Origin of the sequence: Nocardia amikacinitolerans NBRC 108937, assembly GCF_001612615.1 — a bacterium.
Classification (GTDB): Bacteria; Actinomycetota; Actinomycetes; order Mycobacteriales; family Mycobacteriaceae; genus Nocardia; species Nocardia amikacinitolerans.
Window position 1 is genome coordinate 343,157 of sequence record NZ_BDAU01000001.1, and the last position, 56,988, is coordinate 400,144.

Genomic DNA, 56,988 nt, shown 5'->3' on the forward strand with positions numbered 1-56,988 from the left:
CGAAGGAGCGGTAGTACCTGTTCGACAACGTCAGGAACTTGCAGCCGAAACCGTAATGGGGCGTGAGCTTTTCCCGTAGGGCGCGGTCCCGGATCTGCCACCGCATCGTGAGGATCGACATGCCCTGCAGCAGGGTCATGAAGGCGGGGAGTTTGAAACGGAAGACGCAGGTGTAGATGAGTTCGAGCCAGACGAGCACGGCCCAGCGCACCGGACGCAGCAGCCAGGGCGCCGCACGGAAAGCGCGCCGGACGAACATGGGGATGCGGAAATCCGGCTTGGGTATCACCCAGATCGGCGTGCGCTGAAAGATGACGAGCCGCTCGGCCCGATCGGCGAGCTCGGGAATGATCTGCACCGCCGAGGACCCGGTGCCGATCAGACCGATTCGCCTGCCCTCGGGCGAATAGCCGTGATCCCAGCGGGCGCTGTGGATCACCGGGCCCGCGAACGTGTCGAGGCCGTCGATCGCCGGGACTTTCGGTCGGCCGAGACCGCCGTAGGCGACGACGAGATACCTGCTGCGCAGGACGCCGCGGCCGGTCTCCAGCCGCCACAGGTGCGCGTCCTCGTCGAACGCCGCGGCGAGGACCTCGGTGCCGAGCCGCAAATGCGCTCGGACACCGTATTTCTCGACGCAGTGATCGGCGTAGGCCTTCATCTCGTGACCTTTGGCGTACACGTGGGCCCAGTCCGGATTGGGCTCGAACGAGAAGCTGTAGCCCCAGGTCGGAACGTCCACGCCGACATCGGGATAGGTGTTGTCTCGCCAGACGCCGCCGACGTCGTCGGCCTTGTCGACCACGACGAAATCGTGGATTCCGGCTTGCCGCAGCTTGATCGCCGCGCACAGACCCGCGAATCCGGCCCCGATGACGACGACTTCGTAGCGGCCGTGCTGAGTCGCGGTCACGCTTGTCCCCTCCCGCGCAGTATTCGCCACCGTCCCCGCGGCGCCGGGTGGTCGTGCGGCGGCGCGGGAGCGGTGGATTGCTGGGCGCTCATGAGCAACCCGGTGAGCTGGTCCGCGAAGAGGTCGGCGGTGTCGAAGTCCTCGCGGGTCATGAGTTCGTTGACGACGCCGCCGACCACGTCGGGTGGCGTGATCTCGAGCAGTGTCGCGATCACCGCGGGATCGAGGTACGGCGCCGCGTCCGCGAGCACCTCCGGTCGCACACCGGTCAGCATCGCGGTCGATTTCGCGCCGCGGCCCGCCAGCACCCCGCCGCTGAGCGCCCGGCCGAGCATGCGCGGCGGCAGGACACGGGTCGCGAACGGGACGCCAAGCCGCGGCGGCGCGAGCCTGCCGAGCCGGATGACCCGCCGATAGGACTCCGGGTACCGGCCGTGCAGGTAGCGGGCGATGTGCTCGCGTAGCGCCGCGATCTCGCGCGCCCCAAGGGGTTCCAGATAGTCGATGCGCTCCACCGGAACATGCAGCAGGACGGCCAGTTTCCGCAGCTGGGTCGCGGTCGCGCGGTCGCTCATCGCCGCCTCCCCAGCAGTGCCACGCGCACCACGACGCGGGCGCCCCACGGCATGCGCTGGAGCCGTTCGCGCAGCTCGGTGTCCGCCGCGGCGCGATCCCGCTGCGGCGCGCCGTGGACCAGCATGAGCAGATCGGCGAGCCGAGCGGGGCTCAACTGCCGAAGAGCGGGCTGGTCCACACCGAGCGCCTGCTCGAATGTGGTTCTGGTATCACTGATTTCGGTCATCGTCCCTCATCACTTGCCGACCGAGGCACGGCGGGCCATCGAGCGCGCCAGCCGCACAGCCCGGTCGGCGGAGCGCCGACCGAGACCACCGGCCGGACGCGCGAGGTCCGCGGGCTCCGGAACGATCTGGCGCAACAGCGGATCGGGCAGGCCACGCGTCCGCCATTCGCGCGGATAGCCGACGGAGACCTCCTCGAACCGCACTCCGTCGAAGTAGTCGGTCCTGCGAAGGTGCAGATGCCCGTACACCACGCACCGCACGTGGTAGCGGCGATGCCATTCGGCGGTGAGCTCGGTGCCGCACCACATCGCGAACTCCGCGCGCAGCAACCGCTCGACCGGCCCGCGGATCAACGGAAAGTGGTTGATCAGCACCATCGGCACCGCGGGATCGAGGGCGTCGAGCCTGCGGCGCGTGTAGTCCACGCGCCGTCGGCACCACTCCTCCCTCGACTCGTACGGCGCAGGGTCGAGCAGCTGCTCGTCGGTCGCCACCGTGCCGCGGGCCTCGGCCAGCGCCAGGCCTTCGTCCTTGGTCCGCGCCCCTCGGGGCAGGAAGGTGTAGTCGTAGAGCAGGAACATCGGCGCGAGCACCGCCGGTCCGCCGGGACCCGACCACACCGGATACCGATCCTCCGGCGTCACCACATCGATCTCCCGGCATATCTCGACGAGGCGCCGGTAGCGTCCCTCACCGCGCTGCGACACCGGATCGCGCGCGGTGGTCCATAGGTCGTGATTGCCGGGCACCCACACGACCTTCTCGAATCGCTCGCGCAGCGTGGACAGTGCGCGCCGCTGCGCTTCGGGCTTCTCCGCGACATCGCCTGCCACGATCAACCAGTCACCGCGCGACGTGGGCCGGATCCGGTCGAGCAGGTCCCGGTTGCCGGGATGACCGAGGTGCAGGTCGCTGACGGCGAGGACTCGACTCACGACGTCGCCTCGCTGACGCTCGGTTCCGTCGTGCGCGAGGACGCCGGTGCCGACGGTGCGCTCGCACTCACAGGACCGCCCCGCTGACGGCGCCGATCCGGCCGACCGCGGTGGTGAGCCGTCGCAGCAGATCCTCGGGGACCACGCGATCCTCGTGCAGCGCTGCCAGCCGATCGAGCAGCATCTCCACCTCGGCGACGATCGGGTCGCTGAGTTCGGCGTCCTGCGGGGTGACCTGTTCGAGCACATGCCTGGCCAGCAGGTTCACCGTCGGGTACTGGAAGATCACCGAATTCGCCAGCTTCACACCGGTCATCGCGCGCAGGTGCGCCCCGAGTTCGATGGAACTGAGCGAGTCGATGCCCAGCTCGGTGAATTCGCGATCCGGTTGCACCGCATCGGGTGAGGAGTAACCGAGCACCATCGAGATCGGTGTCTTGAGCAACTCGACCACCACCTCGTGCTGCTCGGCCGGACTCAGGCCCGACAGCCGCTTGGCCAGTTGCGACGCGTCGCCCATCTGCTGGGTGGCGCGCGGCCTGGTGTGCAGCAGCGCACGGAAGAACGGCGGCAGTTCGGCCACCGAGGCGGCCACCCGCAGCAGCGACAGGTCCATCCCGATCGGCAGCACGTTCGGCCTGCCGGTGCTCAGCGCGGCGTCGAACAGCGCGAGCGCTTGTCCGGTCGGAATCGGGGTCACGCCCATCCTGCGCAACCGGGCTCGATCCTTCTCGTCGAGCTTGCCGGTGTTGGAGGTGTCCTCGGACCACCAGCCCCACGCCATCGACGTGGCGGGCAGTCCGCGGTGGTAGCGGTGCCGGGCCAGGGTGTCGAGGAAGACGTTCGCGGCGCCGTAGTTGGCCTGACCGGCGTTGCCGAAAGTGCCCGCGGCCGAGGAGAACAGCACGAACATCGACAGGTCCGCGCCTTCGGTCAGCTCGTGCAGGTACCACGCGCCGCCGACCTTCGCGGGCAGGACCGTGTCCAGGTGCTCGTCGGTGAGCGCGTCGAAAGCCGCGTCGGCGAGCGTGGCCGCCAGATGGATCACCGCGCCGAGGGGGTGTTCGGCGGGCACGGCGTCGAGCACCGCCCGCAAGGCGTCGCGGTCGCCGGCGTCGCACTGGGCGACCGTGACCCGTGCCCCCGCCTCGGCGAGTTCGGCGACCAGCTCGGCGACTCCTTCGGCGCGCTCGCCGCTGCGGCTGGTCAGTACCAGATGCCTCGCGCCGTACGCCGAGACCATGTGGCGGGCGATGATGGCGCCGATGGTCCCCGTGCCGCCGGTGATCAGCACCGTGTCGTCCGGATCGAAGGGCCTCGGCCAGGTGAGCACCACCTTGCCGATGTGCTCGGCCTCGCTGAGATGCCGCACCGCGGTCGCGGCATGACGAACGTCGAAGCGGGTCAGCGGAAGTGGCGCGAGATCGCCGCGCTCGAACAGGTCGGCCAGCTCGACGAGCAGACCGGCCAGCGTGTCCACCGCCAGATCGCCCAGTTCGAAGGAGGCGTAGTCGACTCCGTGCGCGGTACGCGCCTGGTCGGGATCACGGACGACGTCCCTGGCGATCTCCACGAATCGGCCGGAACCGCCGAGCAATCCGAGGGAGTGTTCGGTGAAGACGTCCGGCAGCAGGTCGAGCACGATGTCGAAGGCGCCCGCGTCGGCGAACCGCGCGGCGAACTCGCCGGACCGTGAGCTCGCGATCCGGTCGTCGCCGAAGCCCATGCCCCGCAACGCGTCCCACTTCGGCTCGGCCGCGGTGGCGTAGCTGTCCAAGCCCAGATGCGCGGCCACGTTCAGCGCGGCCATACCGACGCCGCCGGTGGCCGCGTGGACGAGCACCTTCTCACCGCGACGGGCGCCCGCGACATCGCGCAACGCGTGCAGCGCCGTCACATAGCCGACCGGCGCGGCGGCCGCCTGCGCGAACGACCAAGAGGTGGGTACCGGGGCGAGCAGCCGCTGATCGACGACCGATGTCGCGGCGATCTCGTCGAACAAGCCGAAAACCCGTGCGCCGGGTGCGAATCGGGTGACGTCCGGCGCTGTCGCGACCACCACGCCCGCCGCTTCGTGCACCAGCCGAGCGGGTCGTCCGGCGGGTGCGTCGAGGCCGGTGAGCGCGACCGGGAAGGACAATCCGGCCGCGCGGACGGAGACGACGACGGTTCCCGGCGCGAGCGCGGAGTCGTCGGGTTCGGCCGACTCGGACAGCGCGATGTCGTCGAGATTGCCGGAAGCCGGGATCTCGAGCCGCCACGGGCCGGCGAGCCGGGTTCCTTGCGCCACCGCGGATTCGAGCCCCGAGCGGATCCGGCGGGCGTAGAAGTCCCCGCGGCGCAAGGCCAGCTCGGGTTCGTCGGTGTGCAGTGCCGCGGCGAGCCGCTCGAGCGAGATCCCGGTCTCGTCCACGTCGATCTGCACGATGCGGTCCTGATACTCGGACTGGGCGCTGCGCACCAGCGCCCAGACGGTCGCGCCGACCATGTCGGAGATGTCCTCGGCGGCGCCGACCGACTGCACGCCGCGCGCGAGGACCACCAGTTTCGTCTCGGTGAAGCGCTCGTCGGCGAGCCACGACTGCATCAGCTTCAGCACGGAGGCCAGTTCGGTGCGCACCATATCGTTCAGGTGCGCGCCCGGCTCACCGCCCGCGGACGCGGCCATGCGCGGCAGCAGCACGACCTTGGGCGCCGCGGCGCCCGCCGCCATGTCCGCGCGCAACGCGTCGAGATCGGGATACGACGGGAGTTCGGCCTCGCCTGCGATGCCGAGCGGAGGCTCTCCGACGATCACCCATTCACCGTGGGCCGCGGTGAAGTTCACGCGCTGCACGGGAGTGGCCAACCACTCGACGCCGAACAACGAGTCCTGGCGTTCCGCAAGGCCTCGGGTGGCGAGCTTGCCGACCGACACCGACCGAACCTGCAACGTGCCAGCGGCGACCACCTTGCCGGTAGTGTCGGCCAGCACCCACCGCACCCGATCGGCACCCGCCGGTGTCAGTTTGCAGCGCAGTGCGCGGGCGCCGACGGCACGCAACTCCACCCGTTCCCACGCGAACGGCAGGGCCAGGCTGCCCGGTTCCGACGGCAGCAGCGCCGCGGAGGCGGCGACGGACTGCATCGCGGCGTCCAACAGCGCCGGATGCAGGCCGAACTTGTCCGCGTCCGGCACCTGATCGGGCAGCGCGACTTCGGCGAACACGTCCTCGCCGCGCTTCCAGACCGCCTTCATGCCCTGGAAGACCGGACCGTACTGGTAGCCGAGGGCGGCCAGGGTCTGGTACGCGTTCGCGGGCTCGACCACCGACTGCGCGCCGACCGGCGGCCACAGTTCCAGGCCGGCTGCCTCGGTGTCGTCCGGCTCGGCGGCCGCGGTGAGCTGACCGTCGGCGTGCAGGCTCCACTCGACCTGACCCGGCGCCTCGTCGGTGTTCTCCGGCCGCGAGTAGATCGCGACCTTCCTGCGGCCGGATCGCTCGAGTTCGCCGACGGTCAGCTGGAGCTGTACCGCGCCTTCGGCGGGCAGGGTCACCGGCGTGTACATGGTCAGCTTCGCCACCCGAGGGGTACCGAGCTTGTCGCCCGCGTGCAGGGCGAGTTCGAGCAGCATCGCACCGGGAACGAGGACGTTGCCGTGCAGCGCGTGATCGGCCAGCCAGCCGTGCGTCGCCAGCGACAGCCGGGTGCTGAACAGGAACCGGTCGGCGCCGGGGTTCTCGGCGACGGCGCCGAGCAAGGGGTGCCCGGCATCGGCGAGGCCCAGCCCGCTCGGTTTGCCGCCGCCGGAACCCGCGACGCTGGACAGCCAGTACTTCTGGCGCTGAAAGGCGTAGGTGGGCAACGGGACCGACCGCGCGGTGCCCGCCGGGTAGAGCAGCGACCAGTCCGGCGAGACGCCCTTGACGTGGGCTTCGGCGACCGAGGTGAGGAAGCGCTCCATGCCCGCGTCCTCGCGCTTCAGCGAGCCGACGATCAGGCAGGATTCGGCGAACGGCCCGACATGGTCGAGCGATTCGTGCACGGCCGAGGTGAGAACGGGATTGACGCTCATCTCGATGAAGGCGTTGTACCCGGATTGGAAGGCGGCCTGGAGTCCCTCGTCGAACTGGACGGGCTCGCGCAGGTTGCGGAACCAGTACTCCGGCCCAAGGTTCGCGGTGTCCAGCTCGTCGGCGGTCACCGTCGAGAAGAAGCGAATCGAGGACGAGCGCGGCGAGACCGAGCGCACGGCGTCCTCCAGCTGCTCGCGCAGCGGGTCCACGTGATCGGTGTGCGCGGCGTAGTCGACCGGGATGACTTTGGCGCGCAATCCTTCTCGCTCCGCCGCCGCCACGACCCGCGCGACCGCGTCGGCCCCACCGGCGATCACCGTGGTGGAGGGCGAGTTGATCGCCGCGACATGGATGTCCTCGACGCCGCTCATCAGCTCGCGCACCCGCGCCGCCGGTGCGTTGATCGAGGCCATGCCGCCGGAACCAGGAAGCGCGCGCAACGGCTTGCTGCGCATGGTCACGATCCGCGCGGCGTCGGTGAGCGAGAGCGCGCCAGCCACGTAGGCCGCGGCCACCTCGCCCTGCGAATGACCGAGTACCGCTTCGGGTTCGATGCCGACCGACCGCCACAGCGCCGCGAGCGACACCATGGTCGCGAACAGCGCGGGCTGCACCACGTCGACACGGTCGAGTGTCGGCGCACCGTCGACCTCGTTCAGCACATCGGTCAGCGACCAGTCGACGAACTCGGCGAACGCTTCCTCGCAGGCGCGGATCTCGGCCGCGAACACCGGCGATTCGCGCATCAGTCGCGCGCCCATTCCCGCGTACTGCGCGCCCTGACCGGGAAACACGAAGCACACCCGGCGATCGGGCAGCGACTGCCCACAGATCGGGCCCACCGGCCTGCTCTCCGCCACCGCGGCGAGTCCGGCGAGCACGTCGACGCGATTGGCGCCGAGCACGACGGCGCGATGCTCGAACGCGGTCCGCGTCGTGCCGAGCGCGTAACCCAGGTCGTGCAAACCGAACTCGGGATGCTCCTGGATATGACGGGCGAGCGCGCCTGCCTGGGCGGCCAGGGCTTCCGGTGTCCGCCCGGAGACCGGCAACACGGCTATCGGCAACGCCGCGTCCTCGGTGGGTCGCGCCGGTTCGGCGGGCGCGGGCGGGGCCTGTTCGAGAATGACGTGGGCGTTGGTGCCCGCGATGCCGAACGACGACACGCCCGCCCGGCGCGGGCGATCCCGCTCGGGCCAGGCCACGGTCTCGACCGGGACCTCGATGGCGCCGCTCGACCAGTCGACGGCCGAGGTCGGCTCGGCGAAATTGACGGTGCCCGGCACGGCCGCGCGGCGCATGGACTCGACGACCTTGATGACGCCCGCCGCACCCGCGGCGGCCTGAGTGTGCCCGAAATTGCCTTTGACCGAGCCGAGCAGCAACGGCCTTCCGTCCGGGCGCCCCGGTCCGAAAGTGTCGAACAGCGCGGCCAATTCGATCGGATCGCCCACCGGTGTTCCGGTGCCGTGGCCCTCGACCATGTCGATGTCCTCGGGCCGCAGATCGGCGTCGGCCAGCGCGGCGCCGATCAATTTGCGCTGCGCCTCCGTGCTCGGGACGGTGAGCCCCTTCGTCGCTCCGTCCTGATTGATCGCGCCGCCGCGCAGGACGGCGAGCACTTCGTGACCGTTGCGCCTGGCGTCGGACAGCCGTTCCAGCACCAGCACCGCGACGCCTTCGGACATGCAGAATCCATCCGCGTCGGCGGAATACGGCCTGCTTCGCCCCTCCTTGGAGATGGCGCCGTGCTGCCCGAGCGCGTAGAACCCGGTGAGCGTGGACATGATCGAGACGCCGCCGGCCAGCGCGAGGGAGCATTCGCCGGACTTCAGCGCCCGCGCGGCCAGGTGCATCGCGACGAGCGAGGACGAGCAGGCCGTGTCCACGCTCATTGTCGGACCTTGCAGACCGAGGATGTAGGAAACGCGTCCCGACAGCACGCTCTGGCTGACGCCGAGCGACACATAGCCCGGGTCGAGATCCTTCTGTCCCGGAATGAGGTAGGCGTAGTCGCCGCCCATCGCGCCGATGTAGACGCCGGTGTCGCTGCCGCGCAGCCGATCGGCGTCGATCCGCGCGTCTTCGATTGCCTGCCAGGCGGTTTCGAGGACCATTCGCTGCTGCGGGTCCATGGCCTTCGCCTCGCGCGGGCTGATTCCGAAGAACTCCGGATCGAATTGTCCAGGCTCATCGATGAATCCGCCCATCGGCGCCATCGCCGCGGCGACCTCGGGCGACGCCATGTCCGCCAGCTCCGTCATCGCCCTGTCGCCGGGAAATTTGCTGGAGGTGTGCTTTCCCGCGACCAGGAACTGCCACAAGGATTCCGGCGAATCGATTCCACCAGGAAACCTGCATGCCATTCCCACGATGCCGACAGAATCGTCCGAACAATAATCGCGCGCCATAAAACGCCCCCGTATCGATAATTCGTGCCCTACCGGCACAAGTGAATGAACATGACCCCATGCGGGAGAAGAATCCCGGAAATCTTTCCCCACCACGTCCGACGCCGAAAGGGTTTCCCCACAGCGCCGCAAGATCGGTGGTCCACGTGTCGAACCCCGATGTCGCGGACGAATCTAACACCAGTTATCGCCGCCCGCAACGGATCCGGACAGCGATCCCGGCGATAGCATCGCGCTATTCCATAACGCCTTCATGGCATTTGTCCGCGTTACTGTGACTTCAAGTCACTAGCACGTAGCGGCCCCATATGTAATCCTCGATTCATTCGCGCCGTGAAGCGCCGAGTCCGGGCATGCCCGACGCGGTACGGGGACCGGCGCGTGCTGTCACAGCGGGGGGTTTTCGTATCCCCGCACGCTCGGCGAAATGCCTTTGGGAGGGGTTAATGGCCGGCTTCGAGATAACCCAAGAACTGGATGTCAGCGCGACGCAGATCTACTCGATCATCGCCGACACCGGTACCTGGGGCGAGTGGTTCATGATGCACGACGGCTTCCTGGAAGACCCGCCCGAGCACATGACCGTGAACTCCAAACTCGTGCAGAGCATCCGCATGCTCGGCATGACGCATCGGCTGGAGCTGACCATCACCGCGTTCAAACCGCCTATGCAGCTGGTGTTTTCGGGAAGCAGCCCGGCCGGCGTGTCGTGCGAGTTCAGCTTCGGCATCCAGCGCGTCCCCGGCGGCTGCAGCCTGACCATCGCGGGCGATTTCGCGGGCCCGATGGTGAACGGCCAGCTCGGACAGGTGATCGAGCGAGACGCCCGGCAACTGCTCACCGACTCGATGCACAAGCTCGAGGCGATGACCGGATCGGCGGGCCGATGACACCGGGAGCTGTCGCGGCCGCCGGGAGGTGGGCGTGCTCGCGCTGAGCGATGTCGTCCGGACCTATCACCTCGGCAGTCAGAGTGTGCGCGCCCTCGACGGCGTGAGCATGAAAATCGAAGCGGGACAGTTCGTCTCGATCGTCGGACCGTCCGGCGCAGGTAAGAGCACCCTGCTGCACCTGCTCGGCGCGCTGGATCGGCCGGACGAGGGCTCCATCCGGTTTCGCGACGAGGAGCTCGCGCACCTCGACGACGATCGGCAGTCCCGTTTCCGGCGGCACCACGTGGGTTTCGTGTTCCAGTTCTTCAATCTGCTTCCGACGCTGTCCGCTTGGGAGAACGTCGCCGTCCCGAAATTGCTGGACGGCGCCCGGCTGCGCACCGCCCGCACCCGAGCACACGAGCTGTTGGATCTCGTCGGCCTCGGCGACCGCGCCGCGCACCGCCCCTCGGAACTGTCCGGCGGCCAGATGCAGCGTGTCGCGCTGGCGCGGGCGCTGATGATGGATCCGCCGCTGATCCTGGCCGACGAACCGACGGGCAATCTGGATTCCAAGACCGGCGCCGACATCCTGGCGTTGCTCGCCGACATCGCGCACGCCGAGGATCGCGCGGTGGCCATGGTCACCCACAATCCCGACGCGGCGGACGCCACCGATCGGATCATCGGCTTGGCCGACGGCCGCATCGTCACCGACGAACTCGCGGCGGGTTCGCGATGAGGACCGTCATCGATCGGTGGCGGCTGTTCGGCTTGCGCGAATTCGCCGTCCACCGCGGCCGTACCCTCGCGTCGGTGACGGTGACGGCGGTGTCGGCGGCGTTCCTGGTCGCGGTCTTCGGCCTCTTCGGTTCGCTGACCGGGTCGATCGATCGGCTCGTCGGCGGCCTGGCCGGCTCCGCGACGTTGGAGGTGTCCGGCATCACCGACACCGGCTTCCCCGCGGCTGTGCACGCCGATGTCGCCGGGGTCCCCGGCGTGGCCGCCGCCGTGCCGATGGTGCGCCAGGTGGTGTCCACCGCCGCGGGCGACGTGCTGCTGCTCGGCACCGACATGAGCGCGACCGCGCTGCGCAGCGACCTGCAGCGGGCGCTGGAAACGCACCTGAACGCCCTCGCCGCCACCCCCAGCGGCGTCCTCGTCGGAACGGAAGTTGGTGCGGCAGAAGGTGATTCACTCCGGCTGGCGAGCACCGAAGTAACCGTCGCCGGTGTCGTGCGCGACGGAAGGGCGGCGCGTCTCAACGAGGGCCGCTTCGTGCTTGCGGCCTTGCCGGTCGCCCAGCAGGTGACCGGCCACGCCGACCGGATCGATTCGATTCTGATCGTTCCGTCCGCCGCGGCGGACGGGGCGACCCTGCGCACCGCGGTCGAGGACGCGGTGGACGGCCGCGCCGTGGTGGCCGCACCGAGTCTGCGAGCGGTACAGGCGGGCAACGGAATTCGGATTCTGCAGTACATGATGCTGATGGGTGCGGCGCTCGCGTTCATCGTGGCCGCGTTCCTCATCTACACCACGGTGACGATGGCGATCGCCCAACGCCGGGCGACCATCTCGATGCTGCGCGCCGTTGGCGGGCGCGGGCGGACGCTGGTGACCGATCTGCTCGTCGAAGCGTTCCTCGTCGGCGCGCTCGGCGGCCTGATCGGGTCGGCGCTCGGGGCCGTACTCGGCCGTCTCGCGGTCGGCACCCTGCCCGCGGCGCTCATGCAGTCGGTGGAAGCACGGACGGTGTACATCCTGCCGCTGTACGCGATTCCGATCGCGGTCCTCGCCGCGGCCGGAACCAGCGTGGCGGCCTCGGCGGTGGCGGCGCGACAGGTGTACAAGGTGTCACCCGTCGAGGCGCTCGCACCGGTCGGCGCGTCCACCGCGGACCGCGTTCCGGCCTGGCTGCGGTGGGGCGCGGCGGTCTCCGCGATCGGGTCGGTGACGATCGCGGCCGGGCTCGCGGTGCTGCGGCTCGGCGAGTTCCTGTGGTCGGGGATCGCGCTGTCGATGTTCTTCGGCGCGAGTGTCACCCTGTGCTTCGCGCTGTCCGGGCAACTCGTCCAGGCCGCTACGGCGGTGGCGCGGCGCCTCGGCCACGCGGGCGAACTCGCGGCGGCGACGCTCGAGCGCGCGCCGCGCCGGGTGTGGGCCACCCTCATGACCGTCTTCATGGCGGTCGCGGTCACCGTGACCATCACCGGCTCGAACGGGGATCTGCTCGGGTCGGTGCGCGATTCGGTGACGCCGACGGGCGGTGTCGACTTCTGGGTGGCTTCGCACGGGCCCGACCAACTGCCCACCGGCCCCGCGCTGCCGAACGACCTCGCGCCGACGATCGCCGGACTGCCGAGCGTGGCGCGGGTCAGCGAAGGGCAGGTCGCGTACGCGACGCTGGGTGAACACAAGATCGCTGTGCACGGACTCGGGGAGAACGCGGCCAGCCCCCTGTTCGACGACCTCGACCCGCGGACCCGAGCCGACATCGTCGCCGGACGCGGTGTCGTGCTGTCCAGGGATCTGAGCCGCACCCTCGAGCTCGAGGTCGGCGACGAACTCGCGCTGCGCACGCCGGACGGAATGCAGCGCACCGAGGTGCTCGCCGTCGTGCCGTACTTCACGACCCTGTCCGGCACGGCGGGTATCGGATTGACGCAGATGCGGACCTGGTTCGACCGGCCGGGGGCGACCGTCTTGCAGGTCGAGGGCGCCGCGGGGACCGATGCGGAGCGGCTCCGGGAGTCGATCCGCGCGGTCACCCCGGATCGGGTGCACGTGTACTCCAGCGAACAGTCCACCGCGGGCGTCGAAAGCGCCCTCCGCCAGGGCATGGCGGTGAGCAACGCCCTCTGGGTGATCGTCGCGCTGATCGCCGCGATCGCGCTGCTCACCACGCTGACCCTGTCGGTGCTCGAGCGCCGCCGCGAGCTCGGCGTGCTGCGGGCGATGGGCTCGAGTCGCAGGCTCACCCTCGGCATGGTGCTGGCCGAGGCGGCGAGCGTCGGGATCGTCGGCGGCGGCCTCGGGCTGGTGTTCGGCATGGCGAGCCAGTACTTCTTCGACCGCCTCAGCGTGGACATCATGAACATCGACGTGGCCTACCGACCGAGTGCGGCGGTACTCGCCTTCGCGATCGGCGCTGTCGCGCTGAGCCTGCTCGGCGCCGTCCCGCCCGCGATCCGAGCGGCACGTCTGAACATCATCGAGGCCGTCGGCATCGACTGACGGCCGGAAGGAATCATCATGCGCAGGCAATCATTCCCACGCGCCCGTGTTCTACTCGTCGCCGCGGCGGCGATCGTCGCTGTCGGCTGCGGAGATTCGGGCGACGACAGCCCTGCCAACCCCGCCGCGGGAAGCAGCACGCGGCAGGCGACCGACCGGCCGCCGGTGCCGCTGCCGAGCCCGGCCGAACTCAACGCGGGACTCGGCATAGCCCTGAACCCCGCCACCCCGGCCGACCAGAAGCTCACCTTCGTTCAGGGCGCGGAGAACGACCCGGAGCTGATCGCCAGGGTGACCGAGGCAGCCACGAAGAACGGCGTCACCATGACGGTGACGCAGGTGGAGTACACCGGCGGCGAGACCATGCAGGCGCGCGCGACCTTGTCCGTCAACGGCACGCCCGTCGAGGGTCAGTCCGTGATTCCGTTCGTCGCCGAGAACGGTCGCTGGAAGTTGCAGAAGGCATGGGCGTGCCAGATGCTCGCCAACGCCCAGACCACCTCCCCCAGCTGTCCTTAGCGAGAGGCGACCGATTCGCCGAGCCCTTGACTGACCGTTCATTCGTAAGTGAGTATATCGTCAGTTAGGTGGGTAGTCGGCGAAAGGTTGTGTCTCACATGCCCCAACGAACGATGGTCGGCCGCCGCGAGGTGCTGGCCATGATGGCCGCGGCGCCGGTGCTGGCGGCCGCGCCCGTCCCGCGCGCGGCGGCAGCACCCGCATCGCGTCGGCCGAACATCCTGGTCGTCATGACCGACCAGGAACGCGCGGACGTCGCGTTGCCGCCGGGATTCAGCCTGCCCGCACGCGACCGAATAGCCGCCGCCGGAGTGCGTTTCGCCATGCACCACACCCCGACCGCGCCGTGCTCGCCCGCCAGGTCGACGTTCTTCACCGGTCGGCAGGCGCCCGTCACCGGCATGCTCGACAATGTCCGCGGCAGCGAGCCCATGGGCGCGCTGCTCGGCGCGATGGAGGCGTTCAGCCCGAATCTCGACGCCACCATCCCCACGCTCGGCACGGTCTTGCGCGGCGCCGGATACCGCACCGCCTACATCGGCAAATGGCATCTGTCCGATCCGGTCGGCCCCGAGCCGACGGCGTTGTCGCAGTACGGATTCGACGAGGCGCTCGACATCCTGTCCGGCGGCGGACCGAACGAGGGAACCCACGAGGATCCCGGGGTCGTGGACCAGGCGGTGGACTGGTTGCGCGGACGCGCGGGCGCCCCCGAGCCGTGGCTGTGCGTGGTGAGCATGGTCAACCCGCACGACATGATGTTCTGCCCGCGCTTCTACCGGCTCGAAGACGTCCCCGACTACGGCGCGGCGGTACCGGCGAATTTCGAATCCGATCTGTCGACCAAACCGCGTGTGCAAACCGCTTGGCGCACAGCGAATTCCCTCGTCGGTGGCGTCATGCCGGAGGAGGTCACCTCACCGCTCGCCCAACGGCAGTGGCGGCAGTGGGGCAACTGGTATCTCGAATTGTTGCGCCGCACAGACGAATTGATCGACCGCGTGCTCGGCGCTCTCGACGACAGCGGCGCCGCCGCCGACACCGTCGTGGTCCGGGTCGCCGACCACGGGGAACTCGGTGGCGCGCACGGGCTTCGGCAGAAGGGCGCGATGATCTATCGCGAGAACAACAGGGTCCCGCTGGTCATCGCCGACCCGCGCAACCCCGGCACCCACGGGACGACCGCCACCGGCCTGACCTCGCACGTGGACCTGGTGCCCACGCTCGCGGCGCTGGCCGGAGCCACGCCGGGGCCGGTCGCCGGCCGCGACCTGACACCGCTGCTGACCGATCCCGGCCGAACGGTGCGGGAGGCCCTGCTGCTGACCTCCGACGCCAAGTCCAGCGGCGGTCTGCTGCCCGACGTCGGCTACTGCCTGCGCGGCGCGATCACCCCGCGCTACAGCTTCGCCCGATACGCCACACCGGAGAAGCTGTCCGGCCCGCGCTCGGAGTTCGAGTACGAGCTCTACGACCGCCAGGAAGATCCGCTCGAGCTGCGCAACCTCGCCAACGCGGGCGGCGCACCGAACCTCGTCGCGGAGCTGAACGACCTAGTGGATTCGCTGATCGCCCAGGAGTTGTGAGGGCGGCTCACCCGACGATCTCGCCGACCGGGCGAACCCCACCGCCGGTCGGCGGACGGATTCTCCGTTATCGCGCCGCCCGATGTGCCGCGGAGTAGCCTCGATAGGGGTCATATCCCAAAAGCCGAGGCCACGATGCACGAAATGGCGATAACTCGAAGTGTCGTCGACGCCGTGTGTGAGCATGCGGCGGGACGGCGGGTGCACAGCGTCACCGTGGAGGTCGGCGCGCTGTGCGCGATTGTGCCCGAGGCGATGCGGTTCTGCTTCGAGCTGGCGACCGAGGGGACGGTGGCGGACGGTGCCGAGCTGGTCGTGCAGACCGTGCCAGGCGCCGCGCTCTGCCGGTCCTGCGGCGCCGAGTTCGCCCTCGTCGATCTGATTCCGCTGTGTCCGTGCGGTAGCGCGGACGTCGAGATCAGGTCCGGGCGGGAGCTTCGAATCCGGACGATGGAAGTGAGCGAATCATGTGCGCGACCTGCGGATGCGGCGATTCGACAGCCATGATCACGGTCCTGCGCGACCACCCGCACGAGCACGACCCCGACCACCGGAACGACCCCGATCACCAGCACGCGCACGGCCACCACCACGGCCACGAAGACGACGACGCGCACGGCCACGAGCACGCGGATCACGTCCACGTGCCGATCACCGAAACCGTGACCTTGGAGCAGAAAGTGCTGGCCAAGAACGATCGACTGGCCCAGCACAACAGGGAACGGCTGCGGCGCGGCGGCATCGTGGCACTCAACGTCACCAGCTCGCCGGGAGCAGGTAAGACGACGCTGCTCGAGCGGACCATCCGCGATCTCAGCGATCGACCGGTGGCGGTGGTCGAGGGCGATCAGGAGACCTTGATCGACGCCCAACGCATCAAGGCGACGGGGTGCCGAGTGGTCCAGGTCAATACCGGCGCCGGTTGCCACCTGGATGCCGAAATGATGCGACACGCTCTGGACGAGCTCGATCCCGCGCCGGGCACGCTGCTGTTCATCGAGAATGTCGGCAATTTGGTCTGCCCCGCGCTGTTCGATTTGGGCGAGCTCGCCAAGGTCGTGGTGTTCTCGGTGACCGAGGGCACGGACAAACCGCTGAAGTATCCGCACATGTTCGCCGCGGCCGGATTGGTGATAGTCAACAAAATCGATCTGATTCCGTACGTCGATTTCGATCTCGACCGGTGCGCCGAATACGCGCACTCGATCAATCCCGGGGTACCGATCATGCCGGTCTCCGCGATCACCGGCGAGGGCTTGCCGAACTGGTACACATGGCTTTCCGGGCAGATGTCGCCGCCATCGGCCTCCCTTGAGGAAGCCTCCGCCCCCGCCTAGACTGACGTGACGAGTGTCACATTCCGGACGGTTTTCTCGAATCGGAAACCTGTGCGGCGCTCCAGCTTCGAAAGGTGGCATCTCATGCCGACTAAGGAAGCAGTCAAAGCCGAAGACACGCTGATCCACGTTCTCTGGATCAACGCCGGCCTCAGTTGTGACGGTGACTCGGTGGCGCTGACTGCCGCCTCCCAGCCCAGCATCGAGGAGATCGCCCTGGGTTCGCTACCCGGTCTCCCCAAGGTTGCCGTCCATTGGCCGCTGATCGATTTCGAATGCGGTCCCAACGGTGGGGCCGACGATTTCCTGGAATGGTTCTTCCGCGCCGACCGCGGCGAACTCGAACCGTTCGTCCTCGTTGTCGAGGGATCGATTCCCAACGAGCAGCTCAAAACCGAGGGCTACTGGTGCGGGTTCGGCAACAACCCCGAGACCGGCCAGCCGATGACGACCAGCGAGTGGCTGGATCGTCTCGCCCCGAAGGCCACCGCCATCGTGGCCGCAGGTACCTGCGCCACCTACGGCGGCATCCACGCCATGGCAGGAAACCCGACCGGGGCGATGGGCGTGCCGGACTACCTCGGCTGGGAGTGGCGGAGCAAGGCGGATATCCCCATCGTCTGCGTGCCGGGCTGCCCGATTCACCCGGACAACCTCTCCGAGACCCTGACCTACCTGCTCTACATGGCCACCGGCCAGGCGCCGATGATCCCGCTCGACGACGCGCTGCGGCCCAAGTGGCTGTTCGCCGCGACCGTCCACGAGGGATGCGATCGCGCCGGGTACTACGAGCAGGGCGACTTCGCGACCGAGTACGGATCGCCGAAGTGCATCGTGAAGCTCGGCTGCTGGGGTCCGGTCGTGAAATGCAATGTGCCCAAGCGCGGTTGGATCAACGGCGTCGGCGGCTGCCCCAATGTCGGCGGCATCTGCATCGGCTGCACCATGCCCGGTTTCCCGGACAAGTTCATGCCGTTCATGGACGAGCCGCCAGGCGGCAAGCTCTCCTCGGCGGCCTCCGGACTGTACGGGTCGGTGATCCGCAGCCTGCGCTCGGTCACCGGCCGCACCGTGGACAAGGAACCGCGCTGGCGACACCGCGGCGAGAAGCTGGAAACCGGCGCGACGCGCACCTGGTAGGAGGACTTCGATGACTCAGATCATTCCGGAGCCGTCGCACCGAAAGGTCGATCCGAACGCCCTCGTGGAGATGGCGTGGGATCCGATCACCCGGATCGTCGGCAGCTTGGGTATCTACACCAAGATCGATTTCGAGAACCAGCAGGTCGTGGAGTGCCACAGCACGTCGTCGATCTTCCGCGGCTACTCCATCTTCATGAAGGGCAAGGATCCGCGCGACGCGCATTTCATCACCAGCCGGATCTGCGGCATCTGCGGCGACAACCACGCCACCTGCTCGTGCTACTGCCAGAACATGGCCTACGGCGTGCAACCGCCGCACCTGGGCGAGTGGTTCGTCAACCTCGGTGAAGCGGCCGAGTACATGTTCGACCACAACATCTTCCAGGAGAACCTGGTCGGCGTGGACTTCTGCGAGAAGATGGTCTCCGAGACCAATCCCGGTGTGCTGGCCCGCGCCGAGCGCACCGAAGCGCCGCACGCGGACGCGCACGGGTATCGGACGATCGCCGACATCATGCGGGCGCTGAACCCGTTCAGCGGCGATTTCTATCGCGAGGCGCTGCAAGTCAGCCGGTACACGCGCGAGATGTTCTGTCTCATGGAGGGCAGGCACGTGCACCCGTCGACGCTGTACCCCGGCGGTGTCGGCACCGTCGCCACCATCCAGCTGATGACCGATTACATGACGCGGCTGATGCGGTACGTGGAGTTCATGAAGAAGGCCGTGCCGATGCACGACGATCTGTTCGACTTCTTCTACGAGGCGCTGCCCGGCTACGACAAGGTCGGTCTGCGCCGCACGCTGCTCGGCTGCTGGGGTTCGTTCCAGGATCCCGAGTTCTGCAACTTCTCCTACAAGGACATGGAGGACTGGGGTCGCAAGATGTTCGTGACCCCCGGCGTGATCGTGGACGGGAAGCTGCTCACGACCAGCCTGGTCGACATCAACCTCGGCATCCGAATCCTGTTGGGCAGTTCGTATTACGACGACTGGACCGACCAGGAGACGTTCGTGAAGACCGACCCGCTCGGCAATCCGGTGGATCGGCGCCACCCGTGGAACCAGCACACCAACCCCAAGCCGCAGAAGCGCGACCTGGAGGACAAGTACAGCTGGGTGATGTCGCCGCGCTGGTTCGACGGCACGGACCACTTGGCGCTGGACACCGGCGGCGGACCGCTGGCGCGGCTGTGGTCCACGGCGCTGGCCGGGCTCGTCGACATCGGCTACGTGAAGTCGACCGGGCACAGCGTGCAGATCAACCTGCCGAAGACCGCACTGAAGGGGCCGGTCGAGCTGGAATGGAAGATTCCGTCCGTCGGCAGCAACACCATCGAACGCGACAGGGCCCGCACCTACTTCCAGGCCTACGCGGCGGCCTGCGCCCTGCACTTCGCCGAGAAGGCCATCGAGGAGATCAGGGCCGGACACACCAAGACCTGGGAGCCGTTCGAGGTGCCCGAGGAAAGCATCGGGTGCGGCTTCACCGAGGCCGTGCGCGGTGTCCTGTCCCATCACATGGTGATCAGGGACGGCAAGATCGCCAACTACCACCCGTATCCGCCGACGCCGTGGAACGCCAGCCCGCGCGACAGCTTCGGCACACCGGGCCCCTACGAGGACGCGGTGCAGGGCCAGGCGATCTTCGAGGAGAACAACCGGGAGAACTTCAAGGGCATCGACATCATGCGCACGGTGCGCAGCTTCGATCCGTGCCTGCCGTGCGGCGTGCACATGTATCTCGGCAAAGGCAAGACGCTGGAGAAGGTGCACTCCCCCGCCCAGACGCTGACGCCGGAGTAGCGGATGGCGAACCCGCGGCGGGAGAGAGGAAACGGACACGACGAGGCCGTAGTCGACGACGATCGCTGGCGCGGCGCGGGTGAACGCATCGAAACGCTGCTCGAATCGAGTTCGGTGGGCGGCGCCGCGGCCAGGGAGCGGGCCGAGGAACTGGTCCGCGAGGTCGCCGATCTCTACGGCGCGGGCCTCGAGCGCATCGTCGGCATGCTCGACGACACCACGCTCGAACGCCTGGCCGGTGACGACCTCGTCGCGAGTCTGCTGCTCGTGCACGGGCTGCACCCGCACGACGTCGTCACGCGGGTGCGCACCGCGCTCGACAGCGTGCGGCCCTACCTCGGTTCGCACGGCGGCGACGTCGAACTGATCGAGATCGAGGACGGGATCGTGCGGCTCGAGCTGGCGGGCAGTTGCCGCACCTGCCCGTCGTCGTCGGTGACGCTGGAACTGGCCGTGGAGGACGCGGTGCGCGCCGCTGCCCCCGAGATCGAGGCGATCGAGGTGGTCGCGGCCGAACCGGAGTCGGGCTCGGGCGTGATCGCGGCGGAGTCGCTGTTCGCGCGCGTGCACGCGGCAGGTCCGCACCCGGGCAGCTGGATCGCCGTCCCCGAACTCGCGGCCATCGGGGCCGGTGAAGTCGGGGGGTTCGCGGTGGCCGGTGTGCCGGTGCTGGCCTGCCGGGTCGGCGACGAACTGTTCGTCTACCGCGACCGGTGTGGTGCCTGCGGCCGTTCGATGGCTGGCGCGGTTCTGCACCGCCGCCTCGGCTTCCCGGTGGGCGACGCCGTGCTGCGCTGCCCGTCGTGCGGCGCGCATTTCGACGCGGTACACGCCGGTGCGCGGGTCGACGGCGACGGACACCTCGAACCGCTGCCGGTACTGGTTCGCTCGGGTGAGCTGTCGGTGGCGGTTCCCGCGAAGGTGGCCGGATGACTTCGGCGTTCGGCGTGCTGCGCCGCCTGACCGCGCCGCGACCGCCCGCCCCGGCGGGCGAGCGCTGCGAGATGTGCGCGGACCCGATCGGCGAAGCCCACCAGCACGTGGTGAATGTCGAAGGCAGACAGCTCATGTGCGTCTGCCGCGGCTGCTATCTGCTGTTCACCGACCAGACCGCCGCGTTGCGGTACCGCGCGGTGCCGGATCGCTATCGGTCGTTCCCGGACGTGGTCATCGATCAGGACGAGTGGGACGCGCTCGAGATCCCGGTCGGCTTGGCCTTCTTCTTCCGCAATTCGGTGCTCGAGCGCACCGTCGCGTTCTATCCGAGCCCGGCGGGCGCGACCGAGTCCGAACTGCCGTTGCCGCGCTGGCGCGCGATCTTGGACCGGCATCCGGAGATCGATGTCGCGGCCGACGACGTCGAGGCGTTGCTGATCCGCATGCCGCACCGCGGCAGGCCCGGCGCCTGCCTGCTGTTGCCCATCGACGCCTGCTACGAGTTCGTCGGCCGGATGCGGCTGCTGTGGCGCGGTTTCGACGGCGGCCAGGAGGCGCACGACTACATCGAGGAATTCTTCGACACCATGTCGGCGCGGGCGCGCACCGAGGGGGGCGCGCGATGAGCCCCGCCTACTCGATCACCTTCGCCGTCCTGGACATCCGGCCCGAGCCGTACTCGGCGACGCCGACGCTGTCGGCGCGCGTCGGGATCGCGGCGCTGCACGAGGAGCCGGTGCACGCCATCGCGCTGCGCGCGCAGGTCAGGATCGAACCGCGCCGCCGTTCCTACACCGACGAGGAGGCGGCGGGGCTCACCGACCTCTTCGGCGCGCGGGAACGATGGCACGACACGCAACGATCGTTCCTCTGGATGCACTGCGCGACAACGATTCCCGGGTTCACCGGCGGCGCGGAGGTGGATCTTCCGTTGCCGTGCACCTACGACTTCGAGGTCGCGGGATCGAAGTACCTGCACGCGCTGCGCGAGGGCACGGTGCCGTTGCTGTTCCTGTTCAGCGGCACCGTATTCATCAGGGGCGCGGGCGGTTTCGCGGTGCAACAGGTGCCGTGGGATCGCGAGGACAAGTTCGACATGCCGGTCTCGGTGTGGCACGACCTGATGGCCGCGCACTTCCCCAATTCCGGCTGGGTCCGGCTGTCCCGTGAGACGCTCGACGCCCTGTCGGCCTACAAGCACGAGCGCGGGCTGCTCGGCTACGACGACGCGGTGACCAAGCTGCTCGCCTCGGCGCAGGAGCCGACATGAGCACCGGTCGTTCGGTCCGGTCCGCGCGCGCAAGGGCGCGGGCGGTCGCCGACGCGATCCTCTACGAGGGCTATCTGCTGTATCCGTACCGGGCGAACGCGCGAAAGAACCAGTGCCGCTGGCAATTCGGCGTCCTCGGTCCCGAGGGCGCCGCGCGGGCCGGCCTCGGTGAGGATTCGATGCTGCGCGCGCGATTTCCGGTCACCTCGGACGGTGACCCCGCGCTCGTCCTGACCGTCCGGTTCCTGCAACTACAGCGGCGCACCGTCGAAGATCCCAACGGAACTCCGGTGGCCGAGCTCGACGTCGGCGGCCGGGCCTTGATCAGCTGGGACGAGGCTGTCGAGCACGAGATCGAGCGCGGGCCGATGCCGCTGGCGGACACCGCGTTCGACGTGTCCGTTCCCGGCGGCGTCGATACCGAGGACGTGCACGACGCCGCGGGCGCCGTGGCGGGACGGATCGTGCGTACCCGGCAGCCGCTCGGCGGCCGGGTCGAGGTATCGGTCGACGAGACGGCGGGGTGCCATCGCGTGACCATCGAAGTGCGCAATACCGCTGCCGCCCAGTCGAACTCGGACGACGCACTCGCGCACTCGCTGCTCGGCACGCACGTGATCGCCGAGCTCGACGACGGCGAGTTCGTGTCGCTGCTCGAGCCGCCGCCCGAAGCGGCCGCCGCGGTCGAACAGTGCGACCAGCACCGCTGCTTCCCGGTCCTCGCCGGGCCGCCCGGCGACCACGGTCTGCTGCTGATCTCGCCGATCATCCTCTACGACCACCCGGAGATCGCCGAACAGAGCGAGGGTCCGTTGTTCGACGCGACCGAGATCGACGAGATCCTGACCCTGCGGGTGATGAGCATGACCGACGAGGAGAAGGCGCAGGCCCGCGCCACGGATCCGCTCGCCGCGCGGATCGTCGACCGCTGCGACGCCACCACGGCCGACCAACTGGACCGGCTGCACGGCGTGCTGCGCGAATCAGCGAACCCGCCGCGCGTGCTGCCCGAGGTACCGGACGGCGTCGACTGGTGGGACCCGTTGGCCGACAACGCGGTTCGTCCCGATTCCGATGCGGTCGTCGTCGCGGGCGTGCTGGTCAGCCGAGGCAGCAGGGTGCGGCTGCGCCCGTCGCGGCGCGCCGATGCCCACGATCTGTTCTACGACGGCGAGCTCGCGCGGGTGGTGTCGGTGCACGAGGACGTCGACGGCGACGTGCACGTCGGCGTCGTCGTCGAGAACGACCCGGCCGCCGACCTGCACGAGTGGTACGGCCGCTACCTCTACTTCGCGCCCGACGAGATCGAGCCGATCGACGGGCCGTCCGAGCAAGACCGAGACGAGTGAAAGGAGGGTCGGCATGGACAGGGTAGGAGTCGTCGCGATCGCTGTCACCGCGGCGATCGGAGGTGTGTTGGCCGTCATCGGACTGCGGTCGATACCGGACATCCGGCGCTATTTCCGAATCCGCAACATGTAGCGAAGGCGAGGACAAGTCATGGGTGACAGGAAAGAAGAGCCGCAGTCGGCACGCGGAGCGCCTGGCTCGCGCGACACCGGTTCGGACACGGTCGCGGGCGGGCCGGCGGACCGCGAACCCGGCGACATCGGGCACGAGGAGACGACCTCGGCCGAAGGCGAGCGCCCCGAGCGCGACGCCGAATTCACCACGAAGCCGGGCTCCGACGCCGAGCCCGCCGTCCCGCCCTACGACGAGCGCAAGGACACCGCGAACCGGCCGGGCGAGACGGCCGCGGGCGAGGTGGAAGGCGCCGATGTCGGCGGCGCGACGACGCCGACACCAACCGAGAAGGAGTGAGACGACGACGAAGGTGCTGGTCGCCGGGATCGGGAACATTTTCCTCGGCGACGACGGATTCGGCCCGGCGGTGGTGCGGCGGCTGGCCGCCCCCACCGCGGCGGACGTGCGCGTCGCCGACTACGGAATTCGGGGCATGCACCTCGCCTACGACCTGCTGGACGACTGGGACGCGCTGGTGCTTGTCGACGCGCTGCCCGACCGGGGCGCTCCCGGCCGGGTCGAGGTGTTCCGCGCCGAACACGGCGAGCACTCCGGCGCGCGGCTCGACGCCCACGCCATGGATCCCGAGGCCGTGTTCGCGATGGTGCGGACGCTGGGCGGCACGGTGCCGCCGACGGTGATCGTCGGCTGTCAGGTCGTCTCGGTCGCCGAGGGAATCGGCCTCACCGAGCCCGTCGAGGCGGCCGTCGCGCCCGCCGCGGACGCGGTCGAGTCGGTGCTGGCGGACCTGCTCAGCCGACAGGAGGTGTGAACGATGTGCCTCGGGATTCCGGGCCGGGTCGTGCGGATGGCCGAGGGCTACCACGATCAGGTCGCCTTGGTCGACGTCTCGGGTGAGACGCGGAAGGTGAACATCGGCATGCTCGACGACGGTCCGGTCCGCCCCGGCGAGTGGGTCATCATCCACATGGGCTTCGCGGTCGAGCGGACCGACGAGGCGGGTGCGGCCGAGGCGCTCGCGGGGCTGCGACTGCTGGGACGCGGGGAGGAACCGTGACCGCGCCGCGAACCCGGCGGCGGATCCTGGTCCGCGGCGTGGTGCAGGGTGTCGGCTTCCGGCCGTTCGTCTACACCACCGCCGCCGAACTGTCGCTGGCCGGTCGCGTGTCCAACGACAGCTCCGGTGTGATCGTCGAGATCGAGGGCGCCGCACGGGATCTGGACGAGTTCGAGCGCCGCGTCCGCCGCACGCCGCCACCGCTCGCCGTCGTCGAATCCGTCGAGACGACCGAGATTCCGGCGCGCGGCGGCACCGGGTTCCACATCGCCGACACCACCCGCGACGGCGCGGGACGCACGCTGGCCTCGCCCGACGTGGCGATCTGCGCCGAGTGCGCCGCCGAGCTGCGCAATCCGGCCGATCGCCGCTATCGGCACCCCTTCGTGAACTGCACCAACTGCGGCCCGCGATTCACCATCATCGCGAGCCTGCCCTACGACCGGGACCGGACCTCGATGGCCGAGTTCCCCATGTGCGCGGCGTGCGCGCGCGAGTACGCCGACCCCGCCGATCGCCGCTTCCACGCGCAGCCGATCGCCTGTCCCGCCTGCGGTCCCACGCTCGGCTACACCGGTCCCGGATCGGGAGACCCGATCGCGGCGTCCCGAGAGTTGTTGCGGGACGGCGGAATTCTCGCCGTCAAGGGCATCGGTGGATACCATCTGGCCTGCGACGCGGCGAACGAGGCCGCCGTCGCCGAGCTGCGTCGCCGGAAACGGCGCGGCGACAAGCCGTTCGCGCTCATGGTGCCGGACCTGGCGAGCGCGCGGGCGATCGTCGAGGTCGACGCGACCGCCGCCGAATTGCTGACCGGCCCCGCCCGGCCGATCGTATTGCTGCCGCGCCGCGCGGAGCCCGAATCGACTGCCGCCGAGAACTTTCCGGCCCCGGCCTGCTCGGTGGCGCCGCGCAATCCCGATCTCGGCGTGATGATCGCCTACTCGCCGGTGCATCTGCTGCTGTTCGGGCTGCCCGGCGACCCGCCAGGACCGCGGGCATTGGTGATGACCTCGGGAAACCTCGGCGGCGAGCCGATCTGCTACGACGACGCCGACGCGCGCGAGCGCCTCGCGGGCCTCGCCGACGCGTGGCTCACGCACAACCGGCGCATCGTTGTGCCCTGCGACGATTCGGTGGTCCGGCTGGTCGACGGCGTCGAACTGCCGGTACGCCGCTCCCGCGGGTACGCGCCGATGCCCCTTGCCCTGCCGACGCCGATGCCGCCGACGCTGGCGGTCGGCGCGGATCTGAAGAACACCTGCGCGGTGGCCGACGGTCGCTACGCGTGGTTGAGCCAGCACATCGGCGATATGGACGACCTGGCGACGCTGCGCGCGTTCACCGAGGCCGAGCGCCATCTCGAGGAGCTCACCGCCGTGCGGCCGATCCAGTTGGCCGCCGACGCGCACCCGCGCTACCGGTCCACCGCGTGGGCCGAACAACACGCGGGCGAGCGCCCGATGCGGACGGTGCAGCACCATCACGCCCATATCGCGGCGGTGATGGGCGAGCACGGCCTCGACCCGGCCGCGACCGTGCTCGGAATCGCCTTCGACGGAACCGGTTTCGGTCCCGACGGGGCGATCTGGGGCGCCGAGGTGCTCGCCGCGGGATACAAGGGCTACCGGCGGCTCGCGCATCTGCGCTACGTACCCCTCGCCGGTGGCGACCTGAGCGTGCGACGGCCGTACCGCATGGCGCTCGCGCACCTGCGCGCCGCCGGAATCGACTGGACCGAGGACATCCCCGCGGTGCGTGTGTGCCCGGCCGGGGAACGCATAGTTCTGGCGCACCAGCTGGATACCGGCTTCGGCTGCGTCCCGACCTCGAGCATGGGCAGACTCTTCGACGCGGTCTCGTCGCTGGCCGGGGTGCGCCACGAGGTGGATTACGAGGCCCAGGCGGCGATCGAACTCGAGGGACTCGCTCGCGGCGCGGATCCGGGCGCGCGCGGCTACGAGTTCGCCATCCCGGCGAAGGACGACCCGCGCGGTCGCGGCGCGGGCGCGATCGATCCCGCCCCGGTGATCGCCGCGGTCGTCGCCGACGTGCGGGCCGGTGTCGCGCCCGAGGTCGTCGGCGCGCGCTTCCACGCGGCGGTCGCGCGCCTGATCCTCGACCTCGCCGTGGGATACGGGGCGTCGTCGACGCCCGTCGCACTGTCCGGCGGGGTGTTCCAGAACGCCCTGCTGCTCTCGGCCACTCGAAAACTGTTACAGGAGAAGGGCTTCGAAGTCCTCTGCCATCGCAGGCTGCCACCGAACGACGGCGGCCTCGCGTTCGGCCAGCTACTCGCCATCGGAGCGGGATGAGCGGAAGGAGAAGCGACGATGTGCCTGGCAGTACCAGGAAAGGTGCTCAGCCTGCACGAGCGCGACGGCACGCTGATGTCGACCGTCGACTTCGGCGGCGTGCACAAGGATGTGTGCCTGCAATACATCCCCGACGCGGCGGTCGGCGACTATGTCGTCGTCCACGTCGGATTCGCGATTCAGCGCTTGGACGAGCAGTCCGCGCTACAGACCCTGGCCGAGTTCGAACGCCTCGGTGTGCTCAACGAAGAGTTCGGCGACGGTTTCGCCATCGCCGCGAAACAGGCCGGACTCGACAACCCCGAGACAACCGAGCAGCCAGACGATCCGGAGGTGACGTCGTGAAGTATCTCGACGAATTCAGTGATCCACAGCTGGCCAAGGGCCTGCTCGACCGGATCCGCGGCGCGACGAGCAGACGGTGGTCGATCATGGAAGTCTGTGGTGGCCAGACCCATTCGATCATCCGGCACGGCATCGACCAACTGCTGCCCGACCAGATCGAGATGATCCACGGCCCGGGCTGCCCGGTCTGCGTCACGCCGCTCGAGGTGATCGACAAGGCGCTGGAGATCGCCGCCCGGCCCGGGGTGATCTTCTGCTCGTTCGGCGACATGCTGCGGGTGCCGGGCAGCAACAAGGATCTGTTCCGCGTCAAGAGCGAGGGCGGCGACGTGCGGGTGGTCTACTCACCGCTCGACGCGCTCGAGCTGGCCCGCGCGAACCCCGACCGGCAGGTGGTGTTCTTCGGCATCGGCTTCGAGACCACCGCGCCCGCCAACGCCATGACCGTCTACCAGGCCAAACGACTCGGCGTGCGGAACTTCTCGCTGCTCGTCTCGCACGTGCTGGTGCCGCCTGCCATCGCCGCGATCATGGAGTCCCCCGACTGCCGGGTGCAGGGCTTCCTCGCGGCCGGTCACGTGTGCACCGTGATGGGCACCGGTGAGTACCCGCCGCTGGCCGAGAAGTACCGGGTTCCGGTGGTGGTCACCGGCTTCGAGCCGCTCGACATCCTGGAGGGCATCCGCCGCACGGTGGTCCAGTTGGAGGCAGGACGGCACGAGGTGGAGAACGCCTACCCGCGCGCGGTCGCCGCGGCGGGCAACCCGGCCGCCAAGGCCATGCTCGAGGACGTCTTCGAGGTCACCGACCGGGCTTGGCGCGGTATCGGCGTCATTCCGCGCAGCGGCTGGCGGCTCTCGGAGCGCTACCGCGACTACGACGCCGAGCAGCGGTTCGCCGTCGACGAGCTGCACACCGAGGAGTCATCGATCTGCCGTTCCGGCGAGGTGCTGCAAGGCCTGATCAAGCCGCACGAGTGCGCGGCCTTCGGCAAGCAGTGCACACCACGGAATCCCTTGGGCGCCACCATGGTCTCCTCCGAGGGCGCGTGCGCCGCCTACTACCTGTACCGGCGGCTCGACCTGCCTGCGGAGGTCGCTCATGCTTGACGAGACCGGGTCGCCCGCGCCCGTCGACATGGGCAGCTGGGTCTGCCCGATGCCGCTGCGGGATTCGCCTAACATCGTCATGGGGCACGGCGGCGGCGGTGCGATGTCGGGCGAGCTGATCGAGCATCTCTTCCTGCCCGCGTTCGGATCGGCCGCCGAAGCGGGATTCGGCGATTCGGCGGTGGTCAGCCTCGGCGGCGCCCGGCTGGCGTTCACCACCGATTCGTTCGTGGTGAAGCCGATGGAGTTCCCCGGCGGTTCGATCGGGGAACTCGCCGTCAACGGCACCGTCAACGATCTCGCGATGTCCGGCGCTCGTCCCATGGTGCTGTCGACCGCCTTCATCCTGGAGGAGGGCACCGCGCTCGCCGATATCGCGCGCATCGCAGCGGCCATGGGCACCGCCGCCCTCGGGGCAGAAGTCAAGCTGGTCACCGGTGACACCAAGGTCGTCGACGCCGGTCACGGCGACGGCGTCTACGTCAACACCGCGGGGATCGGGCTGATCGACGACGGCGTCGACATCCGCCCGCAGCGCGCGCGGCCCGGTGACGTGGTCGTGGTCAGCGGGGAGATCGGCCTGCACGGTGTCGCGGTGCTGAGCTGTCGCGAGGGCTTGGAGTTCGGCACCACGGTGTGCAGCGACACCGCGCCGCTGCACGGTCTGGTCGCCGCGATGCTGGCCACCGGCGCCGACCTGCACGTCCTGCGGGATCCGACGCGCGGCGGGGTTGCCGCGACGCTCAACGAGATCGCCGGCGTGGCGGAAGTCGGTGTGTCGCTGGACGAACGGAAGATCCCGGTGTCCTCGCAGGTTCGCGACGCGTGCGGACTGCTCGGCCTGGATCCGCTGTACGTCGCGAACGAGGGCAAGCTGGTCGCCTTCGTCGCGCAGGAGGACGCCGATAAGGTCCTCGCGGCCATGCGCGAGCATCCGCTCGGCGGGCGTGCCGAGGCGATCGGCGTCTGCGTCGACGAGCATCCCGGTATGGTGGTCGCCCGCACGGCGCTGGGCGGCAATCGGGTGGTGGACCTGCCCGCGGGCGAACAACTGCCGCGAATCTGTTGACATGGGCGGTGATTCGGCTTCCGCCGGGGCGGCGAGAGGAGGTAGCGCGGCCACCGGACCGGACGCGGGGGGCTTCGACGGAACCGAGATGTTCGCCCGCTACGCCCACGCGCCCAACGCACTCGGCTACTGCGGACCCGCCGCCGGCGGGTCGATGGTCGACCTGCCCGCGGCGGAGGTCAGGGCGATGGCGCGCCGATTCTCCGGCGCCTGGCCCTACCTGCGGGTCATGGCGCGGCTGACCGGCATCGACGACCCGCTGGACCGGCGGCTCGTCGAATCGTATTGGCTCGGAGGAGGACTCGGTGCGCGACTGGATCCGGCGGAGTTCATGGCGGAACTCTTGGCTGTCATCGGTCCGGTCGCCGGTCACTACTGGGCGCATCTGACCCCGGAACTCGCTCCCGAAGCCGCCGCCAACCACTGCTTCCACGTCTTCGGCGTCTACCCGTGGAGCAGATTGCTCGGACGGGGCAACGACGAGCATCCGTTGCGTGTGCTCGACAACTGCCGCATCACTTGGGGGACGGTCCTTACCCGGACCGCCGACCACGTCACGGTGTCGAGCCGCCGCCTGGAGTGGGACGGACGTCGACTCGCGTTGTCCGCTCCGCGGGCCCGGCGAGTCGCGGTGTCGGTCGACGGCTACTCCCCCGTACCGGACGTGCGCGAACCCGATCTCGTCGCGCTGCACTGGGATCGGCTCTGCGGACGGCTGGAGCCGGAGCAGGTCCACGACCTCGCCGACAGCACGGACCGCCAGTTGCGCGTCACCAACGACAGGCTGTCGCGGACGTGACCGTTTCCACCGGACGATCCCGCCTCGACGTCGTTCGCCACTCGCTGACCCGCACCGAATGGCTCGGCGCCGCAGGCATGTTCGCGGTGATCGCGGCCTTGCACCTGGTCGGCTGGATCACCCTGATCGTGTTCGTGGTGCCGCGCGACCTCGACATCGGCGCGCAGACGCTCGGGATCGGTGTCGGCCTGACCGCCTACACGCTCGGTCTGCGGCACGCCTTCGACGCCGACCACATCGCCGCGATCGACAACACCACCCGCAAGCTGATGAGCGACGGGCAGCGCCCGCTCTCGGTCGGATTCTTCTTCTCCCTGGGGCATTCGACGATCGTCTTCGGACTCGCCTTCCTGCTCTCGATCGGGATCAGGTCGATCGCCGGACCCGTCGAGGACGAATCCTCCAGCCTCCAGCACTACACCGGGCTGTTCGGCACCACGGTCTCGGGCGCGTTCCTCTACCTCATCGCACTGCTCAACATCCTCGTGTTGATCGGCATCCTCCGCGTCCTGCGGCGCATGCGGGCCGGCGACTACGCCGAGGCGGATCTCGAAGACCAGCTCGCCAGAAGGGGATTCGTCAATCGCCTGCTGGGACCGGTGATGCGGGCGGTCACCAAACCGTGGCACATGTACCCGGTGGGTCTGCTCTTCGGCCTCGGGTTCGACACGGCGACCGAGGTCGCGTTGCTCGTGCTCGCCGGAACCAGCGCGGCCGCTGGACTGCCCTGGTACGCGATTCTGTGCCTGCCCGTCCTGTTCGCCGCGGGCATGAGCCTGCTGGACACCATCGACGGGACCTTCATGAACTTCGCCTACGGATGGGCGTTCGCCCACCCCGTCCGCAAGGTCTACTACAACATCACCGTCACGGCGCTGTCGATCACGGTGGCCCTGCTCATCGGCACCGTGGAACTGCTCGGCCTGCTCGCCGAGCAGCTGCGCTTGTCCGGCGGATTCTGGGACTGGGTCGGCGGTCTGGATCTGAACGTGCTGGGCTATGTCATCGTCGGGCTGTTCGTCGCCACCTGGGTGGTGGCGCTGCTGGTGTGGCGCTACGGCCGCGTCGAGCAGCGCTGGACCCGTCGACCTTCCGTCGCGCACCGGCCGCCGTCGCCGCCGACGCGATGACACCGACGTCGCCGCGTACCGCGAACGAGACCGATTTCATGCCGAAGCCCACCGGGCGGCAGTGCGTGCGTTACTCCGCTCGGTGGGCTCGGCGACGGCGGTCGGGTCGCGCCTGCACGGGAGGGTTCGAGGGTTCCCGCCCGACATCCCGGCCGCCGATCGGTCAACAGGTCACAGGGCGCCACCACCTCCGATCAGCCAAGGGTTGAAGGTGCAGTCGAGCTGCGGATGACCCACCGGGTCCAAGGCGCGCAACGCGATCGACAGCGCCCGCGGCGAGTACATCATCGTGAGGTGGTCGGAGACGTCCTGCTCGCAGCCGTCCTGGAGGGTGATGTTGTCGACTTTCACGCCGGGACCGGCCTGGAGGAAGGTCAGGTCGTAGGGGTTGGTGATCTCGTCGTACCGGGTGCCGACGATGGTGTAGTCCACGCCGGGCACGGTGTCGCCGTCGGCGTTGAGCTTCTGCACGAACTCCGAGCCGACCGTCTGCTGGATACCGGCGTGGCCGACGAAGATCTCGACGAAGCCGAGGATGTCGATGCCGAAGTTGTTGATGGCCCTGCCCAGCGCGCCGATCCCGATCAGGCTGGTGCCGTGGTGGGTCGCGCCGTAGGTGACGAGGTTCTGCACCTTGGCCGCGCCGCCCTCGAACTTGGTGTACCAGTTGGCCATCGCGCCGCCCTGCGAGTGGGCGATGATGTCGACCTCGTCGGCTCCGGTGGCCGCGAGCACCCGGTCGACGAAGGTGGCCAGCTGCTTGGCCGAGTCCCAGATGTAGCCGGTGCCCATCACGCCGGGCAGCACCGATCCGAGGCCGCCGCCCTCGAGCAAGTTGGCGCGGCCGTAGTTGAAGGTGTAGGTACAGAAGCCGGCGTCCTTGATCGGCTGACCCATGAAGGCGTAGCCGTTGTAGGCGTTCATCCAGGTGCCGTGCAGCAGCACCACGGGACGGGGGTGCTCGGCGGTGGGCTTGCAGTTCCAGTCGTTGGCGCCGGGCGGGGCGACATCGGGATTCAGCAGACCGTGGCCGAACGCGGCCAGCCACGAGGTCATCGGCGGTCCGTAACCGACTGTGTCGCTGGCGAATCCGCCAGCGGACCCGGAACTGCTGCCGGATCCCCCGTAGCAATTGCCCGAGCCGTTGCCCGAGCCTGCTCCGCTGCCGGAGGTGCAGGCCGAGCCGGACCTGCCCGCGCTGCCCGACTCGGCGACCGGCGCCGCCTTGCGACCCGCGGCGATGAGGTCGGCCAAGGCCTGTTCGGTCGGCGCGGGCTCGGGGGCGGCCTCGGCCGCGACACCGGTGAAGCTCATGGCGAGCACCGATACGATCGACACCGCCGCGGCGCCGAGCGTTCGGCCGCGGGTACTTCGTTTCATCAGATGCCTTTCGGTCGGAACGACGTCGTTCCCTCGTTCTCGGTTCTTGCGGTTCACAGCCCCGCCGTGCCGGTCGGCGGGACTGAAACTGCGCCAACGCTAGGACCGGGGAAACGGCGAAACCCACACCGCGAACGGGTATCTGGAGACCTCACGAAGCGTTCGCCGCGGCCATAGGGAACGTGCACAGTCACCGCCGAACGGTCCTTCGCCGATTCCGGTGACATTCGCGTCCAACGGATTTCGGGAATCGCCGACGACCTCGAGTGCGATCCTCCAATTACGCGGCCACCGAACGATGACATCTCCAGATATTCCGGTCGGCACGGTGTGCTGGGGTGGATCACGGCGCAATCATGGAGCGAGGTTTCCCGCCATCGAAGGCCACTCGATGGCTAATCGATGGAGATGCCATGTTGCAGAAGATGTTTCCGCGAGCGCGGTTCCACCGCGGCACGGTGCGCGCCCTGCTCGGCGTCGCGACGGCGGCGACCGCATTGCTGCATGCCCCGTGCGCGCTGGCCGACGGCGGCACCGGTTCGGCCTCGGCTTCCGCGCCGCCGCCCCACCTGGCCTCGGCGCTGCCCGCGCTGGGTTTTCGCGGCCCCGACACCGCGGTCGTGGTGCTCGGTTACGGCCTGCTCCCCGACGGCGGGATGCGCCAGGAACTGCTCGCGCGCCTGCACGCCGGCTTCGTGCAGGCGCTGCTCGCTCCCGCCTCGCCCGTCATCGTGACCGGCGGAAATCCGCGCAACGGCGTCACCGAGGCGCGGGCGATGGCGGATTGGCTTATCGCGCGCGGCATTCCGGCCGAGCGGGTGATCGTCGAGCCGGACGCGGCGTCGACGGCGCAGAACGCCGAGCACTCGGCCAGGATCATGCGCGACATCGGCGCCAGGGACGCGGTGGTCGTCACCTCGGCCGATCACATCGACCGCGCGGTGCGCGATTTCTCCGGCGCCGGGGTGGACGTCGTCGCCACCGTGACACCGGATCAGGTGCCGGTGCTGGCCTCCCCCTTCGGTCCGCCCGCCTGACGGCGATCCCATTCCCGACGGCACGGCAATTCTGGAGCAAAATATGACCGATCTCGCCACACCCCTGTCCCGCAACGAATCACCGTCATATCACGACCTCCCGACAGCATGGCGCGGTGTGGTGCGCGAAGGGGCAATACGCGAATTCGCGCGCGCCGTCCGCAATTTCCATCCGGCGTTCCTCCGCGCCGACGCCGCGCACCGGCTCGGGCATTCCGGGCTCGTCGCCCCGCCGACGTTCGCCACCGTATTACTCGGCCATGTATACCGAGAATTGCTCGATTCCCCGCGCATGGGCGCTCGAGCGCCGCGCGTCCTGCACGCCGATCACGTACTCGATCTGGCCAGACCGCTGCTGGCCGGTGACCGGCTGGACTGCCGGGTGCATGTCGAATCCTCGTGCTACTTCTCGGACTACGAAGTTCTCACGATCAGGAGCGCGCTGGTCGACAGGACAGGTCGCGCGGTGCACACCGGTACGACGACGGTCCTGGGGCGGGTACGAGCAGTCACCGCGTCGGGCATCGGGGAGGTCTTCGCCGACCGGCCATGGACCGAGCACGCGATACCCGGCGCTGATTGCCGAACACCTTGTACTGCGGTGGGTTTCGAATCTCTCGCGGTTGGCGACGAACTGCCGGTCCAGCTGCTCGAGGTGTCCGCGGCGGATCTGGCCGAGTACTCCGCCGTGACCGGTCTGCCGAGCGCCGAGCCGCCGGGCATGTACGAACTCGGCCTCGCCACGGGCTATCTCACCGATTGGCTCGGCGATCCCGCCGCCATCACCAGGCTCCGCACCCAGGTCGCCCCCGGCGTCCATAGCCTGCGCGTCCGGCCAGGACAGCGGGTGCGCCTCGCCCTCCGTGGCCGGATCACCGCGCTGGATCTACGCCATCGCGCCGCCACCCTCGCGGTGGACCTGCGTTGCGAGGGTCGTCGGCTGTTCGGGTACGCCGCGGTCGAGGCGCGATTCCGCTGAGGTGCCAGGAGTCTTACGCCGCCCGCCGCCCGGCGGCGGGGAGCAACCCGGTGAGCCGCGCCAGCCGCCGGTGCGACTCGAGCCGCGCGGCGCGATCGTAGGTGCTGGTGTGCACCAGGATCTCGTCCGCTCCGGTCCGGAGGACAAGCCGCTCCAGCGCCTCGGCCACCTCGTCCTCGGTGCCGTGGATCTGATCGCGCATCGATTCCGCGACCAGGCGCCGCTCGCGTTCGGTCATGGGCGCCGATTCGATCTCCTCCGGCGGCAGCAACACCGGGAACTCGCCGCGGGTGCGCGAGTACGCGCTCGACCAGGCCTCCGGCAGCAGCATCCTGCGCGCTTCCTCGGTGCTGTCGGCGATCAGGACGGTGCCCGAGACGACGACGTAGGGCGCGCTCCCCCAAGCTGTTTCACGGAATCCCGCGCGATAGCGTTCGATCGCCTCGACCATCCGATCGGTCCCCGCCACCGCCGCGACGACCAGCGGCAACCCGAAGCGCGCGGCGCGGTCCGCCCCGGTGCCGGTGGCCAGCAGGAACGCGGGCACCCGCAGCCCCTCCGCGGGCCACGCGTGCACACCCTGCCTGCCGTGCGCGAAGTAGTCGAGCAGCGCGGCGAGTTGGTCGTCGAAATCGTCGGCGTCGGCCTTGCCGTGCCCGAGCGCGCGGCGCACCCCGTCGGTGAAGCCGACCGACCGGCCAAGGCCCATGTCGATCCGCCCCGGGTGGAGCGATTCCAGCACACCGAACTGTTCGGCGACCACAAGCGGCTGATGGTTCGGCAGCATCACCCCGCCGGTGCCGATCCGGATGCGCGAGGTCGCGGCGGCCGCCGCGGCGGCGAGCACGGTGGGGGCCGACCCGGCGACGCCGGGCACGCTGTGGTGCTCGGACACCCAGAACCGGTGATAACCCCACTGCTCGGCCAGCCGCGCGAACTCGACCGTCTCGCGCAGCGCCGCGGGATGCGACTGCCCGCGCCGCACCCGCGAGCGGTCCAGGACGGAGAAGCGAACGGAAGGCAGTGCCGCGGTCATACCCGATGTCAACGCGCCCGCCGCTCGCCCATTCCACCGCGACGTCAGCTCTCGGGTACCCCCAGCGCCTTGGCAAGCACCCGCCAGGCGCGCGGCAGCTGCGCCTCGAAGTCCGGCCAGGTGTGCATGCCCGCGTCCGAGTACTCGACCTCGGCCGGAATCCCCAGTTCGGCGAGCCGGCCGGCGAACCGTTCGGTGCACGCCCTGGCGCCTGCCTCGAGCGCTGCGCCTCCCCCGGCAAGGCGCAGCGCGTCGACGACCGACGGCGCCGCCGCCACCGCGGCCAGATCGGCATCGGTGGGGGCGCCCGAGGCGGCGGACAGGTAGATGGCGGTGCCGCGCAGCTTGTCCGCGCCGAGCAGGCTGTCGTGGGCCGCCCACTCGGGGGAACTCGGTGGGCCCCAAAGATTTTCCACGTTCCCGCCGCGCGAGGCCACCGTGATCGTGGTGACCGCGTGACCGAGCGGATCGGCGGTGGAATAGCAGCCGCTCATTCCGGCGACCGCCAGATAGTGGCCGGGATGGCGCTGCGCGAGCATCATCGCCGCCTGCGCGCCCATCGAGACGCCCGCGATGGCGCGCCGACCGTCGGCCTTCAGCAGCGATTCCACGATCGGCGGCAGTTCCTCGGTGAGGAAGGTCTCCCAGCGGTTGAGCCCCAGCGCGGCGTCGTGGCGCTGCCAGTCGCTGTACATGCTGCCGGTGCCGCCGGTGGTGAGCACCACGTCGACCGGTTTGTCCGCGAAGAACTGCTCCGCGCCGCCCTTCGTGAGCCAGCCGGAGGTCGGTTCGCCGTCGACGCCGTCGAGCAGGTACAGCGTCGGGCGCGGGCCAGAGCCCGAGCCGCGCAGGACGTCGACCTCGATGACCCGGCGCATCGCGGCGGAGGCGATGTGCAGGCGGTCGCGGCGCGGGCCGAGGCTCTCGATGGTCAGCAGACCGGTCCTGGTCATCTTCGGATCGACCGCGGGCGCCTGGGTCGGCGCGGCCATCGGACTCGTGGGCGCGGCGAGCACTTCGGCCAGTACGGGCGCGGCGGTCGCGGCGGCGAGCACGGCCAACGCCGCCGCGGTGCTGGAGACTCGTCTGCTCATGAACTCGCGGCGACTCGCTCGGCCCGGCGGGCCGCGGCCCGTTCCCGCTGTTCCTCGAAGCGCAGCGCCCGCTGCTCCAGGTCCGCCAGGAAGGCGTGCAGCTCGTCGCGGGCCCGCTCCCCGTCGCCGGACAGGTCCGTCCGCTCGAAGACGTTCCACGCGCGCAGCACGGGCCGCACCACGACATCCAGGTGCTGGCGCAGATCGTAGATGCCGTGCTTGGCCAGCAGCACGGCGTTGCGGCGGAAGTTGGGCTGCGTCAGACCGGGCATCTGGAACCCGGTGACGATGTCGGTGATCGCGCGCAGCATCGCGTTGGGCGTGAGGTCGAGGGCCGCGGCGCTCAGATTGCGATAGAAAATCATATGCAAGTTCTCGTCGGCTGCGATTCGTTGCAGCATACGCTCCGCGAGGGGGTCCTCGCACGCGGCCCCGGTATTCCGATGACTGATCCTGGTCGCCAATTCCTGCAACGTCACGTATGCCACCGAACGCAGGAACTGCGGTCCCTTGACGGGTTTCGCGACGCCGGTCGTCATGTGCCGCATTCGCGCCGCCTCCAAAGCGACCGGATCCACCGCGCGGGTCACCACCAGATAATCGCGCATCACGATGGCGTGGCGATTCTCCTCGGCGGTCCAGCGGCCGACCCAGGTGCCCCAAGCGCCGTCCAGCGAAAAGGATTCCGAGATCTCCCGGTGATAGGAGGGAAGATTGTCCTCGGTGAGCAGATTCGTGATCATCGCGACCTGGGCGACTTCGGACAGCCGGGATTGACCCGGCTCCCAATCGATTCCGCCGAGTGCGGCGAAATTGCGGCCCTCGTCCCACGGGATGTAGTCGTGCGGCTGCCAGGCTTTCGCCTTGCGGAGATGGTCGTCGAGGAGACGCTCCGCGACCGGTTCCAGTTCGCGCAGCAGGTCCAGATCGGTCGACGCGGTGGTCACTGGTCAACTCCTTGCCCGCCTCGAACATCCGAGGCGTGTTCGACGATAAGGCCGAAAACTCAGGCCGAGCGCCCCATTCGCGGTTTGTTGGGCGAGGTGACTACCGCCCCTGTGGCCTGCTGGGGCCCGTCACAACCGATCGTTTTCCCCAGGTCCGCCATGGGATACAGGCCGGGAGGGCGGTTCGCCGCCCTGATCCGGCCGAGCAGATCGTGCGCGCGTCCGGCGAGTTCCGGTATGCGGCAACGAGGTCCGGCCGTGACCGTGGCCGTCAGCGGAACCTCCGCGGCCTCGCTCACCACCTCGAGCACCTCGGCCGTCATGGCCAACGGCGTGAACGCGGAGGTCTCGTCGATCGGCACGAGCACGGTGCCGCCCTCGGTGGACAGCAGCGACAGCGCCCGCGAGCCGAGCGGATCGGCCAGGGCGGCCTGCACCCTGCGCAGTTTCCTGCGCCCCGCCGTCGCGCCGCCGCCGGGACGCAGCTCGTCGCTGTGCTGCGGGATCGACACGGCGACCACCTGGTAGGACGGCGCGATACTGATGCCGGTCTGCTTGGCGAGCTGGGCGACGCCGTGCCCGCTGAGCAGGGCCGAGACGAGGGTCTGCGCCGCCGTCTGGTGCTCCTTGGCGACCAGCCGGTGTTCCTCGACGTAGGCCGTCGACGCCCCCACCGTCACCATCTCCAGCGCGCGCACGATCAACCGGGCGCCCGCCACCAGCTGATCGGAGTCGCCGCCGCTGGCCGCGAGAAATTCCAATCCGGAACGAATACCGTCGTGATACGCCCCGAGCACCGTTTCCAGCGCGACGCCTTCGCGCGCCCAGCGCATCGCGCTTCCCGCGATCTCCGCCGGTTGTGGAGCGGCCGGAAAAGCGCCGGGTTCCAGCACTTCCACCGCCTCGGCCAGACAGTTCCGCGTTATCGTCGCGAGATCACCGTGCGGCACTCCGCGCGGCCGATATCGCAGATGTTCCACGAGTCTCGCATGTAGGGTCTTGGTGCCCGACCCGGCCTGTGTGCCCGCCATGACTGTCGAACAGTAGCGGCGATCGCGGCGAAATCCCGGCGCGTTACCGAGTTCCGGGCATTTCATCAGGCCGCACCCGGGGTGTTGGGCGTAATCACAAGCAGATCACGGCCTTTCGCGCGGCGGACCGTGTGCGCGAAGGCGCTGCCGACACCTTCGTACGGTACCGGTTGGAATTGTCGGGCGTCCGTACGCACGGTCCACCGAATATTTTCCGGGACGGTCGGCGAATTCCGCAGGGCACCCGTAACTCGGAGCGGCCGGGAAGCGATAGGACATCCGACCAAGAGCGCGGTATCGCCCGCTGGGAGTTGTCGGATGAGTAGGGTGGCCCCTAGTGTGCCGCACGTCTCATCACCGATAGCATCGAGCGCCGCGCCTCCGTACCGCGGACCGGGCGCCACGTCGAGTGCGAAGGACTACACGGACATATGACCGGTACGCGAGAAAAGCTGGAGCAGCTCCGGGGCATCCTGGAGCTCGCCGAGGAACCCGCGGGCGAGGCGGGGATCGCCAAACGCAAGGCCAAGGAGATCCCCAGCGCCCGCGAGCGGGTCCGCATGCTGCTCGACCCCGGTAGCTTCGTGGAGATGGGCGCGCTGATGCGCCAGCCGGGCGCGGGCAACGCGATGTACGGCGACGGCGTGGTCACCGGCCGCGGATACATCGACGGCAGGCCCGTGGTGGTGATCGCGCACGATCAGACCGTGCACGGCGGCTCGGTCGGCGAGATGTTCGGCCGCAAGGTCGCCGCGGCCATGGAGTTCGCCTACGAGAACGCCTGCCCCGTGATCGCGATCAACGACTCGGGCGGCGCGCGTATCCAGGACGCGGTCGCCTCGCTGGCCTGGTACGCGCTGATGTGCCGTCGTCAGGAGGACCTGTCCGGCTTCGTGCCGCAGGTGGCGATCATGCTCGGCAAGTGCGCGGCCGGTTCGGTGTACGGCCCGGTCAACATGGACGTGCTGGTCGCGACCGACAAGTCCTACATGTTCGTCACCGGCCCCGAGGTCATCAAGGCGGTCACCGGGGAGAGCGTGAGCGCGGAGGAGCTCGGCGGCGCGGCCGTGCAGGCGCGCACCGGCACCGTGCACCACGTCGCGAGCAGCGAGCGCGCCGCGTTCGACTGGGTGCGAGAATACCTCGGCTACCTGCCCTCCAGCTGCCTGGAGCAGCCGCCGATCGTCAACCCGGGGCTGGAGCCGGAGATGACCAAGCACGACCTCGAGCTGGACTCGATCATCCCGGACGCGGACAAGGTCGGCTACGACATGCACGACATCCTCGTGCGCATCTTCGACGACGGCGCCTTCCACGAGGTCAGCGCCGGTACCGCGCAGAATCTGATCACCGGCTTCGCGCGGGTGGACGGGCGCAGCATCGGCGTGATCGCCAACCAGCCGATGGTGCTCGGCGGCGCGCTCGACGCGCAGTGCTCGGACAAGGCCACCCACTTCATCCGCCTCTGCAACGCCTTCGGCCTGCCGCTGGTGTTCGTGGTGGACACCCCCGGCGTGCTGCCGGGCATCGAGGAGGAGCGCAGCGGTGTCATCAAGCGCGGCGGGCGATTCTTCCGCGCGGTGATCGAGGCGACCGTGCCGATCGTCACCGTCGTGACCCGCAAGGCCTACGGCGGCGGCTACGCGGTGATGGGCTGCAAGCAGCTCGGCGCCGACATCAGCCTGGCCTGGCCGACCGCCCGGATCGCGGTGATGGGCGCCGAGAGCATGGTCGGCATCATCGGGCGCAAGCAGCTGGAGGCGACGCCCGCCGAGCAGCGCGCCGAGGTGCGCCAGCAGATGATCGACTTCTACAACGCCACCATGGCCACGCCGTGGATCGCCGCCGAGCGCGGCTACATCGACGCGGTGATCGAGCCGTCGCAGACCCGCCTGGAGATCCGCAAGGCGCTGCGGCTGCTGCGCGACAAGGACCCCAAGCCGAAGCACAACCCGCGCAAGCACAGTCTCTTCCCCGTGTAACCGAAACACACCGGTTGTGCTGTCTCACAACACATCCGATGGGGTGTGGTGGGATCGCCGGATGTTCCGCGAGGCGGGGACACCGGGCGATCCCATCGCCTAATCTCGGATCTGTGTCCGGCCCTACGTTCGCCGCGCAGCGGCCGGACACAGTGGCGTGCCTGCCGTGGTTTGTTCCCTACCCTTACCCGGCGGGCACGCCGCACTTCGTCACCCGATAGGCACGCCGCACGTCGTCACCGGGCCGCGCGAGTCAGACCGCGCCGCGGCCGCCCCAGGTGAGACCCACTGTCGCCCACTCGGTTTCCCACAGCCGCGCCCGCCTGCGGTCCAGGCTCGCGCGCAGCAGGTAGTAACCGGTCACGAAGCACACGAGTACCGCGCCTGCCACCGCGCTCGACAGCAGCACCGCGCGGCTCAGCGCCCGCGTCTCCGACGGCGGCTCCACGACCCGGCCGTCCGGATCGAGCCAGATGCTCACGGCGGCGCCGGGTTTCACCAAGGTACCGGAGCGATAGTCCTCGACACGGGTGACGCCCGCGCCGTCCACCCAGGACACCCGCGCCGGGGTGATCGGCGCGTACAGCGGCGCCTTGCCGACCTCGACCACGGTGGCGTCGACGCGGCGCAGTTCGGCCATCCGACTCTCGACCACCCGGGATTCCGTCTCGTAGACCCGGCCGCCGATCCCCATCGCGACCAGCGGGACGACGACGAGGAACAGCAGCGTCAACAGCATACCGACCCCGGATTGCAGCCGATCCTCTCTGCGCCGCATGGGATTTCGGTCCAAACCCAGCCGGCGGCAGGTCCGGCGCACGATGCCCGCCGATCCGACCGGACGTTCCTCGGTCATGACGCCGACTCCTCGTACTCGATGGTGTACTCGATGTCGTTCGCCACCCCGGCGAGGGTGTCGAAGAAGCCTTCGATGAGGTCGGGCAGGCCGGTCGGGTCCGTCCCGGCCGCCCAGGTCTGCAAGGCCGCGACGATGAGCCCGGAACACGCCGCGACGACGGTCGCCGGACGCAGATCCCGCGCCGGGTCGACGCCGAGACGGGCGGCCAGAATGCGCACCGATTCGCGCTGCCCCTCGTTGCGGATGCGCTGGTAGCCGGCCAGCAGGGCCGGTTCGTCGTCGAAGCGCTGGAACAGCGCCCAACGGCGGGCAAGCAGCCCGGCCCGCTCCCCGGTGTACTCGGCGGTCAGCCAATCGTGCACGGCGTTGCGGTAGGCCCGCAGCGGCGGCTCATGGGCCGGGCGGCAGGCCAGCGCCTCGTTCAGCAGGTGCATGTCCTGGTCGATGTCGCCGAGGATCGCCGCCTCGATGGACGGGAAGTGGCGGCTGAAGGTGCGGCGGGTGACGCCCGCCCGCTCGGCGATGTCCTCCACGCCAACTGCGGCCAGTCCCCGCTCGGTCAGCAGATCGAACGCGGCGCGCGACAGCGCCTCGCGGCTGCGCCGGGTGCGCAGCTTGCGGCCATCCAGGTCGACGGCGTCGTCGGTGCCCATGCGCTCATCGTACCAATATTGTCCCGACGGGACATTAGTTTCCGATCGCCACCTCACGTCGGAGCAGTACCCGCTGCCGAGCGCGCCGAACGACCCGAGAAGCGGGTGCCCGGCGTTCGCTTCGGCGATGACGACGACCAGCCTCCGAACCGGTGCGATCGGCGGAACGACAGTCCGGAACGCCGTCCGCTCATGACTTCTCACAAAGCTGTCCGAAATTGCCCGGGAACCGCCTTCGTGTGCATCTGGCGAAATCGCCGTCCCGCAAACCCGCCGACCCGACCCGAGTTGTGCTCGACCACAGTCGAATTCGCCGTGGAATAGGTCCGAAAACAGTTCCCTACCAGGCGAAATACCGGACTCTTGACCAGAATTGCGGCGGCAGCTACAAATGAAATCTCCGCCGACCCGAGCTGTTCGAACCGGCCGACGAGAATTGCAAGCCAGTGGTTACCGACGTCATCGATGTGACCGTGGAATTCCCGATCCCCCGCCAGTCGGTGTGGGACCTGCTCCGCGAGCCGCAGACCTACCCCCGCGTCTTTCCCGGAATCGGCGTGTGTGAACCGCTGGAATCCGCTGGCGGACATCAGATGCTGCGCTTCCGCGTCGGCACGGCCGAGCTCGGGGTCCGCACGCAGGTGATCCAGCTGCGGATCGGCCGCTGGTACGAAAGCCTCGAGCTGGTCAGCCCGACGCTGGGCAGCTTCGCCTCGATCCGCCTGCGCGGCACCGAGGAACGCACCCGCATCTCGGTCACCTTCTTCGGGCCCGGCCGCGTCCATCCGGCCGTCGCGAAGCTCGGCAACAGCGCGATCATCGGCTGGACCGAACGCGGCCTGCGCCGCATCGCCGACCTGGTGCGCGGCGCGACCACCTCGGTCGTTGTCAACGGCGAGAACTCACCCGTTCGCCGCCGCGCGGAGGTGGCGAGGCAGATGATGGCCACCGGCGTGGTCCGTGCCTCGCGTCCCGACCTCGGCTTCAAACAGCTGCGCAAGCTCTCCGAGTGGGGTTTCAACCTGGCGGGCGGTTACGCGGCGGCGGCCGCGTTCGCACCGGAGCGCACCGCACTGATCGACGCGCGGGGCCCGCGCACCTTCGCGGAGATGCACGAGCGCACCAACGCCATCGCGGGCGCCATGTCGATGCTCGGGCTGGCGGCGGGCGACGCCATCGGACTGCTGGCGCGCAACCACGGCGGGATGGTCGAGACCATGGTCGCGGCGGGCAAGCTCGGCGTCGACGTGGCGCTGCTGAACACCGGCCTGCCCGCACGGCGTATCGAGGAGGTGGTGCAGCGCGACAAGCTCACCGCGTTGTTCGTGGACGGCGAATTCGACCATCTCGTGCAGTACCTGCACGCCGATCTCCCGCGCTACGCCACCGACCGCGCGAAGCCGGTGCCCGGCCGAACCACCCTCGACGATCTCGCGGGCATGGGGCACAACGACTTTCGCAAGCCCGCCCACCACGGCAAGCTGATCGTGCTCACCTCGGGCACCTCCGGCACCCCGAAGGGCGCGCGCCGCCCGCACGCCAAGGGATTCAGCACCATCGCCGCGCTGCTGTCCCGTATTCCGCTGCGGATGGACGAGACCATGCTCATCCCCGCGCCGCTGTTCCACACCTGGGGCCTTGCCGCGCTGCAACTGAGCACCGCGCTGCGTTCCACGGTGGTCCTTCCCGAGCAGTTCGACGCCGAGGACTGCCTGCGCCTGATCGCCGAGCACCGGGTGAGCACGTTCATCGCGGTGCCGATCATGGTGCACCGCATCCTGGAGCTGCCCGCGCACGTCCGGGCTCGCTACGACACCTCCAGCCTGCGGGTGGTCGCCAGCTGCGGCGCCCCGCTCGCCGCGAGCACGGTGCTCGACTTCATGGACGCCTACGGCGACGTCCTCTACAACGTCTACGGCTCCACCGAGGTGTCCTGGGCGACCATCGCCGATCCCACCGACCTGCGCACCGCGCCGACCACCGCGGGCCGCCCGCCGCTGGGCACCAAGGTCGCGGTGCTCGGCCCGGACCGCAAGCCGCTGCCGGTCGGCGCGACCGGGCACATCTACGTCAGCAACCACATGCTCTTCGACGGCTATGTCAACGCCGCGCCGCCGGACGAGGCCGACGGCATGCTCGACACCGGTGATCTCGGCTTCCTGGACGCCACGGGCAAGCTGTTCATCGCGGGCCGGGACGACGAGATGATCATCTCCGGCGGCGAGAACGTCTTCCCGCGCCCGGTCGAGGAGGCGCTGGCCTATCTGCCGCAGGTCCGCGAGGTCGCGGTGGTCGGCGTCCCCGATCGGGAGTACGGCCAGCGCCTCGCCGCCTTCGTGGTGAAACGCGAAGGGGCGGGCCTGGATTCGGATATGGTCCGCAACTACATCCGCAATCGGCTGAGCCGATTCTCGGTGCCGCGCGACGTCACCTTCCTCAACTCGCTGCCACGTGGCGAGACGGGCAAGATCCTCAAGCGCCTGCTCACCGGCGGCCCCGAGGACGCCGCCAAGCACCCGATCATCGGGACGATCGCCCCCGGCTCGTTCTGACCTCTCGGAACCACGCCTCGCCGCATGTCTGTTGCTCAGCCCTGTCCGGTCGGCTCGTCCACGGTGGGTGGCTGCCGATCGCGCAGCGCTTCCAGCAGCCCGCGCGTGTATTGGGGCGGTGCGGCGTGCACGGAGAGCATGTTGGCGACGGCACGGTAGGCGGCGAGGTCGGATCGCTTGTCCAGATACAGCGCGCCGGTGAGTTGCTGGAGATAGACGATGTCGGGCAGATCGGACTCGGTGAAACGCAACATCGTGAAGGCGCCGTCGGCCAGCGCCGGGCCACCGACGTGATCGGCGAGCACCTGCAACGTGATGTTGGGCTGATCGGCCGCCTCCAGCAACCTGTCGAGCTGCTCGAGCCAGACCGCCGAGCCACCGATGCGCCTGCGCAACGCGGCCTCTTCCACGATCACCCAGATCCGGGGCGGTTCCGGCCGGGTGAGGATGTGCTGGCGGCGCATCCGCAGCGCTACCCGGCGCTCGATCGCCGCGAACGACTCGTTGGGGTGCGCAAGGGACAGCAGGGCCCGCGCGTAGTCGGCGGTCTGCAGCAGCTCGGGTACCGCCCTCGGCTCGTAGCAGCGGATCAACCTGGCCGCCTGCTCCAAGCCCAGATAGGTGTCGAACCACTTCGGCAGCCAGTCGATGTCGCGATGCCACCAGCCGGAGGCGTTGCCCTGCCTGGCGAGCTCGAGGAATTCCGCGCGCTCGGTCGGGTCCGTCACGCCGTAGAGCGCGAGCAGGTCGACCAGGTCGCGCTCGCGGAAACCGGTGCGGCCGAGCTCCAAACGGCTGATCTTGGAGTGCGATCCGCGGATCGCCTCCCCCGCGTCCTCGCGGGAGATGCCCGCGGCCTCGCGTAATCGCCGCAATCGACCGCCGAGCAGCATCCGCAACACCGTCGGACCACCGTCGGGGCCGGGATGCGTTCTGGGAAAGGAAGATTCGCCCGAGAGTCGCACTTCCGGAGCACTCATCCACCGATGATGCCACGAATCGCGGGCGACTCTCCAGGGCATACGATGGTGTCGTGCGGATGCACATGCAGCCGCACGTGCATCGGAGCCGAGCAACGGCCACGAGCCGGAGCCCCTTCCCGATGAGACGTGCACAATTCGGTCGCGCGTACGGCGCAGGCAACCGGCCCCGGCAATCGTCGCGCTAACGTTTCCGCGCATCCCACCGCTATATCGAGTGTGTGGCAGACAGGTCTCGGGCCCATCGGCACACCGGCCCGCGACGAATCGAGTAGGAGAGTCGTGTAGGCAGAGGTGATCGTTATGGCGACCGTGGGTGTTTCCGCGGACCGATCGACGGTTCGCGCGGTACTGCTCTCCAACCCGGCGGCGGACGAACCGCCGTCGGCCCCGCTCGAGGAGGTGGAGTGGGAGATCGGCGAGGCCACGGCGGCCGAGTCGATCGCGGCGGCCCTCGAACAGTTGGCCGACCGGACCCGCTCGCTCATCGAGAACATCGCGCTGACCTACCGCACCGTGGAGGAGCGGCGCGACATCGTCACGCATCTGGCCACCGGCCGATGGCGGACGTCCTCGCTCGTATCGGTGCGTGCGGCGCTGCTCGCCTACGTGCGGGAGGCCGCGGAGCTCGACCGATTCGAGACCATTCTGGTACTCGAGGTCGCCGACCGTGACCTGACCTTCATCCTCACCGACGCGGCGCGCTCGCGCATCATCGCCTCGGCGGCGTGGCGGGCCGGACCCGACCCCGCGGCCGAAGCGCTCGATCGCGTACGCCCCGCGCTGCTGGCCAAGGGCATGGCCCTGGACGCCGTTGTGCTGTGCGGTGCCCAAGGCGCCGCACCCGAGTTGCTGGACGATTTCGAGCGCGTTTTCGAGGTCCCCGCCGTCACCGTGGACGAGCGGTACACCGCCGCTGCGGTCGGCGCCGCCCGCATCGCGGCCGCTCAGCTGCCGCAAGATCCGGGTGGCGAACCGACCCCCGCGATCGCGACCGTCGAGCGACGGCGCGCGGGTGTCGCGCTTCCGCTCGGCGCGGCGGCGGTCGCGGTGCTCGCCGCATCGGGTATCGCGCTCTCGCGCGGCACCGACGAGGCGACGTGGACGCGCGAGGCGTACCAGCCCGCCCCGCCCGCCGCGGCGCCCGCCACCCCCGATACCGCGCGGCCCGACCCGGGGCCGCCGACCTACATCGAGGGCGCCCAGACACCGATCGCTCCCGCGGCCGACGCACCGGCGAACCCTGTCCGGCCTACGCCCGCCGAGGCGCGGCCGATCGACCCCGGCGACCCGGCCGACCCGTACGATCCGAACGACCCGCGTCCTTCGGAAACGCGCCCGCAGATACCGACGACCACGCATCATCCGGATCCGGCGGCGCTCGGGGCGCCGGACGACAACGGCCTGTTCCCCGGCGAATCACCGCCTCCCCCACCCGGTTCCGATCCCGCGCTCATCTCGGCGTGGCAGGCGAACCACCTGCGGCTGAACCAGCAATGGCTGCTCGGCGGGTGAGCCGAGTCAGGTGAGCAGGACGCGCGCGCTGCCCCGGCCGAACAACTTGCGGGCACCACACGTGGCGCCGACCCGCACGGTCGCTGCGCGGCGCGCCGTATCCAATTCCTTGACGCGGCCGCTGAATTCGATCGTGCTGTTCCGGTCCGCGGGCACCGGCGCGAAACCGGCGAAGCGCACGCCGTAGTCGACAACCGCGCCGGGATCGCCGAGCCACGAGGTCAGATATCCCGCCCCGAGGCCCATGGTCAGCAGCCCGTGCGCGACGACGTCGGGCAACCCGACCACCCCGGCGACCTCGTCACTGAAATGAATGGGGTTGGTGTCGCCGGAGACGCCCGCGTAGTTGACCAGATCGCCGCGCGAGAGCGCCACCTCGTGCGCGGGCAGTTCGTCACCGACGCGTAGCTCCTCGAAGCGGATCGGTCCGCGCCGATCGCTGTCGTCGAGCGCGTCCGGCGCAGCCGCCGCGCGCTCGGTGAGCCGAGCCGCACAGTGCTGCCGGGCGGCGCCGCCGCGCACCCCGAGCCCGTGGCCGCTCATCATCACGCCCGCCACCGCGGCGGCGAGATCGCCGTCCAGCTCGACGCCGGTCTGCGCGACGACGGTGCTGGACGTCGTCTGCAGCGGCCGCCCCGCGCCGTCGCTGAGCAGATTCCGGATGACGAGCAGATCCATCTCGCCGAACTGTCGGAACGACTCGAACGTGCACTCCGAGACCAGCTCGTCGCCCGCGACGATCGGGCGGTGCACCCGCACCCGCTGCTCGGTGTGCAGCACCTGGCTGACGTCGTAGCCCGTCAGTTCGGTCTCGAACAGCGTCCGCTGCATCTGTAACCACACGATCGCCGGGAAGGTCAGCGGCGCGACAAGTCCGGCGTAACCGAGCGATGCCGCGGCGTCCTCGCTCCAATGCGCCGGGTGATAGTCCTGCACGGCTTGGGCGAACTCGCGAATCTTCTCCCGGCCGACCTCGTAGTGGTCGGCGAGCCGGAAGTGCCGACCGACCAGCGCCGCGGCCTGCTCGGCGGCGGAGGGTGCGTCGATGTGCAGCGTCATACCTTTAGATCGCGCCGCGGCAGGTTCGCGCAACGTTCGCTGGAGCATCAGCATTCGTTCGGAGCCGGCACACCGCGCAAGCGCTCGTCCAGCCAGAGCAACGCCTCCGGGTAACCGGTGACCGCCCCGATCACATGCTCGCCGAGCACCCCGCGATAGACCGCGGTGACACCGAGCTCGCACTGTTCGCGGTAGAGGTTGCGCGCGCCTTCGGCCGGGATCCAGAACTCCTGGTCCCCGTTGTAGATGTAGAGCGGGACCGCCGAGGGCATGTCCTCCATGCGCGTCACGCGGTAGATCTCGGCGGCGAAATCCGAGCCGAGCGGATCGGGGAAGTTCGCGGCGATGTCGATGGGCAGCATGAGCACGCCGACCGCACCGAATGTGCTGCCGCACAGGTCTTTCACCGGTGAGGTCGCGATCCATTTGGCCAGGTTGTTCATCCGCGCCAGGATTTCCGGACGCTCCCTTCCGATGGCGAACACCGCGGCCATGAAGACCGCGGAGGCCAGATTGCCGTTCATGCTGCGCGCCAGGATCTCGTAGTCGGCGGGTACACCGCCCAGCGCGGCGCCGACCACGACCTCGGACAGCTCCGGCGCGTAGCCGTCGATCAGCTTGACCGCGCCGTGCGTGGCGATGGCGCCGCCGGAGTAGCCGAACATGGCGAAAGCGCTTGCGCCGAACTCCTCCGGCAGCAGACCGCGCACCGCGCGGATGCTGTCCAGCACCGCGTGGCCTGCGACATACGGTTCGGCGTAGGCCATCCACGGGCCCTCGTGATCGGGGATCAGCACCGCGTATCCGCGCAACACCGCCAATTGCGTTGTGGGCGGGAGGAAATCGGTGACGCTGGTGTTGTCGGTCCAGCCGTTGGCGAAGCTGTAACCAGGGGTGCAGTCGCGGCCGAGCGCGTCGATCGGGAGATTGTTGACCAGCACAGGGCGATCACCGGGACCGGTCCACGCACCGGCGGGCACGACCAGGGTCGCGGTGGCGAAGGACGGTCTGCCGTGCGCGTCGGTGGTGCGGTACTTCATCAGCAGCGCCTGGCGGAACGGCACGAGCACGAGCAAACCCGCCGTCGCGGTGACATCGCGGACCTCGACGATCTCGCCCGGCGCGTAGTCGGCGAGGCCGGGCGGCCACTGATCGAAGATCGGATCGCCAACCCCGGCGGGCAGCGAAGCCTCGTGCAGCGCGGCCAGTGTCGGCGAGACGCCCGCGGTCTCCAGCACCGCGCCGTCCTGGCGCGGCGTCGACACGATCGGAGGCGGCGGAATCACCCGGTCGATCCATTCCTGCACACCGGGCAGCAGCGATCCCGAAACATGGGGCACCGCGGGCAGTCCGGACAGATCGGGAAGGACGGGCGGTGCGGGCGGATCGGCGGCGGCCTGGCCCATCGCCGAAGCGACCAGCAGCGCCGTCAGGAGCAGGGCACGCAAAGATCTCATGGCACACGCCTTTGGGTGCGACGTCGGGTTCGCCTGGCGCCCTGGGAGATGCGGCCGTCGACCCCCGAATGCCCCTGGGGGCCAGGGACTCAGGCTAACCGGACGCGCCGAGGCGGCAGCCGGTTCGTGCCCGAGTTGTGCGTGTCATGACGCCGAATCGCAACAACCGAGCCGAATCCACCTGCCCCGAGGCGGATTCGGCTCGGCCGGAGTCAGCAGTTGCTCGGCGCCGGCTCGCCACGGAAGCGGGCGTCGAGCCAGCTCAGCGCGGCGGGGATGCCGAGAACGGCCGCGGTCAGGTGATCGGGCACCGGGATCTGCTCGGCCTGCACCGGCACGCCCGCGGCGCACCACCTGCGATCGGTGTTGACGATCGCGTCGACCGGAACCAATCCGTCGATCGGAGAATGCCATTCGAACACCGGCGTCCGCGGGACGCCGTCGTAGAGCTCGAGGCTGTTCTCCTCCACCACCGCGCGCGCGTCGCGGTCGTCGATCATCGAGGTCGTCTTCGCGAAGTCCATCGCGCCGCGCCCCGCGCCCGTCGCGATGATGTCGTTGGTGCAGCTGTTGGCGATGGCGTCGCGCGCGGCAATCCCGCGATCGTTGAGCTGATCGCTGAGCGGGAACCGCTCCGGATACTCGCGTTCCAAGCCGAGGCCCGCGGCCAGTGCGAGACCGAACACCGGATGCGAGCCGAGGCCGAGGCCCTCGAGCATCTTGACCAGGTTCATCGGCACCCCGCCCATCGCCGCGCCCGCGAGCTGGAGCTCCGGCGCGTACTCCGGCGCGAGCGCGGCCGCCCACGCGGTGGCCATTCCGCCGCCGGAGTATCCGACCATCGCGGTCGGGCTCTGCGCCAGCCGCAATTCGGACACCTGCTTGACCGCGCGGATGCCGTCCAGGGTGATCTGACCGCCCAATTTCGCGGCGCCGTAGGCGAACTGCGGTCCGAGGTGATCGGGCAGCGCCACGGTCCAGCCGCGCTGCAACAGCACGTTCCAGCCGGGCGCCTCGCGCACGATCAGATTCGGATCGCCGGTGTAGAGCACCCGGGAGACCGAGCACTCGGCGCCGAGCCCGTTGATGATGTGCTGGAAGGACAGCAGCGGGCCGTCCGCGCGGTGCGCCTTCGGGGTGAGCACCGTCGTGGTGGCCGCGATCGGTTTGCCCGTGGAGTTGGTCGAGCGGAAGCGCACCAGGGTGACCGTGGTGTCCGGGAAGATCAGCAGCGGCGGCATCTGGCGCACCGCGAGCACATCGCCGGGCTTCTTGTCGGCCAGATCCGGGGGCGCGGCATAGAACGGATCCGGGTCCGGCGCCGGATACAGCGGTTCGCCGTGGCTCGCTCCGGCCACCGCCACCACCATCAACACGCCGAGCGCCGCGGCTCCGAGCGCGCGCACCGAACGTAAGGCCTTCCTCATGGACTGCGCCTCCCCAGTGGGTCCAACGTTGGAGATCATCCTGAACACTGCCCGGTCGGCATGGCAAAAATGACAAGCAACGTGTTGACTTCTCACAAGTTTGTGCAGGACACGCTGTGACCGACGCGCACACACACTCGTGAGAATCCCCACCGAAGCCCGCGACGCTCTGTGACTTGTCCAGCCAGTGGGATGGAACATGTTCTTCACTATGGTTCCGGACCTACCGTCGAGTAACCGGCGCAGGGCCGCGCCGGCCAGGAAGGAGACGGTGGCATGGACGGCACGCAGCACATCGCAGAACGTCAGCGGGGTGTCGCGGATGTGCCGACTCGGCGCGTGACCGTCTACTTCGACGGCCCGACACCCGAGGACACGATCGTCCTCGAGTACGCGGCGACCAGCACCGAGGCGTGGGAGTTCACCACGGCGGCGCTGCACGCGGGACTCACCGTCACCGTCGACGGCAAGGTCCGGCCCGAGTTACGCAGGTTGCCCTGCCGTTCGCTGTGGCACTGAGCCCTCAGGGGTTGTCCAGCACGCTGTGCAGGAAGGCCAGCGTGTCCGGCAGCGAATCCCGCGCGGTCGCCAAGTGGTCGCCGGGGTAGACCACGACCTGCGGCTCGGCGCCGGCCAGCGTCAGCTCCGTGATCAGTCCGGCGCTCAGCGGCGCGGGCACGTCGCGATCGGTCAGGCCCTGGCCGATGAACAGCGGCACCGTGTGCCCCTCGGTCGGTATCCGCAGCATCGCGCGCGCCGCGGCGAGCAGCGCCGGATCCCACAGCGGCTTCGCCAGCATCTCGCCGATCGCGATGTCGCGCACGATGGCGTCGGCCTCGGTGACGCATTCCCGCTCGACCACGTCCAGAACTTGCCTGCCCACCGAGGTCAAATAGCCGTCCACGTCGAGCTCGGGCGCGGTCGCGCGCAGCCCCGCCATGATCGAGGCGAAATACGCGGTGGTCATCCGGAGCGGTAGCCGCGGCACCCAGGGCCCCATCAGCGGAGCGAGGTGCTCGAGATTCGACGGCGGGCCCGTGGCGGCCGCACCGCGCAGCCGCAGCTCCGGCGCGTCTTCCGGGGCGATGCGCGCGGTGAACAAGGCGGTCTGCCCGCCCTGGGACTGCCCGAGCACGGCCCACCGATCGCTCAGTTCCGGTACCACCGCACGCGCGGCCCGCACACCGTCGATCACGCTGCGCGCCTGCGAGGGTCCGTCGAGATACGGGTGGGTGCCGGGGGTACCCAGCCCGACGTAGTCGGAGAGGACCACGGCGTAGCCTGCGCGCAACAATTCCGGGTAGACGGTGTCGAGGTAGAGGCGGCGCGGCTGCAGCGTGAACGCGCAGTGGTCGGCGATCCCGACCGTGCCGTGCGCGTAGGCGACGATCGGCCAGCCGCCCGCCGGCGGCGCGCCGTGCGGCAGATAGATCGCGCCGCCGCTCCGCATCGGCCCGCGCGGACCGCGCGACCAATAGACCAGCCGCAGCGCGGCGCCCGCGTTCGCCACGGCGACCACGTCCGGTAGCGGGGCCACCTCCTCGACCGTTCCCGGCGCCTCCTCGGGGTTTGCCGAGCCGGTGCCGCCGGGCGCCGACACTGACACGACGACCCCGAGCAACCCCGCCATGACCAGTGCACGCTTCATCGACCGATGATTGCCGGATCGATGCCCGCGGGACAAGACACCACATTCGGTGTCCCGGTACGCGGTCGGGCGCGAGCTCTCGGCGAGGGCCGTCGCACCGCGCGCGATTACGCTCGACGGAGACGTCCGCGCCACGCGGACGCGACGGCGCCTCGGGAGGGGATCGATAGTGAGACTGCGGACGCGGACAGCACACGACCGGCGAACGCGCCTGGCGCGCGGGGCGGGGTTCGCGTTGCTGGTGTCCGTCGTGGTCGCCGGATGCGGGGCCGAGGAGGCCCCCACCGCGACGCCGTCCACCACGGTCTCGCGGACACCGTCCCCCACCACCTCCGCGACACCGACGCCCACGTCTCCGCCGATCGCGCGCACCGACCCCGCGACGCCCCTCGCGGCGCAGCCGACGGTCGATCCGTACGAAGGCATTCCGCTCGTCGACCACGTCGAGTGGACCGAGAACGTGGACGGCCGACGCCTGCTCGTCTTCCCCTCGGAGGCGGGCCGCCGCACCACCTACCCCGGTTCGGACGAGCGCGCTTGGCAGGAGGTGCTCGCCCACTCCCGCGCCGCCGACGCTCCCGGCATGCGCGACCAGTTCATCTGCCACTGGGACTGGGCGCGGCTGGTGCAGCCGAACAAGCCGAGCTGGAATCTCGAACCGTGGCGGCCCGCCGTCGGCTACCCCGCCACCGTGCAGGCCTCGTGCAACCCGGGCGGACCCGAACGCTGACGGTTCGCCCGCTATCGGAAAGGACACCCATGCGCATCGTGATCGCCGGTGGACACGGCAAGATCGCCCTGCTGCTCGCCGAAACGCTCGCCGCCGCAGGCCACTCCGTGACGAGCCTGATCCGCAACCCCGACCATGCCGAGGACGTCGCCGCCACCGGAGCGCGTCCCGTCGTGCTCGATCTGGAACGCACCGACCTGCCCGCGCTCGTCGACGCCCTCACCGGAGCCGATGCCGTCGTCTTCGCGGCGGGCGCGGGGCCCGGCAGCGGCGCGGCCCGCAAGAACACCGTCGACAAGGGCGGCTCGGTGCTGCTCGCCGACGCCGCCGAACAGGCGGGTGTGCGCCGTTTCGTCCAGATCTCCACCATGGGGGCCGGTCAGCCGCCCGCGCCTGGCACCGACGAGGTGTGGGCCGCCTATATAGCTGCCAAAACCCAAGCCGAGGACGATCTTCGGGCGCGCGATCTGGACTGGACCATCCTGCGCCCCGGCCGGTTGCTCGATACCGACGCCACCGGCCTGGTCACGCTGAGCCAGTATCCGATCGGTCGCGACAGCATTGCCCGCGCCGATGTCGCCGCCGTTCTAGCCGCCCTCCTGTCCGCTCCGAACACCGTGCGCACCACGCTCGCGCTCGTCGCGGGGGATACGCCACTGGCGGATGCAGTCTCCGCGATAGGTAGCTGATTGATTGCTGAATGGTTTGCGTCGCAGCGGATTCGACCGGGGTGATCCCAAAGTCGGTTCCGTCGGCCGAGTTATCCGCGCCCATACGAGCGCTTGTTTTCGCCACGATTTCGGAACGATTTTCGATGTCACCGATTCCGGGCTCGACACGGCCGACGCCCGTCGCCGGAATGATGACACTTCACTCCACTCGCAGACCGCGAACCGTCCGGTCTCGTCCGCCGCGCGCACGCAGGCCGCGCCGGAACGCCCACCTCGCCTCAGCGCGCGGTCTCCGACCTGGCCAGGCGCATACCTCGCCGCCCGAACCGGGCCGCGCGGGCCGAGGGAAACCCGGGCGCCGAGACGCCGATCCGATGAACCGTCCGGTCGGGACGGTCGGCGACACCAGCGGTAAGGGTGAAAAACCTTTTGTGCGAATACAATCGATCGTGCAGATGTACTTGCATCTGAAAGGCACGCGGACATAAACTCAGTTCCGCAAAGCTATATAGGGGACAACCAGGGGAGGCCGCGTGGGCGAACCGATGGCAAAGTCGCCGGAAGTTTGCTGCCGCCTACAGTCAGGGGCGTCTTATGGACCAGCCACTCATCGGCGGCCGGCTCGGGTTCGCCGAGGCCGCACTGGCCGACCAGCCAGCGAACGGTAGAACTATGAGCACATCGCCGGCCCGCAGCGGCCACCGAAACACCACATACTCGCGAGAAACGGCGGTCGCGTTCGTCATCGATGCCGTCGAGTCCACCGGCGCGGCCACCCGGAACGATTTCGACATCGATCGGATCGTCTCGACGGCGCACGCCATGGCGGACGACTGGGATCTGAAGGCGCTGCAACCGGCGACCTTCTGGCGGATCGCGTCCACCTTCATCAAGCAGTAGCCGATTCACCACGCGGCGCCGCAGCCGAACCACGCTGCGCGCCAATGAATCTCGCCTGTGACAACCCCGGCCGGACACCACCGTCGTCCGCGGGGCCCCGGCGCGCGACGCACATCGCGACCTTCCCGATCACTCCCCTCGCGTCATCCGGACGCTCACCCGGGCGGCCATCTCCCGCCTTCCCGCAGGCTCTCCATCGTTCGCGGCGGTTCGAGACCGCCGACTGTCCGAGCGGTCCGGGACGACCCACCACTCGGTGAGTGCACACGGCGGTCCGGATGAATACGCGGTCAATCATTTTCGGCGCGCACGCTGCCGCACGGGCAAGCGAAAAGAGACCGCTCGTAATCTTCAGTGCCTGCGCGTGATCACAGTTCGGCCGCGTACTTCGACAGCATGTCGATCGACTTCTGCGGCGGCAAGGCCTGGACGCTCAGGCGGTCCATCACCGAAAGGTAGAGCGCCAGGTCCTGCCTGCGGTCCAGGTACAGCGCGCTGGTCAGGTGCTCGAGGTACACGATGTCGGGTAGCTCGGGCTCGGCGAAGCGCAGGATGCTGAAGGAGCTGCCCGCGGCCGCGTGCTCGCCCGCCGAGTACGGCAGGACCTGAAGGGTGACATTCGGCAGAGCCGCCAGCGCGATGAGATGTTCCATCTGCTCGCGGAGCACATGCGGCCCGCCGACCGGGCGGTTCAGCGCGGCCTCGTCGATCACCGCCCAGACGATCGGCGGATCGGTGCGGTGCAGGATCTCCTGCCTGCGCTGGCGCACGGCCACTCGCCGATCGGTGTCGGCGTCGTCGTAGCCGAGAGCCAGTACGGCCCTTGCGTATTCGGGAGTCTGCAGCAGGCCGGGCACGAGATGCGCTTCGTAGGTGCGGATCTTGTTGGCCGCCTGCTCCAGGCCCAGATAAGTACCGAACCACGTCGGAAGCAGATCGTTGTAACGGTGCCACCAGCCGGGCTCGTTGGCCTGCCTGGCCAAAGCCAGGAACTGTTCGCGTTCTTCGGGATCGGCGACGCCGTAGAGGGTCAGCAGATCGCGGATGTCACGTTCTTTGAAGCCGGTGCGGCCCAACTCGAGACGACTGATCTTGGCGTGCGAACCGCGGATCGCCTCACCCGCGGCCTCGCGGGTGATGTTGCAACTCTCGCGTAGCTTGCGCAACTGCCCACCCAGGGCGATCCGGAGCACGGTCGGACCACGCTCCGCGACAACCGATTGCACGAGGCCGTCGTCGTTGGGTTCTGCGATCATGGAGTTCGTCTCCGATACTCGAGGTTGCCCACCAGTGTGTCACACACTTGTCGTTACGAGACACACCGCACCGACCGCAATGTTACCTTTCAGCTAGTCAAATCGTCGAATTCCCCGGCTTTCGCACCGCGGACGAACGCGTCGATCTCCGGACGGGTGTAGAACAGGATGGCACCCTCGGGGTCGCGCGAGTTACGTACGGCGACCAGGCCATTGGACACCTCCGCCACCTCGACGCAGTTGCCTCCGCTCGGTCCGCTGAACGAACTCTTGCGCCAGGCGCTGGTGATCTTGTGCGTGGTTGTACCCGACATTTCCCACTCCTCGGTTACTGCCAGTGTGAGGGACTTACGGCTCGAGCTTGCAGATGCACGCTCAAACGTTCTTGCATTTGCACCCGCATTCGGACGATAGCACGAAGTTCACCATGCGGCGCAGAATAATTCGGACCTACCGGTCGGCTTTGATGCCGATGATTCGCGGAGTCCTGTAAAGGCCCCGTTCACCTCGCGCATCCGGACCGCTCACGGCAACCGAATCTTGTACTGTCACAGAGCACATCGGATGACCGTCCATTCGCGACAACCGCGGAGCCGGACGCGCGCGGCGCGCCCCGCACATCGGTCAAGGGCGGCGGACATCCGGCCACGCACACATGTTCCAAG

Annotated in this window: 51 protein-coding genes (1 of these 51 running past the window's edge); 32 read left to right on the top strand and 19 right to left on the bottom strand. The window is 69.3% G+C overall.

Translation table 11 applies throughout. From position 1 onward, the window contains the following. The 5 genes from NAM01S_RS01530 to NAM01S_RS01550 form a co-directional block, all read right to left on the bottom strand. Positions 1-913, bottom strand: the 5' portion of a protein-coding gene (locus tag NAM01S_RS01530; protein WP_067778174.1) for a flavin-containing monooxygenase. Its footprint begins 617 nt before the window's first position; only the first 913 of its 1,530 coding nucleotides appear in the window; the start codon lies at positions 911-913; its stop codon lies off the left edge, out of view. After that, positions 910-1,488, bottom strand: a complete 579-nt coding sequence (locus NAM01S_RS35605; protein WP_067778175.1) for a hypothetical protein — start codon at positions 1,486-1,488, stop codon at positions 910-912. The genes NAM01S_RS01530 and NAM01S_RS35605 overlap by 4 nt, the downstream gene beginning before the upstream one ends. Then, positions 1,485-1,715 carry a hypothetical protein gene (locus tag NAM01S_RS35610; protein WP_067778176.1) on the bottom strand — a complete coding sequence of 77 codons (231 nt, stop codon included), beginning with the start codon at positions 1,713-1,715 and terminating at the stop codon, positions 1,485-1,487. Before NAM01S_RS35610 ends, NAM01S_RS35605 begins: the two co-directional genes overlap by 4 nt. 9 nt (positions 1,716-1,724) lie before the next feature. Then, positions 1,725-2,651 carry a metallophosphoesterase family protein gene (locus tag NAM01S_RS01545; protein ID WP_169810783.1) on the bottom strand — a complete coding sequence of 309 codons (927 nt, stop codon included), beginning with the start codon at positions 2,649-2,651 and terminating at the stop codon, positions 1,725-1,727. A 67-nt stretch (positions 2,652-2,718) separates the two neighbouring features. After that, the gene (locus NAM01S_RS01550; protein WP_067778178.1) at positions 2,719-9,120 is read right to left on the bottom strand and encodes a type I polyketide synthase; all 6,402 of its coding nucleotides are present in this window, start codon (positions 9,118-9,120) and stop codon (positions 2,719-2,721) included. Positions 9,121-9,566: 446 nt separating this feature from the next. Between NAM01S_RS01550 and NAM01S_RS01555 the strand changes: the two genes are divergently transcribed. The 23 genes from NAM01S_RS01555 to nicT all read left to right on the top strand — a co-directional run bounded on the left by NAM01S_RS01555 (position 9,567) and on the right by nicT (position 31,130). Then, on the top strand, positions 9,567-10,010 hold the full coding sequence (locus tag NAM01S_RS01555; RefSeq protein ID WP_067778179.1) for a type II toxin-antitoxin system Rv0910 family toxin: 444 nt from the start codon (positions 9,567-9,569) through the stop codon (positions 10,008-10,010). Between the two features lie 34 nt (positions 10,011-10,044). Further along, the gene (locus NAM01S_RS01560) at positions 10,045-10,734 is read left to right on the top strand and encodes an ABC transporter ATP-binding protein (protein WP_067778361.1); all 690 of its coding nucleotides are present in this window, start codon (positions 10,045-10,047) and stop codon (positions 10,732-10,734) included. Next, entirely contained in the window at positions 10,731-13,226 is a 2,496-nt protein-coding gene (locus NAM01S_RS01565) for an ABC transporter permease (protein WP_067778180.1), read from the top strand. Before NAM01S_RS01560 ends, NAM01S_RS01565 begins: the two co-directional genes overlap by 4 nt. Positions 13,227-13,244: 18 nt before the next feature. After that, complete coding sequence (locus NAM01S_RS01570) at positions 13,245-13,745, top strand: WKL family lipoprotein (protein WP_067778181.1); 501 nt, start codon at positions 13,245-13,247, stop codon at positions 13,743-13,745. Between the two features lie 98 nt (positions 13,746-13,843). Continuing rightward, positions 13,844-15,331, top strand: a complete 1,488-nt coding sequence (locus NAM01S_RS01575; RefSeq protein ID WP_084482262.1) for a sulfatase family protein — start codon at positions 13,844-13,846, stop codon at positions 15,329-15,331. Between the two features lie 135 nt (positions 15,332-15,466). Next, positions 15,467-15,838 carry a hydrogenase maturation nickel metallochaperone HypA/HybF gene (locus tag NAM01S_RS01580; protein ID WP_067778183.1) on the top strand — a complete coding sequence of 124 codons (372 nt, stop codon included), beginning with the start codon at positions 15,467-15,469 and terminating at the stop codon, positions 15,836-15,838. Then, positions 15,799-16,668 (top strand): hydrogenase nickel incorporation protein HypB, encoded by an 870-nt coding sequence (gene hypB, locus NAM01S_RS01585; protein ID WP_067778184.1) that lies wholly within the window; start codon positions 15,799-15,801, stop codon positions 16,666-16,668. Before NAM01S_RS01580 ends, hypB begins: the two co-directional genes overlap by 40 nt. A gap of 84 nt (positions 16,669-16,752) precedes the next feature. Then, positions 16,753-17,808, top strand: coding sequence for an NADH-quinone oxidoreductase subunit B family protein (locus NAM01S_RS01590; RefSeq protein ID WP_067778185.1), 1,056 nt, complete (start codon positions 16,753-16,755; stop codon positions 17,806-17,808). A gap of 10 nt (positions 17,809-17,818) precedes the next feature. Continuing rightward, the gene (locus NAM01S_RS01595) at positions 17,819-19,615 is read left to right on the top strand and encodes a nickel-dependent hydrogenase large subunit (RefSeq protein WP_067778186.1); all 1,797 of its coding nucleotides are present in this window, start codon (positions 17,819-17,821) and stop codon (positions 19,613-19,615) included. Between the two features lie 3 nt (positions 19,616-19,618). Then, a complete protein-coding gene (locus NAM01S_RS01600; RefSeq protein WP_067778187.1) occupies positions 19,619-20,548 on the top strand; it encodes a NifU family protein in 930 nt (309 codons plus the stop codon). Beyond that, positions 20,545-21,177, top strand: coding sequence for a DUF5947 family protein (locus NAM01S_RS01605; RefSeq protein WP_067778188.1), 633 nt, complete (start codon positions 20,545-20,547; stop codon positions 21,175-21,177). Before NAM01S_RS01600 ends, NAM01S_RS01605 begins: the two co-directional genes overlap by 4 nt. Continuing rightward, the gene (locus NAM01S_RS01610) at positions 21,174-21,821 is read left to right on the top strand and encodes a DUF6084 family protein (RefSeq protein ID WP_067778189.1); all 648 of its coding nucleotides are present in this window, start codon (positions 21,174-21,176) and stop codon (positions 21,819-21,821) included. The genes NAM01S_RS01605 and NAM01S_RS01610 overlap by 4 nt, the downstream gene beginning before the upstream one ends. Then, the gene (locus NAM01S_RS01615; protein WP_067778190.1) at positions 21,818-23,170 is read left to right on the top strand and encodes a hypothetical protein; all 1,353 of its coding nucleotides are present in this window, start codon (positions 21,818-21,820) and stop codon (positions 23,168-23,170) included. Before NAM01S_RS01610 ends, NAM01S_RS01615 begins: the two co-directional genes overlap by 4 nt. 13 nt (positions 23,171-23,183) lie before the next feature. After that, positions 23,184-23,303, top strand: a complete 120-nt coding sequence (locus NAM01S_RS37125; RefSeq protein ID WP_372507991.1) for a DUF6893 family small protein — start codon at positions 23,184-23,186, stop codon at positions 23,301-23,303. Positions 23,304-23,321: 18 nt separating this feature from the next. Next, positions 23,322-23,642, top strand: a complete 321-nt coding sequence (locus NAM01S_RS01620) for a hypothetical protein (RefSeq protein WP_067778191.1) — start codon at positions 23,322-23,324, stop codon at positions 23,640-23,642. Further along, positions 23,599-24,117 carry a hydrogenase maturation protease gene (locus NAM01S_RS01625; RefSeq protein WP_067778192.1) on the top strand — a complete coding sequence of 173 codons (519 nt, stop codon included), beginning with the start codon at positions 23,599-23,601 and terminating at the stop codon, positions 24,115-24,117. The genes NAM01S_RS01620 and NAM01S_RS01625 overlap by 44 nt, the downstream gene beginning before the upstream one ends. A gap of 3 nt (positions 24,118-24,120) precedes the next feature. Continuing rightward, positions 24,121-24,363 carry a HypC/HybG/HupF family hydrogenase formation chaperone gene (locus tag NAM01S_RS01630; protein WP_067778193.1) on the top strand — a complete coding sequence of 81 codons (243 nt, stop codon included), beginning with the start codon at positions 24,121-24,123 and terminating at the stop codon, positions 24,361-24,363. Then, entirely contained in the window at positions 24,360-26,678 is a 2,319-nt protein-coding gene (gene hypF, locus NAM01S_RS01635; RefSeq protein WP_067778194.1) for a carbamoyltransferase HypF, read from the top strand. The genes NAM01S_RS01630 and hypF overlap by 4 nt, the downstream gene beginning before the upstream one ends. Positions 26,679-26,696: 18 nt before the next feature. After that, positions 26,697-27,023, top strand: coding sequence for a HypC/HybG/HupF family hydrogenase formation chaperone (locus NAM01S_RS01640; protein ID WP_067778195.1), 327 nt, complete (start codon positions 26,697-26,699; stop codon positions 27,021-27,023). Next, on the top strand, positions 27,020-28,132 hold the full coding sequence (hypD, locus tag NAM01S_RS01645; protein WP_067778196.1) for a hydrogenase formation protein HypD: 1,113 nt from the start codon (positions 27,020-27,022) through the stop codon (positions 28,130-28,132). Before NAM01S_RS01640 ends, hypD begins: the two co-directional genes overlap by 4 nt. Continuing rightward, positions 28,125-29,201 (top strand): hydrogenase expression/formation protein HypE, encoded by a 1,077-nt coding sequence (hypE, locus tag NAM01S_RS01650; protein WP_067778197.1) that lies wholly within the window; start codon positions 28,125-28,127, stop codon positions 29,199-29,201. Before hypD ends, hypE begins: the two co-directional genes overlap by 8 nt. 88 nt (positions 29,202-29,289) lie before the next feature. Next, entirely contained in the window at positions 29,290-30,000 is a 711-nt protein-coding gene (locus NAM01S_RS01655; RefSeq protein ID WP_067778198.1) for a DUF6390 family protein, read from the top strand. Next, positions 29,997-31,130 carry a Nickel transporter NicT gene (gene nicT / locus NAM01S_RS01660; RefSeq protein WP_067778199.1) on the top strand — a complete coding sequence of 378 codons (1,134 nt, stop codon included), beginning with the start codon at positions 29,997-29,999 and terminating at the stop codon, positions 31,128-31,130. The genes NAM01S_RS01655 and nicT overlap by 4 nt, the downstream gene beginning before the upstream one ends. A 171-nt stretch (positions 31,131-31,301) precedes the next feature. Here the strand turns inward: nicT and NAM01S_RS01665 are convergent, their stop codons facing one another. Further along, positions 31,302-32,510 carry an esterase/lipase family protein gene (locus NAM01S_RS01665; protein WP_067778364.1) on the bottom strand — a complete coding sequence of 403 codons (1,209 nt, stop codon included), beginning with the start codon at positions 32,508-32,510 and terminating at the stop codon, positions 31,302-31,304. A 413-nt stretch (positions 32,511-32,923) separates the two neighbouring features. On the opposite strand from NAM01S_RS01665, the gene NAM01S_RS01670 reads away from it, so the two are divergent. Together NAM01S_RS01670 and NAM01S_RS01675 are read left to right on the top strand one after the other, a co-directional pair. Continuing rightward, entirely contained in the window at positions 32,924-33,547 is a 624-nt protein-coding gene (locus tag NAM01S_RS01670) for a YdcF family protein (protein ID WP_067778200.1), read from the top strand. 43 nt (positions 33,548-33,590) lie between these two features. Further along, positions 33,591-34,526, top strand: coding sequence for an FAS1-like dehydratase domain-containing protein (locus tag NAM01S_RS01675; protein WP_084482264.1), 936 nt, complete (start codon positions 33,591-33,593; stop codon positions 34,524-34,526). Between the two features lie 13 nt (positions 34,527-34,539). On the opposite strand, the gene NAM01S_RS01680 is transcribed toward NAM01S_RS01675, so the two are convergent. From NAM01S_RS01680 to NAM01S_RS01695, 4 genes are read right to left on the bottom strand one after another with little or no spacing between them, the layout of a single operon-like run. After that, entirely contained in the window at positions 34,540-35,562 is a 1,023-nt protein-coding gene (locus tag NAM01S_RS01680) for an LLM class flavin-dependent oxidoreductase (RefSeq protein ID WP_067778202.1), read from the bottom strand. 44 nt (positions 35,563-35,606) lie between these two features. Next, the gene (locus NAM01S_RS01685; RefSeq protein WP_067778203.1) at positions 35,607-36,656 is read right to left on the bottom strand and encodes an alpha/beta hydrolase; all 1,050 of its coding nucleotides are present in this window, start codon (positions 36,654-36,656) and stop codon (positions 35,607-35,609) included. Next, entirely contained in the window at positions 36,653-37,603 is a 951-nt protein-coding gene (locus NAM01S_RS01690; RefSeq protein WP_067778204.1) for an acyl-ACP desaturase, read from the bottom strand. Before NAM01S_RS01690 ends, NAM01S_RS01685 begins: the two co-directional genes overlap by 4 nt. Positions 37,604-37,662: 59 nt before the next feature. Beyond that, positions 37,663-38,634: an RsbRD N-terminal domain-containing protein gene (locus tag NAM01S_RS01695; protein ID WP_067778205.1), complete on the bottom strand. Its 972-nt coding sequence runs from the start codon at positions 38,632-38,634 to the stop codon at positions 37,663-37,665. A 431-nt stretch (positions 38,635-39,065) separates the two neighbouring features. Here NAM01S_RS01695 and NAM01S_RS01700 point away from each other — a divergent pair, with 431 nt between their 5' ends. Next, positions 39,066-40,616 carry an acyl-CoA carboxylase subunit beta gene (locus NAM01S_RS01700; protein WP_067778206.1) on the top strand — a complete coding sequence of 517 codons (1,551 nt, stop codon included), beginning with the start codon at positions 39,066-39,068 and terminating at the stop codon, positions 40,614-40,616. Positions 40,617-40,869: 253 nt separating this feature from the next. Here NAM01S_RS01700 and NAM01S_RS01705 read toward each other — a convergent pair whose 3' ends face one another. Next, positions 40,870-41,472 (bottom strand): Rv1733c family protein, encoded by a 603-nt coding sequence (locus NAM01S_RS01705; RefSeq protein ID WP_067778207.1) that lies wholly within the window; start codon positions 41,470-41,472, stop codon positions 40,870-40,872. Next, entirely contained in the window at positions 41,469-42,128 is a 660-nt protein-coding gene (locus tag NAM01S_RS01710) for a TetR/AcrR family transcriptional regulator (RefSeq protein WP_067778208.1), read from the bottom strand. Before NAM01S_RS01710 ends, NAM01S_RS01705 begins: the two co-directional genes overlap by 4 nt. A 446-nt stretch (positions 42,129-42,574) precedes the next feature. Here NAM01S_RS01710 and NAM01S_RS01715 point away from each other — a divergent pair, with 446 nt between their 5' ends. Further along, a complete protein-coding gene (locus tag NAM01S_RS01715; protein ID WP_067778209.1) occupies positions 42,575-44,680 on the top strand; it encodes an AMP-binding protein in 2,106 nt (701 codons plus the stop codon). 35 nt (positions 44,681-44,715) lie between these two features. Here NAM01S_RS01715 and NAM01S_RS01720 read toward each other — a convergent pair whose 3' ends face one another. After that, positions 44,716-45,660, bottom strand: a complete 945-nt coding sequence (locus tag NAM01S_RS01720; protein WP_084482266.1) for a Sco1979 family transcriptional regulator — start codon at positions 45,658-45,660, stop codon at positions 44,716-44,718. Between the two features lie 303 nt (positions 45,661-45,963). On the opposite strand from NAM01S_RS01720, the gene NAM01S_RS01725 reads away from it, so the two are divergent. Then, entirely contained in the window at positions 45,964-47,175 is a 1,212-nt protein-coding gene (locus NAM01S_RS01725) for a hypothetical protein (protein WP_067778211.1), read from the top strand. Between the two features lie 6 nt (positions 47,176-47,181). Here the strand turns inward: NAM01S_RS01725 and NAM01S_RS01730 are convergent, their stop codons facing one another. The 3 genes from NAM01S_RS01730 to NAM01S_RS01740 all read right to left on the bottom strand — a co-directional run bounded on the left by NAM01S_RS01730 (position 47,182) and on the right by NAM01S_RS01740 (position 51,118). Then, positions 47,182-48,234, bottom strand: a complete 1,053-nt coding sequence (locus NAM01S_RS01730) for a fused (3R)-hydroxyacyl-ACP dehydratase subunits HadA/HadB (RefSeq protein ID WP_067778212.1) — start codon at positions 48,232-48,234, stop codon at positions 47,182-47,184. Between the two features lie 47 nt (positions 48,235-48,281). After that, a complete protein-coding gene (locus tag NAM01S_RS01735) occupies positions 48,282-49,691 on the bottom strand; it encodes a lipase family protein (protein ID WP_067778213.1) in 1,410 nt (469 codons plus the stop codon). Between the two features lie 212 nt (positions 49,692-49,903). Continuing rightward, complete coding sequence (locus tag NAM01S_RS01740; RefSeq protein WP_067778214.1) at positions 49,904-51,118, bottom strand: lipase family protein; 1,215 nt, start codon at positions 51,116-51,118, stop codon at positions 49,904-49,906. Positions 51,119-51,394: 276 nt separating this feature from the next. Here NAM01S_RS01740 and NAM01S_RS01745 point away from each other — a divergent pair, with 276 nt between their 5' ends. Continuing rightward, complete coding sequence (locus NAM01S_RS01745) at positions 51,395-51,637, top strand: hypothetical protein (protein WP_067778215.1); 243 nt, start codon at positions 51,395-51,397, stop codon at positions 51,635-51,637. Between the two features lie 4 nt (positions 51,638-51,641). Here NAM01S_RS01745 and NAM01S_RS01750 read toward each other — a convergent pair whose 3' ends face one another. Then, on the bottom strand, positions 51,642-52,766 hold the full coding sequence (locus tag NAM01S_RS01750; RefSeq protein WP_067778216.1) for a lipase family protein: 1,125 nt from the start codon (positions 52,764-52,766) through the stop codon (positions 51,642-51,644). Positions 52,767-53,007: 241 nt separating this feature from the next. Between NAM01S_RS01750 and NAM01S_RS01755 the strand changes: the two genes are divergently transcribed. From NAM01S_RS01755 to NAM01S_RS01765, 3 genes are all read left to right on the top strand, one after another. After that, entirely contained in the window at positions 53,008-53,496 is a 489-nt protein-coding gene (locus tag NAM01S_RS01755) for a DUF2599 domain-containing protein (protein WP_253798112.1), read from the top strand. 29 nt (positions 53,497-53,525) lie between these two features. Next, entirely contained in the window at positions 53,526-54,185 is a 660-nt protein-coding gene (locus NAM01S_RS01760; RefSeq protein ID WP_067778217.1) for an SDR family oxidoreductase, read from the top strand. A 576-nt stretch (positions 54,186-54,761) separates the two neighbouring features. Further along, positions 54,762-55,067 (top strand): hypothetical protein, encoded by a 306-nt coding sequence (locus NAM01S_RS01765; protein ID WP_084482269.1) that lies wholly within the window; start codon positions 54,762-54,764, stop codon positions 55,065-55,067. Positions 55,068-55,435: 368 nt separating this feature from the next. Here NAM01S_RS01765 and NAM01S_RS01770 read toward each other — a convergent pair whose 3' ends face one another. Both NAM01S_RS01770 and NAM01S_RS01775 read right to left on the bottom strand, forming a co-directional pair. Beyond that, positions 55,436-56,323 (bottom strand): Sco1979 family transcriptional regulator, encoded by an 888-nt coding sequence (locus NAM01S_RS01770; protein ID WP_067778218.1) that lies wholly within the window; start codon positions 56,321-56,323, stop codon positions 55,436-55,438. Positions 56,324-56,412: 89 nt separating this feature from the next. Next, entirely contained in the window at positions 56,413-56,637 is a 225-nt protein-coding gene (locus tag NAM01S_RS01775; RefSeq protein ID WP_067778219.1) for a DUF397 domain-containing protein, read from the bottom strand. Positions 56,638-56,988 lie beyond the last annotated feature (351 nt).

What these genes read in the sequence shown, in the direction of transcription:
- NAM01S_RS35605 (WP_067778175.1), bottom strand. Translation starts at nt 1,488, where the DNA reads ATGAGCGACCGCGCGACCGCGACCCAGCTGCGGAAACTGGCCGTCCTG.
- NAM01S_RS35610 (WP_067778176.1), bottom strand. Translation starts at nt 1,715, where the DNA reads ATGACCGAAATCAGTGATACCAGAACCACATTCGAGCAGGCGCTCGGT.
- NAM01S_RS01550 (WP_067778178.1), bottom strand. Translation starts at nt 9,120, where the DNA reads ATGGCGCGCGATTATTGTTCGGACGATTCTGTCGGCATCGTGGGAATG.
- NAM01S_RS01555 (WP_067778179.1), top strand. Translation starts at nt 9,567, where the DNA reads ATGGCCGGCTTCGAGATAACCCAAGAACTGGATGTCAGCGCGACGCAG.
- NAM01S_RS01565 (WP_067778180.1), top strand. Translation starts at nt 10,731, where the DNA reads ATGAGGACCGTCATCGATCGGTGGCGGCTGTTCGGCTTGCGCGAATTC.
- NAM01S_RS01570 (WP_067778181.1), top strand. Translation starts at nt 13,245, where the DNA reads ATGCGCAGGCAATCATTCCCACGCGCCCGTGTTCTACTCGTCGCCGCG.
- NAM01S_RS01575 (WP_084482262.1), top strand. Translation starts at nt 13,844, where the DNA reads ATGCCCCAACGAACGATGGTCGGCCGCCGCGAGGTGCTGGCCATGATG.
- NAM01S_RS01580 (WP_067778183.1), top strand. Translation starts at nt 15,467, where the DNA reads ATGCACGAAATGGCGATAACTCGAAGTGTCGTCGACGCCGTGTGTGAG.
- hypB (WP_067778184.1), top strand. Translation starts at nt 15,799, where the DNA reads ATGTGCGCGACCTGCGGATGCGGCGATTCGACAGCCATGATCACGGTC.
- NAM01S_RS01590 (WP_067778185.1), top strand. Translation starts at nt 16,753, where the DNA reads ATGCCGACTAAGGAAGCAGTCAAAGCCGAAGACACGCTGATCCACGTT.
- NAM01S_RS01595 (WP_067778186.1), top strand. Translation starts at nt 17,819, where the DNA reads ATGACTCAGATCATTCCGGAGCCGTCGCACCGAAAGGTCGATCCGAAC.
- NAM01S_RS01600 (WP_067778187.1), top strand. Translation starts at nt 19,619, where the DNA reads ATGGCGAACCCGCGGCGGGAGAGAGGAAACGGACACGACGAGGCCGTA.
- NAM01S_RS01605 (WP_067778188.1), top strand. Translation starts at nt 20,545, where the DNA reads ATGACTTCGGCGTTCGGCGTGCTGCGCCGCCTGACCGCGCCGCGACCG.
- NAM01S_RS01610 (WP_067778189.1), top strand. Translation starts at nt 21,174, where the DNA reads ATGAGCCCCGCCTACTCGATCACCTTCGCCGTCCTGGACATCCGGCCC.
- NAM01S_RS01615 (WP_067778190.1), top strand. Translation starts at nt 21,818, where the DNA reads ATGAGCACCGGTCGTTCGGTCCGGTCCGCGCGCGCAAGGGCGCGGGCG.
- NAM01S_RS37125 (WP_372507991.1), top strand. Translation starts at nt 23,184, where the DNA reads ATGGACAGGGTAGGAGTCGTCGCGATCGCTGTCACCGCGGCGATCGGA.
- NAM01S_RS01620 (WP_067778191.1), top strand. Translation starts at nt 23,322, where the DNA reads ATGGGTGACAGGAAAGAAGAGCCGCAGTCGGCACGCGGAGCGCCTGGC.
- NAM01S_RS01625 (WP_067778192.1), top strand. Translation starts at nt 23,599, where the DNA reads ATGTCGGCGGCGCGACGACGCCGACACCAACCGAGAAGGAGTGAGACG.
- NAM01S_RS01630 (WP_067778193.1), top strand. Translation starts at nt 24,121, where the DNA reads ATGTGCCTCGGGATTCCGGGCCGGGTCGTGCGGATGGCCGAGGGCTAC.
- NAM01S_RS01640 (WP_067778195.1), top strand. Translation starts at nt 26,697, where the DNA reads ATGTGCCTGGCAGTACCAGGAAAGGTGCTCAGCCTGCACGAGCGCGAC.
- hypE (WP_067778197.1), top strand. Translation starts at nt 28,125, where the DNA reads ATGCTTGACGAGACCGGGTCGCCCGCGCCCGTCGACATGGGCAGCTGG.
- NAM01S_RS01655 (WP_067778198.1), top strand. Translation starts at nt 29,290, where the DNA reads ATGTTCGCCCGCTACGCCCACGCGCCCAACGCACTCGGCTACTGCGGA.
- NAM01S_RS01665 (WP_067778364.1), bottom strand. Translation starts at nt 32,510, where the DNA reads ATGAAACGAAGTACCCGCGGCCGAACGCTCGGCGCCGCGGCGGTGTCG.
- NAM01S_RS01670 (WP_067778200.1), top strand. Translation starts at nt 32,924, where the DNA reads ATGTTGCAGAAGATGTTTCCGCGAGCGCGGTTCCACCGCGGCACGGTG.
- NAM01S_RS01675 (WP_084482264.1), top strand. Translation starts at nt 33,591, where the DNA reads ATGACCGATCTCGCCACACCCCTGTCCCGCAACGAATCACCGTCATAT.
- NAM01S_RS01680 (WP_067778202.1), bottom strand. Translation starts at nt 35,562, where the DNA reads ATGACCGCGGCACTGCCTTCCGTTCGCTTCTCCGTCCTGGACCGCTCG.
- NAM01S_RS01685 (WP_067778203.1), bottom strand. Translation starts at nt 36,656, where the DNA reads ATGAGCAGACGAGTCTCCAGCACCGCGGCGGCGTTGGCCGTGCTCGCC.
- NAM01S_RS01695 (WP_067778205.1), bottom strand. Translation starts at nt 38,634, where the DNA reads ATGGCGGGCACACAGGCCGGGTCGGGCACCAAGACCCTACATGCGAGA.
- NAM01S_RS01700 (WP_067778206.1), top strand. Translation starts at nt 39,066, where the DNA reads ATGACCGGTACGCGAGAAAAGCTGGAGCAGCTCCGGGGCATCCTGGAG.
- NAM01S_RS01705 (WP_067778207.1), bottom strand. Translation starts at nt 41,472, where the DNA reads ATGACCGAGGAACGTCCGGTCGGATCGGCGGGCATCGTGCGCCGGACC.
- NAM01S_RS01710 (WP_067778208.1), bottom strand. Translation starts at nt 42,128, where the DNA reads ATGGGCACCGACGACGCCGTCGACCTGGATGGCCGCAAGCTGCGCACC.
- NAM01S_RS01720 (WP_084482266.1), bottom strand. Translation starts at nt 45,660, where the DNA reads ATGAGTGCTCCGGAAGTGCGACTCTCGGGCGAATCTTCCTTTCCCAGA.
- NAM01S_RS01725 (WP_067778211.1), top strand. Translation starts at nt 45,964, where the DNA reads ATGGCGACCGTGGGTGTTTCCGCGGACCGATCGACGGTTCGCGCGGTA.
- NAM01S_RS01730 (WP_067778212.1), bottom strand. Translation starts at nt 48,234, where the DNA reads ATGACGCTGCACATCGACGCACCCTCCGCCGCCGAGCAGGCCGCGGCG.
- NAM01S_RS01735 (WP_067778213.1), bottom strand. Translation starts at nt 49,691, where the DNA reads ATGAGATCTTTGCGTGCCCTGCTCCTGACGGCGCTGCTGGTCGCTTCG.
- NAM01S_RS01740 (WP_067778214.1), bottom strand. Translation starts at nt 51,118, where the DNA reads ATGAGGAAGGCCTTACGTTCGGTGCGCGCGCTCGGAGCCGCGGCGCTC.
- NAM01S_RS01745 (WP_067778215.1), top strand. Translation starts at nt 51,395, where the DNA reads ATGGACGGCACGCAGCACATCGCAGAACGTCAGCGGGGTGTCGCGGAT.
- NAM01S_RS01750 (WP_067778216.1), bottom strand. Translation starts at nt 52,766, where the DNA reads ATGAAGCGTGCACTGGTCATGGCGGGGTTGCTCGGGGTCGTCGTGTCA.
- NAM01S_RS01760 (WP_067778217.1), top strand. Translation starts at nt 53,526, where the DNA reads ATGCGCATCGTGATCGCCGGTGGACACGGCAAGATCGCCCTGCTGCTC.
- NAM01S_RS01765 (WP_084482269.1), top strand. Translation starts at nt 54,762, where the DNA reads ATGGACCAGCCACTCATCGGCGGCCGGCTCGGGTTCGCCGAGGCCGCA.
- NAM01S_RS01770 (WP_067778218.1), bottom strand. Translation starts at nt 56,323, where the DNA reads ATGATCGCAGAACCCAACGACGACGGCCTCGTGCAATCGGTTGTCGCG.
- NAM01S_RS01775 (WP_067778219.1), bottom strand. Translation starts at nt 56,637, where the DNA reads ATGTCGGGTACAACCACGCACAAGATCACCAGCGCCTGGCGCAAGAGT.